Source organism: Limosilactobacillus gorillae (assembly GCF_001293735.1).
Taxonomy (GTDB): domain Bacteria; phylum Bacillota; class Bacilli; order Lactobacillales; family Lactobacillaceae; genus Limosilactobacillus; species Limosilactobacillus gorillae.
This window is the reverse complement of the sequence record NZ_BCAH01000016.1, coordinates 1-57,671: the sequence shown is the minus strand read 5'-3', so window position 1 is coordinate 57,671 and position 57,671 is coordinate 1. Positions and strand designations below refer to the sequence as shown.

Genomic DNA, 57,671 nt, shown 5'->3' with positions numbered 1-57,671 from the left:
TCGTGTTGGCAAAATTAAAATATCTGCATTTTGCCATGCATCTAGGTATTTCTGATACTGGCTCTTATCTCTTTTATCAAAAAAACCTAAGTTATCAACAAAATCCAACCTAGATATCTTAGTATCTAAATTTTTTATCCCAACAATTGTTAATTTAACCTTATAACCGTCATTAATCATCTTTTGTGCTGCATCTACAGCGATTTGGCCTCCCTTTCGGACCCAATCAACCCCAGAAAAAAATAGATTAAATTGATCATATCTGGATTTAGTAGACTTACTTTTAACGTTAACTAAATCACTAATTGTTAAGTTAGCCCCAAATGGTAGAACTTTGCATTTATTATTTGAAATACCATAATCATTCACGGCAGAATTCCTTGCCCAATCAGAAGCAAAAATATTTACCGTTGCTTTATTTAATGCACGCTTTTCCACAAGTTTAGCTTCTCTAGTTGATCGTTTTGTAAAGTTAAACCAGTAATAATCGATCATTAACGGGACCGTCCCATCCGTATAATAAACTACGGGAACAGCTGTTTTAATTCCTGCAACGATATCTACTTGTCCTGGTATAAAGATAACATCGCAGTCATCAAGTTTAGCTAACGTTCGAACCTTTGACCAACTAGATAACCGTGAATGGGTAAATGAGCCATCACTTCCAAATATCAACTGGTATACCCGTCTAAAAAGCTTAGTAAACAAATTATTAGAACGGTAACTTACCCACCTAATATCATACCCCATATTTGATAGGGCTTCCCGTGTACTATAATAGGTTCCAGACCAGGCCTTTCGATCCTTAAATGGATCAACCGGTGATACATAACCGACCCTGATTTTTCTTTCCATTTAGACAAACACTCCTTTAAACATTACCCCTTACCTCTTTTTTTAAGAAGTTTTTTCCTCACAATCAGCAAAGCATCATCTACGATTGCTGGTCGTAATAGTAAAATTAAAAGAGCGTAAAGTGCAACTCCCACAAGAACTTCAAAAAGCATTGTAAAGATGTTGAAATAAATCGTGATGTTAAACCAAAATACAACAACAAACATTGCTAAACCAGCTATTAAGAATTTTGGAATATCCTTAAATAGTCGCTTCATATCAAGTTCTCGGTGAACAATTACTAGTTGGTAAAAAGCAACTACTGCTTCGGCAATTACTGTTGTCATGATTGCGCCATGTAATCCAAATAGATAGATTAACGGAAAACTAAGTAGCACACTTACGATGGCACTTGTTACTAATGTTTTTGTGTACTCATTTGTCCGCTTCATCGGTAGTAGATACTGAATTCCAATTGCGTTACTCCATGCAACTAACACAATGATAATCGATTCAATCATCATAACTGGACCAACTGGGGCAAAACCGCGGCCATAAAAGAACTTAGATAACTTTAATGCAATGCCCGCAACTCCGAAGGCCATCGGAATTGAAATAAAAGAGACAAAATCAAATGACTTGTACAGTGTCTTACGAACTGCCTCAACATTCCCATTAGCATACTCATTAGCTACGTGAGGTAAAATAACTGTTCCCGTGGCCGTAACAATCGCAATCACCATTTGAATTAGAGCGTCCGAGTTATTGTAGAATCCAGCCGCCGTTGCCCCAGAAAGTACCCCTAGAACTGTCTTGTTAAGTGTCAAATACACCTTTGTTGCAACTGATGGTAAGAAGAGAATTAGTGACTCTTTTAGGTGGCTGAATGGACGTAATTCATGGAATTTAACGGGAACTAGAATTTTTCGTAGTGACGGCCACAGGGTCAAATTACCAATTAACAGTGACATTCCAAGAATTATTACGTACTTCCAAGTGTCTTGGTAAGTATGAACGAAAGTAAAAATAAGAATTACAGAAATAGCTTTGACAATTGTATTTCTGGTTACGGTTACCTTAAAATTCTCTAAGCCCATATACAGCCAAGATATATCAACTGTTGATGCAATAATATTAATTACCTGTAGCCATAGTAAAAATGTATAGTGATGATAGAACCTAAGGAGTACCATAAAAAGCATCAAGGATATGATCGTCATACAAATTTTAATAATTTGAAGTTCCCAAAATGTTCGCGAAAGTCTTTGATGATCCTTACGAACGTATGCAACTTGTCGATCTCCATAATATGCAATCCCAATACTGGTAATTAGCGTAAACCAAGTAATGATGGAATAGGTATATGAGTACTGCCCAACTCCTCTAGGCCCAAGCGTCCGCGATACATATGGTGCCGTAATAATTGGTAAAATTAACGCTAACAATTGATAGCTAGCATTATAAAGATAATTTTTAATTACTTTCATACTATTTTTCAGGAGTAACATTTACAATGTTACTTTTTAAATTTAGAACATATGCTTTCTCGCTAAAGGCAACTCCACACCCAAGAAGAAAGGGATTAAACCATAGAAACATGAAATTCGGATCAAACATGTTGTATACAGCAATTAATACTAAAATGAGGGATAATAACAGGTCTCCTTGGCGATTAACTTTAACCATCAAAAATGTATAAAGAGCCAAAATTATTACTGTATATAATACCCCACTTTGAAGAAGACTTTGAACATACCCACTATCAACATAATCATAGGTATTAAATAGATTCATACTTCCGCGAGTAATAAAATGTATATTTTGTCCTAATAAATGTACCCCATACCTTAACATGCCCTCTCTAGCATAAAGTACTCGTCCATTTACTAAATTATTGACATACACTAATATATTCATCGGTGCATAGTTAACAAACCAAACCGTAAAGGTTGGTAGAACTAAAAATAATGAATTGGTTATAGCCTTATACAATTTACTTAATTGAAAGTTAGTCCTTTTTTTAGATACGATAATTATATCTATCAAAATAACTACTAGGGTTAGGGTAAAGGGGTTTTTAGTATATGCTTGCAAATAGATATATAGATTTGTTAGGAAAAGGCCGATAAATTCAAGTGAGGTTACCTTCTTTCCTCTAACATACAGGTAACCACTAACCCAAAAGAATAGTATGTGGGCTGGGTAAGCCGGATACAAAAAACCCATACTATTCCTTACCCTCCCAGTATCCCACAAAGTATACGAAGAAATAATGTGTAACTTCGAAAAGATGATCATAAAAATAATAATAATCCCAGAAGCATAAAGGAAGGGCTTGATGACACTTTTAAGGTCTGTATCCCGTGCCGATAACATTAACAACACGGATACCATACCTAATACACCATACGTATATTTAAAAGCAAAATACGATATAAATACTAAGACTACTGCTAAAATAAACTTAACCACATCTGAAATATATACCTTAACAGCTCTAGTATATTTATAAATTTCTTTAAATACTACTAATCCAATAACACTAATTAAAATTATTAGCCTATATTTTCCTAAATACGAATTAAAGGATGTTAGTAAGTGAGCTTCTACAAATAGAACATAAATAAAAATCGCAACTTGTAGTATTCCTGTACCAGTTATTTTTTTAGGCATACTGTTCTTCCTAGTTTATTATTTTTGGGGTACTTCAACTGTTCTGAATTACTTTGATTTTCGCAAATACAGTATAAAATTTACTATTCATTAATCCCATATCAATTATTTTACCTTTGACTGTTTGATCATCTAAATCCGGTAATTTCAAATTGTATGATTGTAATTTTTTAATTGCCAATAATAAATTCGTCCAATAGTCGTCTTTAAAACGATTTTGGGAAACTTTAGCATATTGAGATAAAATAAACTTTATCTGTCTCAACAATTTTGAAAGTAAAAGCCTATTCTTAGTAACACCTTTCACTTCCAATTGCTCTAAAATAGAGTTCCACCCCACTAAATAATCACCGATTACCTTTGGATCGACATCAGTTCTAGTGTTTCCAGGGCGATCTGTTAAATAATACGCTAATGCTTCATTTAGATAAGCAACCCTATTAGAATTTGCCAGACTTATTATGTATAATACAAAATCTGTAAAATTAACATGCAGTGGGAAAGTTATCCCCTTTAGGATTGTACTTCTAAATAGTTTAGCATGTGGTGAGGATAAGCCATTTGAGAAGCTCTGTATCCCATTTGATTGATCATAAACCACTTTAGGCTTAATTTTTGGATTTCCCTTAAATGTGTATACATAATCAATATCCGTTGGGTCACTACTATATACATTAAAGCGGTCCGCAACTGCGATATCTAACCGATTATCCTCTGCAAATGTATATAAATCACTGAGAGCATCTTCAGCCAACCAATCATCCGGATCGCAGACCAAAAGATACTTGCTCCTTACGTTATCAACACCATATTGCAAAACCGATCCGTAGCCACCATTCTCTTTTTCTATTAACTTTATTCGTGGATCCTTTTTACTATATTCATTGATAATCTTAGCCGAGTTATCTGGGGAGCCATCACTTACCGCCCAAACTTCAAAATCCTTAAATGACTGAGCCATTAATGAATCTAAACATTTAGTAATATATTTCTCAACATTATATACCGGTACCAGTACTGTTATTTTTGAATTACCCACTTATTTTCTCCACTATCTTCGCTTTCGATTAATTATTATTTTAACAATCCTGTCAAAATTTAGTTTTAGCAACCAATACTGTAGTCGTCGCTTCCCATGATTTGAATAAAAATTAGTATTAGGGAAATATTTTAGGCAGGCTCTTTTAGCTTGGCGGTATAAATCTAAGTTATTTTTTACTACACCGGCAACAAGAGCTGCCCAACAAAAATTACTTATTAGTTGGTTCATCCCTTTAGCTGTAACCTGCTCGTCTTTTAGACCACCTGCTAATTCTATAATTTTTTTAGATACTTCTATCGTATTATCGAGCTCCAATGAACTCATTCTTCTAACTGCATTATCACCATGGATGTAATATGAGTAATATGCCCTATCATTAACGTGAATTTTTATATTTTTATTGGTTGCTACTATTTGACAATAGACTAACTCATCTTCTCGATACGTAACCGATGGATCAAATCTGACGTCATTCCAAAGGCTTCTTTTACTAATATACGAAACGACATATCCATAAATTACCCCGTTAGCCAGTTCGTTAAAGTAATCACCAGGTGTCAAATACTTGTCGGCAAGTATCATATAATCAACCTTATCAATTGGATGTTGTGTTTTAGGGTTATCAATCTTAACTAAGGGAAAAATTTCGATATCTGTTTTATTTTGAACTATTTGCGTGTAATAGCCTTCAATAAATTGACGGTCTAATCGGTCATCCGCATCAGCAAACATAAGATAGTCGCCACGGGCCATTTCAATTCCGGTATTACGCGTAACTGAAACACCCTGATTTCTTTGATTAATATATCTAAAGCGACTATCAGTTGTTTGCTCTATAAAGTTAGTGATCCTATCGCCACTGTCATCACTAGATCCATCATTGATTAATATAAATTCAGCAGATTGAAACGTTTGACTTTTCAAGTCTAATAGTAATTCATTTAAAGTATTTGATGAATTATACACAGGTATAATTACTGATACCTTAGGATGATCCATTCCCTTATAGTCCCTTCCGATGTTTTGAAACACAACTGCCCATTTTATTTTTCAAATGCTGATTTTTCTGGAAGAATTTTCTGAAAAGCATTGTTAATTTGCCCTTTTAGCAACTCAAAATTTTTAATGCTACTACTGTCATTAAGGCAAACAACGTCCATCTTTTGTTTCTCAATTGTTTCAACGATCACGGATATATCTGTCTCTCCAATGGTAAAAATCTGTCCAATTGGTTTACTTGGATAAAAGTTTCCCGTAGCGATTTGCCAATAGTAGAAAAGGCTTTGGCAAAGGTCATCTTTAGTCCTAAAGCGGTGGCCTGCTGACTCACTAAGTGCCTGTCCTTCTTTTTCCCATACTTCATCCCAAATTGATTTTAGGAAAGGCCTTGCAACGTGGGTATCATGAAAACCCGTATAGTTCTTCCAAATTGATAGGGTTATATTTCTTAGGTTTTGAATTCCGTAAACAGTATTGAAATATTTACTACGAAATTTTCGATGCTGCTCTTTTTTATTAAAATAACGATTTATGATATCAACACAGTTAAGTAAGTGGTGTGGGTAAGCCGCTCCATCTCCCGTCGGGATAATTGCTTCTTCCAAACCCTGTCCACAAGGTAGTCCCCCTTTAAAAAAAGTCGCTTTATTAACAGGACGTAGTAGAAACATATCATCATTAAAATAAACAAATTTCTCTGCCAAACCTTTAATCTTATTGATATTAACTTCAATTGCAGTTGAATTAAAGGTCGGCAAATCTTTTTCAGGCATAATCTCATCGTGCCGAACAACATTAATTTTGGGATTTGATAAATCTAAAAAATTAGGTAAATGCCCATAGGTAACAAAGTGGATTTTACGAACCCATGGAGCAAACTTATCAACCGCTCGAAACCAATAACGCATATTCTCCCAGTCACGGAAACGTGAATCGTCATTATCTTCGGTACTTCTTCCTAATTGATCATACTTGGCTTTTTCCTGACGCCACTTAGGGTCATTATTATCTACCCATAAAACAACAAAATCGATTCCGTCTTCCATATGTTTACCTCATCGTACTTCTTTTTTTACTACTCCCCACTAAGAACTTAACCCTTCTTAGAAACTCCTTGGTTGCAAATAGGATAAGGATAAAATCAGGTATTCTTGTTCCCATCACAGTTGTAATTATCTTATCCTTTTTTGTCTTTGGAAGTTGTTCTTTATCTGCAATCTGTAACCAGTTTCTATGCTTATTAATAAACTGACTTACCATTGTCCTTTTCTCACGATATCCTACTTGACAACCTTTTTTATAAAAATTGCCAACGTACAGTGCTGTTAAATAGGACCCATAACTCATTCGATTTTTATAATAGGCTTTTGTAATTACTGGTTTGGTTGCCGTAAATTTTTTCCAAAATCTATATTGTTGCTCTAACGAATCTTCCAAGCCAGATACATAACTTTTGGATAATGATTCATCATTAATATTTTCAAAATGATAGATTGACGTTGTAACGTAACCAATTCGCTCACTGTACATCAAGAATTGATGTACGAAATAAAAATCTTCCCCGAGTTGCATCCCTTTAGGAAATCTAAGATCATTATTAGTTAAAATATCTTTCCGATACAGTTTCGCCCAAGACGACCAAAGATATAAACTATCATATAGTTTCCCCACCTCTTTTTCTGTCTGAGCAACCCTACTCTCAGTAACAAGACCTAATTTCTCAACTCGAGTGGAATTATGTTCTTTAACAGCACCACATACAAGATCTAGATGATAATCTTCCATCATCACTACGGTATCTTCAATAAAATTACTATCTAACCAATCATCAGAATCTAAAAATGTTAAATACTTACCTGTTGATTCTTTAATACCATGGTTCCTAGCTTCTGAAACACCAGCGTTTAGTTGATGAATAATCTTAACTCTAGAATCATTGTAATTATCAATTGATATTAATAATTGTTGAGTACTTTGTCTTGTTGATCCATCATCAATAATTACTAATTCAATGCTTTCATATGTCTGAGTTAGTACACTTTCGACCGCTTTTAACAATGATTTATCGGCATTGTAAACAGGAATGACCACTGACACAATGGTACTTTTTTTAGTCATTATATTTTATACTCCTATATTAAATTAAAGAAGATTACCCTAATAAATTCTCTTTAACGGTACCTTATAAGTGTTGATATTAACGATTTGCTGGTTTTCCCGATTACCATGGGTCGTAATAAAAAATATATGTATTATTACCATACCAAACAATCATTTAGATCATTTCATTAACTATCTTTTCTAAATCATTATTAAATTTAAGATTATTACTTTTCTCGCTAGTATTCATTCCCTTAATAAGTTTGTCATACTCCCTAATTGTCTGTCCCAAATTTTCAATATCATACACTGGGATGATATTATTCATTTTTTTGGCAATCAATTTAACAAAATCCACCTGATGATCATTAACATGTTCACTATATTTAAGTCTTCTAGGTACGACAATTGGTACCTTCCCATACTGCAAAGCCTCTATAAAACTAGAAGGTCCCCCGTGCGTAATTACAATTCGAGCCTCCTTAAAAGAATTTTGCATCTCATTATAGTCCATCATCGGATAGCCCTTACAATACTGTAACTTATAAGTACTAAAACCATATTGAACTATCACATCCTCCTTAATTACACCATTTCCCACTAAATTATCTATCGTTTTTACTAATCGATTAAATGGTTGTTCATGCGTTCCAACGGTTACAAAGATCATTTAAAAAATACTCCCTAAATTAATTGCCTTAGGATAGATCTTTTTCATTTCTTCCCACTCAACAATAAAACGATCTGCAATCGGATAAACCAACTTTCCTGTTATCGTCGGCTTATTGTAGCGATCAAATACTTCAATATAGATAACCTTAGCTCCCATTAATTTACCTATGTAAAAAAATGGAACGGCAACCGCGGCTCCACTCGAAATGATCACATCTGGCTTTTCTTTTTTCAAAAACTTAATAGCTAAAATTGTATTCCTAATTAAGTTTTTTAAATTTCGATTAGTTGGATAGTAACAAGGATACACTCTCTCCCCTTTTAATTTACTACGTGCATCCTCTTTATCAAAAGTAACCCAGAAGCGATCCTTGTTTTGCCAAAAAGGCTTTAACATATACAGGTGGGTTAGGTGCCCCCCACTTGACCCTACTAAACATATTTTCATTTTATTTCCCCTATGCCGTTTTATTCGGTACAATCATAATCTTAATCGTTCTTAAAATTAAAATGAAGTCATAATGTAGACTCCGCTTTTCTAAGTACATTAAATCAAGATTCACCATTTCGCTAAAACTAGCACTACTCCGTGACGTTACTTGCCATAAGCCAGTGCAACCAGGCTTAGCCATTAAACGTAATAAATCATGGTCAGTATATTGCTCAACTTCCTTTGGCAGTGGCGGCCGTGGACCAACCAGACTCATATCCCCAATTAATACGTTCCAGAGTTGTGGTAGTTCATCTAAACTGTACTTCCGAATGACTTTCCCAACTTTAGTAACTCGCGGATCATTTTGCATTTTAAACATGGCGCCTTCAATTTCATTTTGAGCCATCAACTCTTCTTTCAACTCTTTGGCATTAGTTACCATTGAACGAAACTTCCACATCCGAAATGGCTTTCTCCCTTTTCCAATTCGGATTTGCGAGTAAAAGACAGTTCCTCCATCATTTAATTTAATTAATAGAGCCAGAATAAGAAATAACCAGCTTAACAAAATTAATCCAGTCCCACTCAAAATAATGTCAGCTAATCGCTTAAAAAAACGGTATATTACCCGTGAATTTGGCCGTTGATTGACTAACGGTCCTGTTTCTTCTTTCATTTCCATACTTCCTCTACCCTTTTAAAATAACCAAAACCTACGTTTTCTCTTTAACGGTTGCCAGTTCATTTGGACCGGTTCACCGTTGATTAACCGTCGGGCATTGCGACGGTAATATTCTGCTAGGCGGGGGCTAAAGTCCCGCGCCATCTTTGTTAACCCTTCGTTTAGCTCGTAGTCGCGCCGAGCTAAAGCGTGGGCGTCAGACGCAAAGATCGTTCCCTGCCCCGCCTCAATTAGACGAGTCGTCAAGTTTTCAATCTTCTTACCAAAGGTCCCCATGTAGGAGGCAGCCGTTAGCTGGGTTAGGCACCCTTGTTCTAAGAAGGGAGCCAACCGTTCTGGATTGTCCAAAATCTCCGCATTCCGCTCTGGATGAACGATAATCGGGGTAATCCCCCGCTGGGTCAGCTCAAAAACTAGCTGCTTGGCAAAGGCGGGAATCCCGCCGCTAGGCATTTCCAATAGAAGGTACTTCCCGCCCTCATCAACGTACAAAAGATCATCGTTATCATAAGCGGGTAAAACTCGGTCGCTAACCCGGACTTCCTGACCTGGAAAAACGGTGAGGGGAATTTTTGCCTCTTCAAGGGCTGCTTGAAAGGCATTCGTTGCTGCAATTACGTTCTGCTTGTGGTTAACGTAATGGCCGTTCAAGTGGTGCGGGGTCACTAAACAGTGACTCACCCCATCGGCCACCGCTTCTTGTGCTAGCCTCAAAGAGGTTTCCATATTCGGTGACCCATCATCAAGGCCTGGTAAGAGGTGGCAGTGCAAGTCAATCAGCCCCATTAAGTTTTCCCCCTTCCTACTTTATTTTACGATTCTTCCTCGTAGTCATAACCATAGCCGTAGCCATAACCATAACCGGCATCATCATCGTAAACGTCGTTCATTACGTAGCCTAAAATATTCGCCTTAGAAATTTTCAGCATTTCCACTGCTCGACGAATGGCGGCCTTCTGGGTCACCCCTTGGCGCACCACTAAAACGACCCCGTCGAGGTGGGTTGACAGAACCTGGGTGTCCGTCACTTGAAGCATTGGCGGCACGTCTAGAACCACAATGTCGTAAGCCTCACGCACCCCGTTAATCAACGACTGCATTCGCTGGGAGCTTAACAGTTCTGACGGGTTCGGCGGTACCGGACCGGCCGGCAGGACGGACAGGTTCTCAACCCCGCTCTCCTTCACAACATCAGCTAAGTCAATTTCATTGCTATCACTGGCTAAAATCGTCGTGAGGCCGTGTCGGTTGCTGAGGTTAAAGGTGGTGTGTAGCGTCGACCGGCGCAAGTCGGCATCGATTAGCAATACCCTTTTCCCCTCCTGGGCTAAGGCAATGGCGACGTTAGCGGTCACGGTGGACTTCCCTTCCGAGATGCCGGAAGAGGTGAAGGCCAGGGTTTTAAGCGACCGGTCAACACTCATAAAGTGAATGTTCGTCCGAATCGTTCGGAACTGTTCGGCGGGTCCGCTCTTCGGGTCGGCTAGCGTAATCAGCTTGGCCCCGTTTTTAATCGTATCGTCAGTTCCCATGTAACGGTGTTTAAATAATCCCATGTGATTGCCTCCCCTCTAGACCCGGCGGTGGCTTACGCCTTGTTGTTTATCTTGTGGCCTGAATTCAAAATCATCCGGCATGTAAATTTCGCCAACTTGACCCAGGTTAGTCAGACCGAGCTCATTGGTCATAAATTCGTTATCCTGAACCGTGGTATCCGTTAAGTCTCGAATTACCACATAGGCAAAACTGATAATGAAGCCGAGCACAGCCCCAGCCAGCGCAAACAGTTTTTTATTCGGGAATGACTGCCTGGTTGGTGTTGTGGCCTCAGAAACAATGGTCACGTTGTTAACGTTCATCATCGAGCGGATTTGCTTCTTGAAGACCTGCGCCACCGTGTTGGCAATTACCTTGGCCTCCGTTGCGTTCCCTGCCTTCGCGTTTAAGGAGAAGACCTGCGAATTGGTTTGCGTGGTTACCGATAAAGAGTCCTTTAACTTGCTTACGCTCAGTCTGTAGGCCCGCTGGCTCCCACGCGGGTTCGCTAACTGCTTGGAAGCTTTCTTTAAAATTACCTGGTTGGTGATGATGTCCTTGTAGGTGTTAATCACCTGGATATCAGCCTGCTGGTTAGTGTAGGCCTGGCCGTTGTTATCGTTGCTGGTACGTTGGTTAACCAGCAACTGGGTCGTTGCCGTGTACTGGGCCGGAATCACGAATTCAGCCAACCCCCAGGCAATCACCCCAAGGGCAACCGTCCAGAGAATAACCATCCGCACGTGCATGTAAAACAGCTTCCATAGTCGCTGCAAATCAATCGAAGTATTATTCTTTTCGTTTTCCATTAATTACTCTCCGTCTTAACTGTCAGTTGTTTGAGACCGAGGTTAGCCCGAATCTCGTTGCTTACCCGTTGCCGTTCGGTTGCCGAAACCACTTCAAACGATTCCCCGCTGATCATCTGAGATTCCCCCTGAGCATGATCGGAGGTGACGGTCTTCCCGGCTCCCCGGTAGTGTAGGGCAATGTTCATCATGTTATTAAAGGTAAAGTCCGTTTGTGTTTCGTCGGCAATGCTGTTCAAAAACGACTGGTTTAAGATTGCCTTATAGGAAGCAGCCTTCTTCAGAAGGGCGGCAATTACCAACCGCTGGCGTTCCTGGCGGCCGTAATCACCGTTTGGATCCTCATGGCGCATCCGCGAGAAGGCTAGGGCCTGGGCCCCCTTCATCGTGTAGGTCTTCCCTTTTTCAAAGGTATAACCGCAGTAACTGAAGGTTAACGGCGAAGTAACGGTCACCCCGCCAATTTGGTTGATCGCCTTTTCAAGTCCGCCCATGTTAACGAGCACGTAGCCGTCAATCGGAACGTTGTAGTATTCCTTGATGGTTTTAATTGTTTCCTTAACGCCCCCGTAAGTGTAGGCGGCATTAAGCTTAGATGGCGACTCACTACTGTAATCCGGCAGGGTCACTTCCATGTCCCGCGGAATGCTGACGATCGTCGTTTTTTGCGTCTTCGGGTTGATCGACATCATCATAATGGTGTCGGTTCGCCCCTTGTAACTGCGGCCCAAGGCCCCGGTGTCGGTTCCGAGCAGAAGAACGTTAATTGGTTTTTTAGCGTCTAATAACTTATTCAGATTGCGGCTCTTAACCACCCCACTTGGGGAGTACATATTATTGGTGGCCACGCGAACGTTGCGCCAAGCCATCCCCGCAAAGAAAAGTGCGACGACAACAACCAGCCCCACTAAAATCCACACCCACTTCAGCCAGCGGCGCCGGTGATGGTGGTGGTGATGATGGTGGTGCTGAGAAGAGCGATTATTTAATTCCTCAGAATCCATGCTGACCTTCCTTTTGTGTCTTTTTAGGCGATATTAATTAATACTTAACTTATTTTGATACGACTTTACCTTATATTCAAGCCTGAATTCGTCATATTTTGGTCATAAATATATATATCGATAAAAAGGGAGCTTATTTTACTTTAACTAAGGTCCGTTTCATCGCAAACTACTGTTGTATAAAATATACATCTATATCTTCTTAGTCAATTAAGATTGTTAGATTACCCAGTAATTCTGCTAATTGCCTTTTCAATTGATAATATTGATTTTTTGTGAACTTTTTTACCCTAAATTAGTTATCCATTATGTGCGCCATCAAATAGGCATAGAAAAAGAAAAGGCGGTGCCTGGTCTAAGTACCAGGTACCGCCTAAAATTTAACTTGTAGCTGTGTTAATTTGATGGAGTTAACCTTCTCATGATCTCTTTTTGAGGAAAGAAGCTAGCTGAGTGAATCCCAAGAACGAAACAATGGCTAAAAGAATCGTCCCCAGCACCCCTTGCTTGGTCTCTTTCTCGTTCCCAGTTTGAGGAAGGCGTTTTTCATTGGTTGGTTGGGTTACGGTAGAAGTCTGCCGTACCGCTTTTACAGGGCTAGGTTTTGTTGGTTCAGGTGTTTTATTTAGCTCCGTCGGTTTGGCCGGCTCAGTTGGCTTGCTTGGTTCCGCAGGCTTGTTTGGTTCAGTCGGCTTATCCGGCTCGGTTGGCTTATTTGGCTCCGCTGGCTTATCCGGCACCGTCTCTTTAGCAACCTTTACTACCTTGGCTAAATGCCACTCAGCACTTGGAACCTCGGGAGCCTGCGGTTTTTCACCCGGCTTCTCATGGTCAAATTCTGGTTTCGGTGCGGTTGGCGATTTAACAGTTTCCGATTTTGAAACCGTGAGCTGGTTGTATTCAACATTCGCAGTCGGCTTAACGGGTTCTGCCGGTGGGTTACCAGGATCTTGCGGAACGGCAATCGATGAATTGATGTTAAACCAGTAAGAGGTGTTGAAGTCTGGCGTATTACCGCTGACATCAAATTCAATATAGTCCCCGGTTAGCTTCATCGCCCCGGCCCCGTAGTACTTGTTTACCGGCCACTTGCCGTCGTTGGCGCTTGGCACATCATCCCATCCAACGGTTTTCGACGCCGCAACCCAATTTTGGGCCCCGCCATGGGCTAAGATATATTTATTATTGGTAATGTCTGAATCAGAAGTGTAGAAGGTTTCGCCCGTCTGCTTGTTTACGTATCCATACATATCATCAGCATCAAACTTTGCGCCTTCGGAAACCCTTTGGTTACTATTAACCGAGTAAACCCAGCCATTCTCATTAAGGGTCACTGACGAACCAGGAATGCCCACAAATTCATTATTACCAATGTTGACCCTTTCCAGGTGGTTCATCTGAATGGTTTCTTGCTGCCCACTATCGCTAATATATGGAATGGTCGTGTAGTGATTCAAGGATGCTAAGCTCAAAACGGCCTTCCCGTCTGAGGTATCGAACTTATTACCGTCGCTACCATAGAAGGCGATTGTCATCTTAACTCGTAAATGATTATTAGGGTCGGTGGAGTTGCTTCCCACCCAGATGGTTTCGGTTGGGTCGTGCATAATCTGAGCCATGACTTCATCCGTGCCGTCGGATGAGCTCTCCAGTTCATACTTATAAACGACATGATCAATCGGCTTCCCATTGTACGTCGCCCCGGTAAGGTTGTGGTAGGTAACGGTCACCGGCTGGCCCTTTTTAAGGACGATCCAAGTATTCTCGGCTTCTCCATGAGGATTGTTCTGCTGGTAAGCTGTTTTATTGCCACTGGCATCCTGCATGGCATCAAGAGATGCTTTATCAAAACGGCTAATGACGTCTTTGCTATTAAGCTGATCCGATACTTCCTTCGTCATGTAGGTATCGGCCCCTTCAATCGTCATCGTCGCATCCTTTTGCTGTTCAAAAACCAGGCCTTGCGCGGCCACTACTGCCCCGGCCCCTTGTGATTCCGCGGCTTGTTTTTGATATTCCTTAAAGGCCTTGTTCTCTTCATCCCACTTCTTTTTCTGATCAGCATAGACGGCCATTTGCGCTTCATAGTTACTAAGTGCCTGCTGGTATTCAGTGATTGCCTTGTTGATCGCCTCTGTCATCGTGGCGTACTTGCTCAAAGCATCAGCACTACTATCAGCCTCGGATGAATCGTTCTGGTTAACGGTCATGCCAAGCTGCTGGGCTTCCTTAATGGCCTTCTCCAGTTCAGTCGGTAATTTAACCGTCGCGCTAGTTACCGTTTCTTCATTTCCATTACTGCTCGTAGTGGTTTGGGAAACATCGGTTAAATTACTATCGTTCTTAAAGTCAGCAAGGTTTTGAGCATTTCTTTCTTTGTAGCGCTGGTATTCCGCTTGCTCCTGATTGTACTTTGCTAACGCCTGTTCATATTCTTGCTTAGCAACCTGGTAGCTATTAACCGTGTCGTTGTATTTCTTCAGTGAATCCTGGAAGGCTTGAACGGCTTGCTTATAATCACTGGTTGTCTTGTTAAGATTGTTAATTTGGTTAGCGTAGTCATCACCAGCCGCTTGAACATTGTCATACGTTTGGTCGGCGGTCTGGGTCGTCTTTACGCCGGCAGCATTGGCCTTATTAACTTCTGAATCAAGGGACGCCGCTTGATCATTGGTGGATAAATTGGTTTTGGGATCTAACGTTCCGGTCGTTGTCGTGGTGGTCGTGGTCCCCTGGCTATCCTTCGTGGTGGTTGTTGTGGTCGTCTTGTTAATTAAGTTACCGTCACTTGCCTGATTGCCGGCGACCCTGACATCATCCGTAGAAGCCGAAGACGACGCACTAGTCCCGCTGGTTTGAACACTGGCAGCATTGCTAGTATTACTTTCCGAAGAAGTTGCGGCGTGGGCTTGAGGCGAACTCAATACAAAAGAAAACAAGGCAACCGACGCCACTCCAATGCTAAGCTTCCTAAGCGAGTAACGCGTAACCTGTTCCCGATACTTTTCCTCTTTTAAGCGATAATTCTTCTTCCCCATAATAATGTCTGGTCCTTTCAAAAATCCGATTGTGCATTGTCTAACTAACCGATTGTCTGTATTTTTCACCGCCTGGGCGGGGGAACTAGCCAGCGGGTAAATCGTGGATACCGCCGGTTGATTCCCCCAAGCAGCGGTTGATCGAGCGCATTTCAGTCAAAGAACCGACGCTTATCTTTCGCAGGACCTGAATTACCATTCCTAAAGATGTACCTAGGGTGGAAAATACTGCTGCAAATATTCTTTGGTGATCTGTTCTAAAAATGATTAATTATTGCAACCCACCTTTTAAAACTCTGAAACCGCTTCAATTATTGCAGATAAATTTTACAAAAACAACACAAAAAATCCTAAAAATTCTATCATTATTTTAATGAAATTTCGTGATGAAAAGCTCGTCTAGATTGTAATAAAATCGCGGTTTATAGCCTAAAAGAGCAAAAAAGCAGAATTGAAATCGGGTTAATAAGGCTAAATACTAGAATGTGGTTAATAGAATGTCGGCTATCCTTATATAAATCATTATTATGACAAAAAGAAAGGGCTGTGACATGCTGTCACAGCCCTTTTCGTCAATCAGTTTTGCTTATTTGTAGTTTGGTGCAGCCTTGGTGATTTGAACGTCATGCGGGTGGGATTCCCGTAACCCGGCGTTCGTAATTTGGACGAACTGAGCCTGGTCAATCAGGGTTTGAATGTCGCCGGCGCCGACGTAGCCCATCCCCGAGCGCAGTCCGCCGACCATTTGGAAGATGACGTCGCTAACGTCACCCTTGTATTCAACCTGGGCTTCAATCCCTTCCGGAACCAGCTTATTGGCTTCATTAACCCCGCCTTGGAAGTAACGGTCCGAGGAGCCATGGGATTGGGCCATCGCTCCCACGGAGCCCATTCCCCGGTAAGCCTTGAACTTCTTACCGTTAACCTCGTAAACTTCGCCCGGGGCCTCGGTTGTCCCCGACAGCATTGACCCCAGCATAACGGCGTTTCCACCCGCCGCCAGGGCCTTAACGATGTCACCGGAGTACTTGATCCCACCGTCGGCGATAATGGCCTTGCCGAACTCACGGGCCACGCTGGCTGCATCGTACACAGCGGTGATTTGTGGAACCCCGACCCCGGCAACTACCCGGGTGGTGCAGATCGAGCCAGGGCCGATCCCGACCTTGACAACATCCACCCCGGCCTCAAATAGGGCCCGTGTTCCTTCGGCCGTGGCCACGTTCCCGGCAATCAGCGTGGCGTCCGGGAAGTGTTCCCGGATTTCGGCGATCTTACGCAGCACCCCAGCGGAGTGGCCGTGAGCCGTGTCGATGACGATTGCATCGGCCCCGGCTTTAAACAGTGCTTCGGCGCGTTCAAAGGTGTCAGAAGTTACCCCAACGGCGGCGGCCACCAGCAAGCGGTTCTGGTCGTCAACGGCGGCGCGGCTCATCAGCGAGTTCAGGGCCACGCTCTTAACGTTGGCAACTTCGCCAGCCTGGGCTTGGATTGACATGTTCTTGTGGACAACCCCCATTCCCCCTTGCAGGGCCATTGCGATCGCCATCGAAGATTCGGTCACCGTGTCCATCCCGGCGGAGATGAACGGCACCTTTAGCTTAAGGTTCTTAGCAATCTGCGTGGACAGATCAACCTCGTTTGGCAGCACGTGGCTTTCGGCCGGAATCAGCAGCACATCATCAAAAGTTAGCCCCTTCTTGGCGAACTTGGTATCCCAGTTTGACATCTTTGAACAGCACTCCTTTAGAAAAAATTATATTGGTTAGTACTTTACTCGAAATATCGGCTTTGGTCAATCATTCCCAGGATTTCTAACCTAATTTTCATCTTTTTGGCCGGAATTTAGAACCGATGAACTAGGGAGTTAGATAATTGTTCGGATTTAAAAAAGGGCCGCGGTAAAAATCCACAACCCCTCTTTAATTTAAACGATTTAATTAACGGCGCCGCCGGTTCGCCGAAGTGCCAAAGAAGCCCCCGGTAATGTGGTAGCGCTGGCGGAAGTAGAGGTCTAAGAAGAAGGCCACGACCCCCAGCACCAGGTAAGCCCAGGCGTTTAAGACCGGGTTAATGGCGTTCGGCAGGAAGGCAACCAGCATGTAGACCAGAATCCAGGCCACGAGGGCCCCGATGACCAAGGCAATCCGCACCCAAAGCGGGTGCCGGTGTTCCTTGCCGTTTTCATCCACCGTTGGTAACAGAACCTTGTTGACGTACCCAAAGGCCGCCCCACCGGCGATGGCTACCAGGAGAATCGCTACGATCCCGGCGCTCCCGTTTTGGGCCAGGCGTAAGGAAGACGGCTGCATCAGCCCCATCAGCCCGAACATGAAGGTAAAGATGGCGAAGAACATCAAGCCGTTGTCAACGGACATCAGAATCGTTGAGGACCTTTGCTGTTCAGCAACCGGCTTCTTGGGGTGGAGCAGCTCGTCGGCATGCTTCGTCGGCGTTCCAAACAGCGCCTTAGCGGTTTGGCCCTTCTTTTGGCCTTCCTTTAAGGCCGTCATGGTCTGTTCCAACAGGGCCGGCTTGGCATCAGCCGAGGCCCCCTGGGCGTCCAGCTGCTTGTTGAGTTGGTACATGAAGTCTTCATTTTTACGGGTCAGGCCGGCGTTTTCAAACATCATCCCGGCCTTTTGACGATCCTCTTTAAGGTGTTGGCGCTGGCGTTGTCCAGCGGCCGCGTTTCGTTGTTCCTGTTCACTCACGGTGGTATCCTCTCAATCGATTCTTATTCCTGACTAAACGTTGAAACGGAATTCAACGATGTCGCCGTCTTGCATCACGTAATCCTTACCTTCGAGGCGTAACTTGCCGGCTTCCTTGACGGCCGCGTGGCTTCCGTACTGGTCCAGATCGCTAAACGACATCACTTCGGCCCGGATAAAGCCCCGTTCAAAGTCGGAGTGGATGATGCCGGCCGCCTGCGGAGCCTTAGTTCCCTTACGGAAGGTCCAGGCGCGCGTTTCCTTGCCCCCGGCGGTGAAGAAGGTTTCCAGCCCTAAGAGCTTGTAAGCGGCCCGGATCAGGCGGTTTAAGCCCGGTTCCTCGACCCCTTCCATTTCCAAGAAGTCGGCCTTTTCCTCTTCATCCATTTCGGCAATTTGTTCCTCGGCGGCCGCGGCGATCCCAATTACCTCACCGTCACCGGCAACGTGTTCCTTGATCGCGGCCATGTACTTGGCGTTGTCCGGGTTAGCCATGTCATCTTCGGCAACGTTGGCCACGTAAAGGACTGGCTTGGTGGTTAATAGGAAGAGCCCCTTCACAATCGGCATTTCATCGGCGCTGAAGTCCACCGAACGGGCCGGCTTGCCGGCTTCGAGGACCGGCTTAAGCTTTTCCAAGACGGCCAGTTCAGCTAGGGCGTCCTTATCACGCCCCTTGGCAGCCCGTTGAACCTTGGCCAGGCGGTTGTTAACGGAATCAAGGTCGGCCATGATTAATTCCAGGTTGATCGTGTCGATGTCGTCGAGGGGGTCCACCTTCCCGGTCACGTGGGTGATGTCATCGTCATCAAAGGCGCGGACCACGTGAACAATGGCGTCGGTTTGGCGAATGTTTTCCAGGAACTTGTTTCCCAGACCTTCCCCCTTGGAAGCCCCCTTAACGATCCCCGCGATATCAGTGAATTCAAAGGTGGTCGGCACGATCTTCTTGGCCGGAATCAGTTCGTCAATCCGGTCCAGCCGGCTGTCCGGCACTTCAACCATCCCCACGTTGGGGTCAATCGTTGCAAACGGGTAGTTCGCCATTTCGGCCCCCGCTTTGGTGATAGCGTTAAAGAGGGTTGACTTCCCAACGTTAGGCAACCCCACGATCCCTGCAGTTAATGACATAGCTTAAACTCCTTTAATTCTCTTCTTTTTGGGCCTTTTCCAAGACCTTTTTCATCCGCTTGTTAAAATCGTAGCGGCTCATCATGACGATGTGGCCACAGCCGGTGCATTCGATTTTGATGTCGGCGCCGACCCGAATGATTTGCCACCGGTTCACCCCGCACGGGTGGGGCTTCTTCATCATGACGATGTCGTTTAAATCGTACTCTTCCATATTCAATTCCCCCTAATCAAAGTGCACCCCTAACAACTCCAAGATCCGATTCAAATCCTGGTTGGAGCCGTACGGAATCACGATCTTACCCCCCCGGCGCTTGGCCTGAAGGGAAACCTTGGTACCGAACTTCTCGGCCAGCTGATTTTGAGCCTCACGCAAATAGGGGTTGGTGCTTGTCTGCACCGGCCGCTTCTTCGCCGTTCTTTGGATCCCGGTCACAATTTCTTCCAGCTGGCGAACGGTCAGGCCCTCCTGGCTGGCTTGCTTGGCCAGCTTGATCAACTGACGCTCGTCCTTGACCCCCAAGAGGGTGCGCGCCTGGCCCATCGATAGCTCCCCGGCCGCTAGCATTTCCTTGACCGGGACGGGCAGCCCCAGCAAGCGCAGGTAATTCGCGATGTAGGGCCGGCTCTTTCCCAGCCTGGCGGCCACTTGGGCCTGGGTGAGGCTGAGGCGTTCAATCAGGGTCTGGTAGGCCTGGGCCTCCTCCAATGGGCTCAGGTCCTCTCGCTGGAGGTTTTCTAAGACCGCCACTTCCATCATCGCCCGGTCGTCAATCACCCGGATAATTGCCGGAATCGTCTTCTTCTGGGCCAGCTTGCTGGCTCGCAGGCGCCGCTCGCCGGCAATCAGCTCGTAGCGGTTCAGGTTTGGATCCGGCTGGCGAACGATAATAGGCTGAAAGACCCCCGCGGCCTCAATTGACCGGGCCAAATCCGCTAAACTCGCCTGATCAAAGGTCCGGCGGGGCTGGTAGGGGTTAGGCCGAATGGCTTCGACGGGCAGTTCCGTAACCGCCTCACCCGGGCCGCGTGGCGCGGTTAGTTGTTTTGCATCGCTCATTGGATCGCTCCGCCTAGTCCGCCGGGGCGACAATCGTGATGGTCAGCTCCACCCCGTTGTCAGTCGGCGTTTCTTTGACCTTGGTCTTAAAGCCGTTGTCGTTAACCAGCTTGAGCGATTTCTTAATCGTGTTAACGGCAATCCGCGGGTCGGAAACCTTAACGCGGCTGGCAACCTTCTTCGTTGCCTTCTTCCCCTTTTTCGTCGGGGCGCTGTCTTTTTTAACCGTCAGTTCTTCATCCAAGCCAAAGAGTTCGCGCTGCTTTTGAGCTTCTACCTTGCTTGGCACCGGCTTCCCCTGGAGGCGGGCAACCTCATCTTCGGTCTGGCGAACCGTCCAGTCGTTGTTAACGACCTTCATCAGGGTCTCACGCTGCTGGTCCTCGGTCAGGCCCAGCATTGCCCGGCCGTGACGCTCGGAGATCTTGTGATCCATGATCGCGTTTTGCACCGGCGTGATCAGCTGGAGCAGCCGCAGCTTGTTGGCGACAAAGGACTGGCTCTTCCCCATCCCCTTGGCAAGGGCCGATTGGGTGAGCTTATTTAATTCCATCAGTTTTTGGTAGGCCTGGGCCTCTTCAACCGGGCTCAATTGCGAGCGCTGCAGGTTTTCGATCAGGGCCAAGGAGGCGGTCTCCTGGTCGCTCATCTTTTCGACAATCGCCGGGGCCTTCTCCCATTTCAAGAGGCTCATCGCCCGAAAGCGTCGTTCACCGGCAATGATTTCGTACTTGCCGTCCTCGTATTCACGCAGGATGATCGGCTGCAAGAGCCCGTGTTCATCAATCGTTTGGGCTAATTCCTGGATTGCCGTCTGGTCAAAGACCTGGCGGGGTTGGTAACGGTTCGGGACAATCTGAGCCAGGGGCACTTCAACGACCTGGTTTTTAACCGGCTCCTTGCTCTTCCCAATGTTAAACAGTGAAAATGCCATTTCTTTACTCCTCAATCGTTAGACGTTAATCAGTGGCTTTTTGGCAGGCACGCCCGGGCGCCGGGGGTACTTGGTCGGGCTCTTTTGGACCTTATCGATCACCACCAGGTTGCGTTCCTCTGCCTCCGGCTTGGTGGGCAGGGTAAGGTTGGTGACGCCGGCCACCTGGCCCCCCAGCTTTTGAATGGCGCCCTGGGCAAGCTTCAGCTCCTCATTAACGGCGCTGGCCTTATAAGCTAAGAAGTGACCACCGACCTTGGCCGCCGGCAGGCACAGCTCGCTAAGCACCACCAGGCGGGCCACCGCCCGGGCGGTTACCAAGTCAAACTGTTCCCGGTAGGCGCTCTTCTTGGCCGCAAAGGTTTCGGCCCGGTCGTGGACCAGGTGAACGCCGGTTAGGCCGAGCTCGTCGCAAAGGTCCCTTAAGAAGTTGATCCGCTTATTTAAGGAATCAACGATCGTAACCTCCAATTGGGGAAAGGCGATCTTCAGCGGCAGCGACGGGAAGCCGGCCCCGGCGCCAATATCGCACAGGTGTAAGGCTTGGCTTTGCAGCTGCGGGAACGCCAGCGCCCCGGTCAGTGAATCGTAAAAGTGTTTCAAGTAGACTTCATCAACGGCTGTAATCGCCGTTAGGTTTAAGTGTTCGTTAGTTTGAACCAGCAGCTGATAGTAACGCGCAAACTGCTCCATTTGGGTTGTGGTCAGCGCAATGCCGTGGTCAAGTAAGGCTTGACGAAATTCTTCTGGGTTCATAGTTAATTTCCTTTCCGTGGAACATCTTGTTCCACGTTACTACCACTTTACCCTAATAACCCCGTGCTTTCAAGCATTCCCCGCCCCAAAGCGGGGTGATTTCCCGGGAAATATCACACCATAAAAAAGCGGAGCCGTGACAAAATTGTCACCGCCCCGCTCTGTAAGGAGATTGGTTTAGTTGATCTTGGCAACTTCTTCCAAGAACCACTTGTTAAAGGCTTCGGCATCAATGTCAACGCAGACCTTAGCGTTAGCCTTGCCATCGTGGTAAGCCCCCCGGACGTCACCGACCGTGGCCCCAATGGCCGGGCCAGCGGTAACCACGTCGATCCACATTTCCTTAGTGGTGAAGGCCTCGGGGTGGAGGAGGTAGAAGATGGTGTTAACGTCGTGCATTGGGTGACCATCTTCATTATCCCCGTCGTTGTAATGAGTCACTAGGTCGTGAAGCATCTTACCGGCTTCGCCCATTTCCAAGAGCTTCTCTTGGCTGGCTGGCGTCAAGAGGGCCTTTAAGGTCACGTCTAGGCCGACCATTACGATCGGAACCCCGGCGTTGTACATGATCTTAGCGGCATCAGGATCGGTGAAGACGTTGAATTCGGCAGCGGAGGTCATGTTCCCGCCGGAAACCGAGCCCCCCATGGCCACGATTTGTTTGATGTGGGACTTCACTTCGGGGTATTGGGTGAAGAGCAAGGCAATGTTGGTGTAGGACCCAGTCGGAACCAAGGTTACCTCGTCTTCGGCCATAATGGCGTCACGCAAAGCTTCCACCGCTGTTTTAGCAGCTGGCTGACCGTAGTCGTCGCCAAAGTCGTAACCCGGCATCCCAGATTCACCGTGAATGCGGGCGGCGTCTTCAAACGGCTTGACTAGCGGTGCTGCTGCCCCAGCCGCAACTGGGATCCGGTCGTTTTGGCCAAAGAAGTGGACAATCTTCAAGGCGTTGGCAGTTGTCTTGTCAACGGTAACGTTACCGGCCACCGTGGTGATCAACTTAAGGTCCAGTTGCGGGTCGTTAATCGCCATCGTCAAGGCAGCTGCGTCATCAATCCCCGGGTCAGTGTCCATAATAATCTTCATCGTCATAATCTCTACCTCCAGTTAATTGTAATTAAGTAGGCGCTTTATCCTACCGGCGAAAAAAGGAGTGTGACAGAAATCCGTGATTTCATCGTCACACCCCTCAATTTTTACCAAACGAAGATACCGACAAAGGCGGCGGAAAGAAGGGAAACTAAGATCCCGGATAACAACAGGTAGCCAATGTTGTTGGCGATGTAGTCGTTATCTTCCTTACCAACCAGGCCCTTGAAACAACCGATGATCATCCCAAGCGTTCCGAAGTTGGCAAAGGAAGTAACAAAGGTCGTCAAGACCGCCTTCAAGTGTTCTGGGTAGTGGGCAATTTGGCCGGTAACGTTACCCATAACAACGAATTCGTTAGTAACCAGCTTCATCCCCATGTCTTGGGAAAGCATCCAGGCTTGGTGCACCGGTAGTCCCAGCAACCATGAGAACGGGAACATGATGACCCCGAGGATGGATTCCAGGGAGAGCGGCTTCCAGAAGAGGCCTAAAATCTTGTCGATCAAAGCAGCCAAGGCAACGAAGGCCACAACGTTGGCGATGATGATCAAGATCAGCCGGCCGGCACCTAAGATTGAGTCCCCTAAGAAGGAGAAGAATGGTTCACGCGCCCTACCATTTTGGTTAACCGTTTCAATCGTGTCTTCTTCTTCTGGCACGGTTACGGGGTTCATCAAAGAGGTAGCGATAAGGGCGTTGATAATGTTAATCGGCACCGCGGTCAGAATGTATTGACCCGGCATCATTTGAATGTAAGAACCCAGGATGGAGGCCGTGATACAAGACATGGACATCATGGCGATCGTCAGGTTCCGTTCACGAGTTATCTTGCGCAATTGCAGCCCGGAAATGGCCAGCACTTCGGTGTTCCCTAAGAACATCATTTCAACCGCGAAGAAGGATTCAAACTTCGGTTGCCCAGTGATGAAGGACAGCCCACGTCCGATCCACTTGATGACCCATGGTAAGAAGCCAATGTAAGTCAAAATGTCAAACATTGGAACGATCATCAGGATTGGCATCAGGGAAGAACAAATGAAGTTTAAGTTCTTGACGTTGTACCAGTCACCTAATGCAAAGACCGTCCCCTTGGCCGAAACATCAACAATCCAAGTGAAACCGTCGGCGGCAGCCTTAACCCCGGCCCGCCCAGCGGCAGAACCAGTCAGGAACCAGGCTAGTAATAAGTTAAGGACCACCATGATGGCAATGGCTTTCCAGTTAATGGCCTTCTTGTTCTTGGAGAAAAGAAATCCGATTGCCAAGAAGACAATCAATCCAAGAATATTGATCGCAAGATACATTGAAATACACCTTTCTTCAATAAATGAATAATTGCAACAAACGCCCCTCCACTAGCGTTAACTAGCGGGGGGACGAACTTTATATTGCAAGAATAACATTGATTAAGAAAAAGTAAAGCCGGCTAGCTGGTAATCTTTGTGAAAAATTGGTAGCGTTTTCGCGATCGTTCGTCAGTACACCGTTTTACATTAAGATTTCGGCCCTTGGAACCGGTCTCAAATTTTCACAAACTATTTTTTAGCTCCCATCCAATTGCGCTAACTTTTCGCGAGTTAGTAGGCTTTGTTTGAAAGGCCTTTCTTTTTGTGTACCCGTTTTCACTAAATTAATCGTTTTACTAAGGTAATCGTTTCACCGACCGATTTACGGCATTATTCGGCTTCCCTTTCCCGGCGGAACGGGGTGCCAATTTTTTCATAAAAAAAACTAGCCACCGGGGTGAGGTGGCTAGTCGAATGGAAAGACTTTCTGCCGTTGCAGTTGGACAGTTAAGCTAATTTCTATTTACCGTTTACCTGACGAATTACTTTCATGTACCAAGGAGATGGCAAAGTGCCATTGCTAAACCGACAACTAGTCTTTAAGGAATTTAATGGGTTGATGTGATGTGGGGTGAATATTGAATTACGAATTGTTGATAACAAACATCGACGAGTATTTCTTCTCGATTACTAATCAGCAACGGTGTTTGAATCCTTCCACACTCTTATTATAATGAAATCGCTTTCTAAATTCAAGACGTTACTTATTTTTTTCGGTCCCCGCCTTATCAGCGGTTAAAAAGTGGTAGCCGATGAATAAGCAGGCAAAAAAGACCATGGAGATAATCAGCGAAACCCGCGTCTCCGGTACGATGAAGAGGATGATTAAGACGAAGATGAAGAAGATGATCGTCACCCAGCTAGTGAGCGGGTAGCCCGGCATCGAAAAGCCGGCGATCCCGGCCGGGTGCTGCTTACGGTAGGCAATGTGGCACCATAAGATAATCAGCCAGACAAAGACGAAGTTAATCGTCGAGACCCCGGAGATGATGTTAAAGATCCCCGCCGGCATGATGTAGTTCAAAACCACGACCACAAACAGGATCAGGGACGAGAAGGTCAGGGCCTTGTTCGGCACCGCCTTATTGGAGAGGGCAGCAAAACGCTTCGGGGCGTTCCCCCCGGTTGCCAAAGCGTATAGGGAACGGCTAGTCGAAAAGATGGCCGAGTTGGTTGCCGACATGGCGGCCGTCAGGACCACGAAGTTTAAGATTGCGGCCGCCGACGTCACCCCAATCCCGGTAAAGACCTGAACGAAGGGGCTGGAAGTCGTGGTGATCCGGTTCCAGGGGTAAACGGCCATGATGGCGATCATCGACCCGATGTAAAAGAGCCCGATCCGGACCGGTAAGGTGTTAATGGCCTTTGGGATATCAGTGTTGGGATCGCGGGTCTCCCCGGCGGTCAGCCCCACCATTTCAATCCCCACAAAGGCAAAGACAACCATTTGAAAGGACATCAAGAATCCGTAAGCTCCGGTTGGAAATAGCCCGCCGTGGTTGACCAGGTTGGCAAAGGAGGCGTAGCCCGTCTGCGTCTTGGTGTGGAAAATAACCATGGCAAGCCCCACGACGATCAGGGCCACAATGGCCACGACCTTGATTGTGGAGAACCAGCTCTCCAGTTCCCCGAACAGCCCGACGTTCACCATGTTAACCAGCATCAGTAAGACCACGATTACCAGCGGGCCTACCCACTGCGGGAGGTTGGGGAACCAGTATTTGAGGTAAATCCCCGTCGCCGTTAAATCGGCCATCGCAAGCGACAGCCAACAGGACCAGTACGCCCAGCCGGCGATGAATTCCATCCGGTCGCCAAGGTACTCCTTGACCGAATCGATAAAGGAGTGCTTGGTGGGGTCAGCCAACAACAGCTCCCCTAAAGCCCGCATCATGAAGAAACAAAAGATCCCCACGATTAGGTAGGTCAGGATGATCGCCGGCCCCGCGGCCCGAATGGCGCTCCCGGAACCGAGGAATAACCCGGTCCCAATCGCTCCCCCGATAGCAATCATCGTGATGTGCCGGCTCTTTAGCGAGCGTGATAGCTTTGGTTCAGTTTGCTTATCCATTTATCTTCCTCCTACGTGTGATTTGAGGAGAACCAAGTGATAAAAAAAGACGCCCCTGGTATTAACACCAGGGACGTCATCACACGCGGTTCCACCCATCTTCATAGACTCATCGTCTACCTCTCGGTCAATAAAGGAACCACCCTTTTTGTACGCGTACGTGCCATTCGGTTTGACCGGGCTTTCAGCTATGCTCCGGCTCTCTTTGCTAACCTCTAATTGTAATCTAATTTTTATTATAATAGAACCTGCGGTAATGTCAACTACTTACTCAAAAAAAGCGCCCCCAAGGGGGACACCTTTCGATTAAGCGTTTAAGACCTTATCCAAGAAGCTCTTGGTGTCCGGGTGCTGCGGGTGATCAAAGATCTCTTCCGGCGTCCCCTGTTCGCGAATCACGCCGTCGTGGAAGAAAATAACCCGGTCGGCAACTTGCTTGGCAAAGCCCATTTCGTGGGTTACAACGATCATCGTCATTCCCTGCTTGGCCAAGTCCTGCATAACCTCCAGCACGTCCCCGACCATTTCCGGGTCCAGGGCACTGGTTGGTTCGTCAAACAGCATCACATCTGGGTTCATGGCCAGCGCCCGGGCGATGGCCACCCGCTGTTTTTGTCCCCCCGATAAAGTGGTTGGGTTAACATCAGCCTTGTCCTTCAAGCCCACCATTTCCAAGTACTTGAGGGCTGCTTCATCAGCCTCTTCCTTGGTCATCTTCTTGAGCTGAATTGGGGCCAGCGTGATGTTTTGCTTTACGGTCATGTTCGGGAAAAGGTTAAAGTGTTGGAACACCATCCCGATGTTTTGACGCACCAAGTCGATATTCGTCCGCTTGTCTGCAATGTCATAACCATCAACGTAGACACTGCCGGAATCCGGTTCTTCTAGCCGGTTTAGACACCGCAAGAAGGTACTCTTCCCCGATCCGGACGGCCCGATCATGCAGACCACTTCATTTGGTAACACGTTGAGGCTAATGCCCTTTAAGACCTCGTTATTGCCATAGCTCTTATGGAGGTCCGTTACTTGAACTTTGTATTTCTTATCCATAATTTAAGCCATCTTTCTTTGTACGTAGTTCGAGAGCCAAGTCAACAGGGTGATGATGATAATGTAGATCCCCCCGATGATTAACCACATCTTGAACCCTTCCATGTTACGAGCAATGATAACCGTCCCGGTTTGGGTAAGTTCCATGACCCCAATGGCAGACAGAATTGACGTGTCCTTTAAGGTGATGATTAACTGGTTAACCAAAGATGGCACCATAATCTTGATCCCCTGCGGCATAATAACCTTCACTAAGGCCCGGTAGTACGGCAGCCCCAGCGATCGAGCAGCTTCCCACTGACCACGGTCAACGGCCTGGAAACCACCCTTAACGGTTGCCCCGACGTAGGCCCCTTCGTCAAGCATCAGGGTTAAGATCCCCGCGGTAAAGAGCGGAATCTTGTGGCCGATAACGGACGGCATCCCGATGTAGATGAAGAAGGCCAAGACGATCATTGGCATCCCCCGGAAAATGTAGATGATGACGGAGGAAATTGACGATAGGATCTTCCCGTTGGAAATCCCCATTACCCCGAGGATTACCCCAAAGAGCAGGGCTAAGGCGGCCCCGACAACCGTCAGGAGCAAGGTTTCACCTAACCCGCTTAAAAGGGCGTCCCGGTTGGACTTAATCAGGCCCCAAATACTACGGTCGGTCTCGGTTTGGGACTTAGCGGCATCACCCTTGGTGTACTTGTCGATGATTTTTTGCATCCGGCCAGTTTCCTTGAGCCAGGTGATCCCGTCGTTCAGCTTGTTAAGCAGTTCTTGGTTTTGACCCTTCTTAATCCCCATGGCCACCGGCGTGGAGTTAATTTCCTTCGTCACGATCTTAAGCTTGATCCCGTTACGGATCCCGTATTGAAGAACCGGGCCATCATCGAAGGTTGCAGCGGCGTTACCATTCATCACGTCGTTCCACATCGTGTTCGAGGTGTTGAAGTACTTAACCTTAAAGCCGTACTTTTTCTTGACGGAGTTGGCGTAAATGGCGCTGGCGGTCCCGGACTTAACATCAACGGTCTTGCCCTTTAACTGACTCAGCTTGGTGATCTTACTTTTTTCCGGTACGGCCATTACAACCCCGTCCGTGTAGTAAGACTTGGTGAAGTCAATCTTCGCCTTCCGTTCGTCGGTGACTGACATCCCCCCCATGTTCGCGTCAATTTGGCCGGCTTCCAGCGCGGTCAAAGTGGCGTTGAAGGACATGATCTTCAGGTTATATTTAAAACCCTCGTGCTTAGCGATTTCCCGCAGCATTTCAATTTCAATTCCCGGGTTTTTCCCATTGTAGGTCCCGTTTTTATCTTGAATTTCGAAGGGTTCGAAGGTGTCGACCGTTCCGATCGTATAAGTTTTTTCGGCATGAGCAGATTCACTGCCGATCACCATCACTCCGAGTACAACTCCGGCTACAACGGCGAGACTAGTGAGTCCTCGCTTAAGCCAATGCTTCATCCTTACCACTCCCTTACGTTATTTTTTAAGTTACTAGTTCCACTCTATCATATTAGAATCCTTAAGGAAAAGGAAAGCTCTCCAAAAACGTTGATTAAAAAGTTGTAATCATTTTCTTAGAGTAAATATTAAGTCAATTAGCACTATTAACTTAATTTTGTTAAGTCTGAATTCTGTTGACAGGGGTTAGTTCCCGTGGTAAATTCCAAATAGTTACATTGTGATGGGAATCCAGTAGAAACCGTCCCACTGGTCAAGAGAGCTAATGGTGGCTGGAAATTAGCGCACGGGCGACTTTCGAATTACGCTCCCATCTTCTTTTAATCTAAATCCGCGTTAAATGAGGTACGCTGTGAGCGTATAAAAATGGGTGGTACCACGGCTTGGCCGTCCCTGTGCAAGAGCATGGGGGCGGTCCTTTTTTATTCATTTAAAGCGGAAACACCGTTATATGGAGGATCTTTATGAACATTATTGACGAACTCAAGTGGCGCGGGGCCCTGAACCAGGCCACTGACGAAGAAGGCCTGCGGAAACTGACCGAAGAAAAGAAAATCGCCTTATACTGCGGGACCGACCCGTCTGGCGACAGCCTTCACATTGGGCACCTGATTCCCTTCATGATGCTCAAGCGGTTCCAGTTGGCCGGCCACAAGCCGGTGATTCTGATCGGAGAAGGAACCGGGGCGATTGGTGATCCCTCCGGCCGCAAGACGGAACGTGACCTGCAAACGATGACCCGGCTGCAACAAAACGTTCAGTCGCTGACCCAGCAGATGATCCGCCTGTTCGGGACCGAAAACTTCACCATCGTTAACAACTACGACTGGCTGTCCAAGTTCACCATGATTGACTTCTTGCGCGACTACGGGAAGCTGTTCAACTTGAACACGATGCTGAATAAGGAAGTGGTTGCCTCCCGCCTCGACGCCGGGATCTCCTTCACCGAGTTCACCTACCAAATCCTGCAAGCGATCGACTTCTTGCACCTCTACCGCCACAACGACGTCCAACTTCAAATTGGGGGCTCCGACCAGTGGGGGAACATCACGTCGGGGATTGACCTGATCCACAAGGTTGAAGGCAGTGACACCAAGGTCTTCGGGCTGACAATTCCGTTGATGCTCAAGGCCGACGGAACCAAGTTCGGTAAGACCGCCGGGGGGGCCGTTTGGCTCGACCCGAAAAAGACCTCCCCGTACGAATTCTACCAATTCTGGTTCAACCAGGATGACCGGGACGTTGTTAAGTACCTCAAGTACTTCACCTTCCTGTCCCAAGAAGAAATCGCCGCACTGGAAGAAAAGGTTCGCACCGAACCATGGAAGCGCGAAGCCCAACGCCGCTTAGCCCAGGAGGTTACCACCTTTGTCCACGGCCAGGATGCCACGGACCAAGCCGAGAAGATCTCGGCCATCCTCTTCTCCGGCAACATCCAGGACCTGACGACGGCCGAAGTCGAACAAGCCTTTGCCGGCACTCCGAGCGTGGAAGTCAGCGCCGAACCGGCTAACCTGGTTGATTGGCTGGTCGCAACCAAGATCGAGCCTTCCAAGCGTCAGGCCCGTGAAGACGTCAAGAACGGCGCCATTCGGGTTAATGGCGAAAAGGTAACTGACATTGAGGCCACCCTCGACCCAACCGCCAAGTTTGACGGCAAGTACGTGGTTGTCCGGCGCGGTAAGAAGAACTACACCCTGGCAAAAGTTCGCGCCTAGGTCTTTTCAAGAACTTAAGCAGGGCTTACAATAGTCAGTAATCAGACCGGGAAAATAGTAGAAGGAGCCATAACAGAGACGGCTGAATTTGGTGAAACAGCCGGCGCCCCTTCGAATTGGAGCCGCGGTCACAATTTGATACACCAGTAAGTGACGGGAAATTCCCGTAAGATAGGTGGCACCGCGGTCATTCGTCCTATCCCTCTTGGGGGTAGGACGTTTTTTTGTTGGCGCCGCCACGGAAAGGATGTCCATTATGAGTAAAAAAGTTGTTTTAACCGGTGACCGCCCAACCGGTAAGCTGCACATCGGGCACTACGTCGGCTCACTGCGCGAACGTGTTAAGATGCAGGAAAGCGGCGAGTTTAATCCCTTCATCATGATCGCCGACCAGCAGGCCTTGACCGATAACGCCCGCGACCCCGAGAAGATTCGCCGCTCCCTGACTGAAGTGGCCCTTGACTACCTGGCCGTGGGACTGGATCCCGCTAAGTCAACCCTCTTTGTTCAATCCCAGATCCCGGCTTTGGCCGAACTCAACCTCTACTACCTTAACTTAGTGACCGTTTCCCGCCTGGAACGCAACCCAACCGTGAAGGCCGAAATCCAGCAAAAGAATTTCAACCGTTCGATTCCGGCCGGCTTCTTCACCTACCCGGTCAGCCAGACCGCCGACATCACCGCCTTTAAGGCCGACCTGGTGCCGGTTGGTGATGATCAGGAACCAATGCTGGAACAGGCCCGCGAAATCGTCCGGACCTTCAATTCCATCTACGGTGACGTTCTGGTGGAACCAGAAGGCGTCTTCCCGCCAAAGGGCCAGGGACGGATCCCTGGTTTAGACGGTAACGCTAAGATGAGCAAATCCCTGGGCAACGCCATCTACCTATCCGATGACGAAGACACCTTAAAGAAGAAGGTCATGTCAATGTACACTGACCCGAACCACATTCACGTTGAGGACCCAGGCCAAGTCGAAGGCAACGTTGTCTTTACCTACCTCGACATCTTCGACAAGGACGTAGCCAAGGTCCAAGAGCTAAAGGAGCAGTACCGTCATGGGGGCCTGGGGGACGTCAAGATCAAGCGCTACCTGATGGAGGTCTTAAACGCCGAACTGGCCCCGATCCGGCAACGGCGCGCCGAATTCGCAACTGACCTGCCCGCCGTCATGGATATGTTAAAGGCCGGCAGCGACCGGGCCAACCAGGTGGCCGCCAAGACCCTAGATGAGGTTAAGGACGCCATGGGGCTGAACTACTTCAAATAATTAATTTCCCAGGAAATAGATTAAGCATTCCAGTGTTCACAAACCGAGCACTGGAATTTTTTGATTTGTCAACCAACCACGGGTTTTTAGGGCTTTCGAACCCGGAACCCGTGGTTGGTTGACTACGAAAAAAGCCACTCGCACGAAGCGAATGGCTTTAAGAATGACCCGTACGGGATTCGAACCCATGATACCACCGTGAAAGGGTGGTGTCTTAACCACTTGACCAACGGGTCATTTAAGGACGAATATGATCTTATCAACTATTCGTCCAAAAGGCAAGTAAAAAATGTAAATTAATTAAAATTACTTTCGGACCTAACGGGGGAGTGTGTCAATGAAATCACGGATTTCTGTCACGCTCCCCCTTTTTAATGGTCCTACAATAAGGGCTGCTTAGCCTTACTTATTGTTGAACGGAACGGCGTTTTCCTTGGTAATCTTGGTAATGCCGTGGAAGTACGGAACCAAGACTTCTGGAATCGTCACGGAGCCGTCTTCGTTTTGGTAGTTTTCCAAGATGGCTGCCAGCGTTCGCCCAACGGCCAGGCCGGATCCGTTCAGGGTGTGTACGTATTGGAGCTTGCCGTTTTCATCCCGGTATTGCATGTGCAAGCGGCGTGCTTGGAAGTCCAGGCAGTTGGAGCAAGAGGAAACTTCCCGATACTTATTCTGGGCCGGCATCCATAGTTCCAAATCGTGGGTTTCCGAAGCAGTAAAGCTCATGTCAGACGTCGTCAGCGTGATGACATGGTAAGGGAGCCCCAGCTTTTGCAAGATGTTTTCGGCGTTCGCCGTCATCTTTTCAAGTTCGTCCCACGACTGGTCTTGCTTGGTGTACTTAACCATTTCAACCTTGTTGAACTGGTGCATCCGGATCAGCCCCCGGGTGTCGCGCCCCGCAGAGCCGGCTTCGGAACGGAAGCTTGGCGACAGGGCCGTTACGTAAACCGGCAGCTTTTCTTCCGGAATCACTTCGCCAGCAAAGTAGTTGGTCAGCGGTACTTCGGCAGTCGGAATCAGGGTCATGTCTTCGCCGTTAACCTGGTAAACGTCCTCCTTGAACTTCGGGAATTGACCGGTCCCGTACATGGAGTGGGCATTAACAATGTATGGTGGCAAGACTTCGGTGTAGCCCTCCTTCATATGTTCATCAAGCATGAAGTTGTACAGGGCCCGTTCCAGCTGGGCCCCTAGGCCAACGTAGTAAACAAAGCGGGAACCGGAAACCTTGCCGGCCCGTTCAAAGTCCAGAATCCCAAGGTTTTCTCCGATTTCCCAGTGGTGCTTTGGTTCGAAGTCAAACTGCCGGGCCTGGCCGACCGTACGCAATTCCTTGGCGCCGTCTTCGGTTAAGCTTACTGGCACGCCCTCGTGCGGAATGTTAGGCAGGTGGGCTAGCTTGTCAAAGAGTTCCTTATCGTTTGCTTCCACCTGAAGGTCTAAGGCCTTGATGTCTTCACCGACCTGGCGCATGGCGGCGATGGCTTCGTCTGCCGGTTGCTTGGCCCGCTTGGCTTCCCCAATCTTCTTGGAAGCTTCGTTACGCTTGGCCTTTAAGGCTTCGGTTTGCTGCAGAAGTTCCCGGCGCTTGGCATCCAGTTGCAGCACTTCGTCGATTGCCTCGGCGGCCACGCCCCGGGTGGCTAGCTTTTCCTTAAACCAATCTGGTTCCTGGCGAATTTTCTTGATATCTAACATTATCGTTCCCCCTTTGAGAATACAAAAAGAGCCACTCGTTCCAATTATTTGGGACGAAATGGCTCTTGTTCCGCGGTACCACCCAAGTTTGCTGAAAACAGCACGCTCTTTGGTGGATAACGGCCACCGGACCGTGCGGCATTACCCGCCCACATTGATGGTGCCGGAGTTTCGGAAGCTGGCTTGCACCACCCGCCAGTTCTCTTGGTTCCTACTTAAAGCACCCCGTGTTTTGAAATTAAGGCCATTTTAATATAGGCAACCGTCCTTGGCAACTATTTCCCGGGAAATTGGTCCTGTTCCAGCTGATAGCTGACCCGGCTCCGCCCATTCTCTGCGATCACCTGCAGCTGATCGGGGATCTGCTCCTCCAGCTCGGTCACGTGGCTGATGATCCCAATCATCCGGTTCCCCTCCAACCCCTGCAGGGCGGCCAGGGCATCCCCCAGGGCCTCCTGGTCCAGGGAGCCGAAGCCTTCATCGACGAAGAGGGCCTCAATTTTGACGCCCCCATGGTGACGCTGAACGACTTCCCCTAGGGCCAGCGCCAGGGCCAGGGCGGTCATGAAGCTTTCGCCCCCCGACAGGGTCTGCACCATCCGGGCCTTGCCGGCGTAATCATCTTCCACGTAGATTTCCAGCCCGTTGTGACTCTGGCTCCTACCGAAGTTGTCCTTCTGATCTAGAATCATCCGGTAGCGGTGGTTAGTCAGTTTTGCCAGCCACTGGTTACCCACCTGCAACACCTCGGTGAAGTAATGGCGCTGGACGTAGCGTTGCAGGCCCATGTGGTTTTCACCCTTCCCCTTGAGCAGGTCGCACAGGCTGGTCAGCTCGCGCAGCTGGCGCTGAACCTCCCCCTGCTTTTGGTCGATGTCCACCACCCGCTGGCGGGTATTTTTGATCTGCTTAAGGGCGCTGTCTTGTTCACCTAACGTCCGCTGCAATTCACTCACCTGCTGCTGGGCCTCCTGGAGCTCGGTCTTAGTCTGGGTTAGGTCTGGCACCGGCCGGTCGGCAATTTGCTTGATCAGCCGTTCGTGCTGGTCGGCCAGACTCTGCACCTGTTGGCGGTGCTCGTTAACCGTTTGCTGGCGGCGGGCCAGGTCCGGGACCCGCTTTAAAGCGACTTCAAAGAGCTCCCACGACGCCTGCCTTTCCGCCAGGACCGCATCGAGTTCGCCCTTTAGCCGGGCAATCGTGGTCGCCGTCGCTTGCTTGTTGGCGGTCAGCTGAGTCAGCGTGGTCGTTAGCTCGGTCAGCCGGGTCCGCGCTTGGCTGAGTTTGCCTTGGCTCGCTTCCTGGCGCTTCAAGAAGTCGTCCACGGCCGCCTGTTCCTGATTGATCCGGCGCTTGGCACTGTCTAGGTCTGGCAAGTCGGCAGGCAGCTGCTCCCGCTTGCTCGTTAGCTCAGTTTCGCTTTGGCTCACCGCCAGCTCGAGGGCGGCCTTCGCTTGTTGCAGTTTGCTTAGTATGACCTGGTCGGTCTGCTCACGCTCCTCCAGGTCGGCCAGCTGGGCTTGGCGACGGTCGGCCGCCAGACGGGCCTGCTCAAGCTTGTTTTGCCGGGCCGCTAGCGTCTCTTCTTCCTGATCAATCGCCTCGGCCAGCTGGGTTAAGTCCGCGGCTGACAGGCCCACGCCCCGGCTCAATTCGGCCAGCTGGGCGGTAAACTCGTGACGCCCCTTTTGTACCTGTTCTGACAGGCTATCTTCTTGACTGATCAGCTTGGCTCGGTCTGCTTCGGCCGCTGTGACGGCGTCCTGGGCGGCATCCAGCTCCTCTTCTGTCACTTCACCGCTAGCATCGGTTATCGCCGCTACGTGCGGGTGCGTCGTACTCCCGCAAACCGGGCATGGCTCCCCTTCCGCCAGTTCGTTGGCCAGGGCGGTGATCATGGCCGCCAGGCGGGACTTCTTCTTTTCCTTGAGCTCAGCCGTCCTGGCCGCCACCGTTTGTTCGGCGTCCTTAATTTTGGCCGTTAAGTCTTGCAGGCGGCCGGCCTGGTTGGTTAATTCGGCCGCTTGGTGCACTAGGTCAGCCCGTTTCTTTTGCCACTGGGCCAGTTGCTGGGTCCTGGTGGCTACGGCCACCTCCTCTTGGGCCAGGTCTAGGGCGCCCTGGTCAGCCTTTTTAAGCCGCTCCTTTTCCGCCCGCAATTTTGCCAGGGCCTGGGTCTGATTGGCCAGGTCCGCGGTTTTTTCTTCGAGCTCTTGGCGCCCCGTGGCCAGCTGGCCTTCCAACTGGGTGACCCGCTCAAAAAGCGGCCGCCGGTCCTTGAGGTTGGCTAACTGGCGCTGGCGCTCCTGGATTGCCGGCACCGCTTTAGCCAGCTCAGTGGCCTCCGCCTCCAGTTGGGCCACCTTCGCCTGGGCGCTGGCCCGGTCTTTTTGGCACTGCTCCGCTTGCTCATTAAGGTCAGTTAGCTCAGCAGTTTCCCGCTGCCACTCGTGGTAGCTGGTCTGGTGGCTTTGGGCCCAGGTCGTCTCTTCGTTTTCGGCCGCTAACCGTTCAATTGCGGGGCCCTCTTCATCCAGCTGTTTTTGCTGTGTTTCACAAGAAACCAACGCATCGTGGTTCCGGGAGAGCTCCTCTTCATCCTGGCGGCGCTGCTGGAGTTTTGCAGCCTTTTCCTGGGCCTGGCCCAGTTTCTGGTTAACCGTCTGGCGCCCCGCCTGCTTGGTCTTTAAAAGGTCCGCCACGGCTACCAGCCACTGGTCAACCTCAAGCTGATCGCTGACGCCTTCCACCTGTCCCAGCAGGGCCTTAAGCCGGCTGGAGGTGTCCTGTGTCTGCTCCTTTTTCTGGCGGACCAGGTTATCTAACTCTCCCACCCAATCGGTGTACAGCTGGGTCTGAAAGAGGGTTGTCATGATCGTTTCCTTGTCCCTAGAGGGGGCCATCAAGAACTTTTGGACCTCGCCCTGGGGCAGGATGATCAGCTGGCGGAACTGGTCGACGCTCACACCCAGGAGATTACCAATAAAATCTTCCACATCTTTGAGCTTGGTCAGCTCGTGGGGCTTAGCAGCCCCCACCGGGTAGATCAGCGACGCCTGGTGCTTGGCCTCGGTCGTCCCCTTCCCCCGGGCCTTTTTCAGGATTTGCCTTGGGCGGCGGTAGAGCCGGTAGACAACCCCTTCGTGTTCAAACCAGAAGGTCACCTCGGTGGTCTGCTCGGAAGTGGCAAAGTCGGAGCGGAACATCTCCGCTGAGCGGCGGTCGCTCGATGAATTGCCGTAAAGAGCCACACACATGGCGTCGAAAATGGTTGTCTTCCCGCTCCCGGTGTTGCCGGCAATCAGATAAAGCGGCGCATCGTCAAACTTGGTGAAGTCGACGGTCGTGTTTTCGTAGGGCCCAAAGTAGTGCATTTCTAACTTGAGTGGCTTCATTATTCTTCCTCCTTTGCCCGCGCCTTTTGCAGGGTGGTTTTGGCCCACTGAAGCTGGTCGTCACTGAGTTTCTGTCCCCCCGTGGCCGACGCGTAAAAATCACCCAGCAGCTCCAGGGGACTCTTATTTTCAATTGCCTGGCTGCTAACCCCCATTGGCTCAGCACTAACGTCGGGGCGCTGCCGGGTTAAACTGATAACCTTAGGGTAGTAGCTGCGTAGCCGGTTCATCAAATCCGGAATGGGGACCGTGTCGGTCAGCTCCACCACGTAAAAATTGCCCGGATCGTAATTAGCCGCCGTTTCCACGTTGGCCAGCTCGTCAAAGGAACCGGTCAGCTTGATCAAATCGTGCTTTGGCACCAACGGAACCCACTGGAGGTTGAAGGGGTTGGTGTCGACAATCCAAACGCCCTTCTCGATGTTAACCTCGCTGGCCGAGAACTTAAGCGGTGACCCGGCGTACTTAACGCGCTCCTCTTGCAAAGCGTTTTTACTGTGCAGGTGGCCCAAGGCAACGTAATCAAACGGGGCCAGCAGGCCGGTGGGAACGGCATTTAAGCCCCCCACTTCGACCTTGATCTCGGAATCAGTGTGGCTGGCCCCGGCGGCAAAGAAGTGGGCCACCAGGACGTGGGCGACGCCCGGCTTAAAGTTCTCCTCCATCTTAGCCACGATCCGTTCCATCGCCACTTGCAAGTCCTTGATCGTGTCGTCTTCAAAGTAGTTGCGAACCTCCTGGAGACCAAAGAAGGGGAGCAAGAAGAACTGCGTGTCGCCCAAAACAACCGGCTCATCGATTCCCTGGGCCACCGTGGTGTGCATATAAAAATCAGTTGCCTTAAACCACGCACCCCCGGTGGCCAGGCGGACCGCTGAATCGTGGTTACCGGATACCGCCAGGATCGGCAGCCCTTCCTTTAAGTTGAGCTGAATTAAGTCCTTGTTTAACTCCGCAACCGCCTCTTCGCTGGGCACCGAGCGATCGTAAAGGTCGCCGGCAATCACAATGGCGTCGACCGCATAATCCTTTGCCAATTGATTGATTTGTAAAAAAGCGTCGTGTTGCTCCTCATCAAGGGCGAACCCATTCAGTTTTTTGCCCATGTGCCAGTCGGCCGTATGTAAAAACCGCATCCGCTAACTCCTCCTTTAAACACTAAACATATGTTCGTTTAACCGTTTTGTCCATTATAGCAAAGTTCCCGGGGCCCTGGTAGGTTAGTCTCAGTTTACATCCATTACTTATCAAGCTAAAATTAGAACGGTGTTACACTTTAACCACAATTTAGGTACTTTTTATCCAAAGTATGGGGTACAATTAAGCCTTAGTTAATCTAAAAACTACCATTCTGAAAGGAGTTACCGCTGACTATGCTTAAGGATCATCCTGCAGTGGTGTTCTGCTTACGGACGCTCTTTTATTTTGCTGTTTTGATGATACTGATCTACATGTACGGCTACTTCGGGGCCGGGCAAGCTCCGTTTATCTACAATGAGTTCTAAAAGGAGTATTACATTGGTGCAAAATATTATTCAAGAAATTGACCGGATCGCGCTGAGCCAGCCAGACTTTCCCGCTTTTGACGAGATGGGCCTGGTGCACTCCTACGGCGATCTCTACCACGCTTCTAACGCCCTGGCCGCCTGGCTGGACCAACAGGACCTGCCGGCAAAGAGCCCGGTTTTGGTCTACGGGGATCACCAGTTTGAAATGATGGCCTCCTTCATCGGCTGCTTGAAGGCCGGCCACGCCTACATCCCGGTTGAAACCGACTCCGCCCTGCCACGGATTAAGTCGATTTTAAAAACGGCCCAGCCCCACCTGGTCTTGGCCATTGACGGCTTTCCGGCCGAAGAGCTCGGCTACCAGGAAGCGGTTGTTGAACATGACCAGTTAACCGGCCTGCTGAACCAGGAGGTTGACTACCAAGCCGATCACTTTGTTGACGGCGATGACCTGTTTTACATTCTCTTCACCTCCGGAACGACCGGGTCGCCAAAGGGGGTTGAAATCTCCCACACTAACATCCACTCCTTTGCCAGTTGGATGGTGTCCGATGCCTTCAACCTGCCCCACAACCAGACATTCCTGGGCCAGCCACCGTTTTCCTTTGACTTGTCCAACATGTACTGGCTACCGGCCCTCTTAACCGGGTCAACGATCAAGGCCCTGCCACGCACGGTGGTGCAAAACTTCGGCCAGCTCTTCACGGTGGTGCCCAAGCTAGGCGTTTCGGTTTACGTTTCGACTCCGTCATTTGTCGACATGCTCTTGCTGTCGCCAGACTTCAATGAGGATAAGATGCCGGAGCTCAAGTACTTCCTCTTCTGCGGCGAAGAACTGACCGTCTCAACCGCCAAGCGCTTATTCACTAACTTCCCGAACGCCCATATCTTTAACACCTACGGGCCAACGGAAGCGGCCGTGGCCATCACCTCCGTTGAGATTACCAAGGATATGGTTGCCAACCTGAAACGGCTACCGATCGGCTACGACAAGCCCAACGTCACCACTTCAATCTGGGACGACGGCAAACAAATCACCGAGCCAAACGTCCACGGCGAGATCATCATTGCCGGCGAATCAGTGGCCTCTGGCTACATGAACAACCCGGAAAAAACGGCTGCTAACTTCTTCAAGCTTAACGGGGTGCAAGCCTACCGGACCGGGGACGCCGGCTACATCGATGAAGACGGCATGCGCCACATCGTCGGGCGGATGGACTTCCAAATCAAGCTCCACGGCTTCCGAATCGAACTAGATGAAGTTCGTTCCAGCCTCGAGCTCAGCCGGTACGTTAAGCAGGCCGTGGCCGTGCCGAAGTACGCTAAGGACGGCAAGGTTTCCCACCTGATCGCCTACGTCATCGCCAAGGACAACGATTTTGAGGACGACAAGGCCTTAACCAAGGCGATCCGGGCCGACTTAAAGGATCAGATCATGGACTACATGATGCCGACCCAGTTCGTTTACGTCGATTCCTTCCCGACCTCGGCTAACGGCAAGATTGCGGTTAAGCAAATGATCGCGGAGGCTAACGAATAATGCTGACCTGGATTCAAACCCTCCCCAACTACACGGCTTACGGAACGCCGATCTACTTTTTGTACCTGATCTTGGCGATCGTCCCCCTCTCAATCGGGCTCTACTTCGGGAAGCGTTTTGCCTGGTATGAAGCTTTAATTTCCTTTGTCTTCATCTTCTTGATGTTTGACGGGACCAGCTACAAGCAGGGCGCCTCTTTGATCGGGTACCTGATTTATCAAACAATTTTAGTAGTCTGGTACTTCCACTACCGGCAAAGGAAAAACAGCGGCCCGGTCTTTTACGTTACCGCGGCTCTGTCGATCCTGCCGATCGTGATTGTCAAGTTCACCCCGGCCTTTGTGGGCCACAACTCACTACTGGGCTTCTTGGGAATCTCTTATTTAACCTTCCGGGCGGTCGGAACGATCATCGAAACCCGCGACGGGGTGGTCAAGGAGCTGAAATGGTGGGAATTTGTCCGCTTCATGCTCTTTATGCCAACCCTAACCTCGGGGCCAATCGATCGCTACCGGCGTTTCGCCAAGGACTATAAGAAGGTTCCGAGTCGCGATAAGTACATTGAAATGCTGGGCAAGTCCGTTAAGTACTTGTTCTTAGGCTTCTTGTATAAGTTCGTCATCGACTACTTCTTCGCCGAGCAGTGGCAGCCCTTTTTCGAGCGGATGGCCATGCAGCACGCGCCGCACCTGTCCTGGTGGACGGTCGGGGTTGCTTACATGTACACCGGGAACCTCTTCTTTGACTTCGCCGGGTACTCACTCTTTGCCGTAGGGATCTCCTATCTGATGGGGGTCGAAACGCCAATGAACTTTAACAAGCCGTTCAAGTCCCCGAACATCAAGGAGTTCTGGAACCGTTGGCACATGACCCTATCCTTTTGGTTCCGCGATTACATCTTCATGCGCTTTGTCTTCTTGGCTACCAAGAAGCGCTGGTTTAAAAACCGCAACGTTCTTTCTTCAATTGCCTACATGCTCAACATGATGATCATGGGCTTCTGGCACGGGGTAACCTGGTACTATATCCTCTACGGGTTCTTGCACGGGTTGGCCCTGGTCATCAATGACTGGTGGCTACGATACAAGCGCAAGCACTTTAAGATCAAAACCAACGCCTTTACTAAGGGCGTTGCGATTTTCATCACCTTTAACTTTGTTGTTTTCACTCTACTGATTTTCTGTGGTTTCTTAGACAAACTGTGGTTCCATCCGTTCGGGATGTAGCCATAACCTAAATATTTGGAGGTATTTATCATGATTGAAAAGATTCAAGAACTCTTAGCCCAAGCTACTGGCCGTGATGCCGCTGACTTTGCCGATGCTGATGAAAACCTGTTTGACTCCGGCTTGATCGACTCAATGGCCACCGTTCAATTCCTCTTCTCCCTACAGGACGAATATGACATTACCGTTCCGGTTTCCGAATTCGACCGCGACGAGTGGAATACGGTTAACAAGATCGCTGACCGGGTCAAGGAATTACAGGCATAGGGATAGCTGACCAATGAGCAACCGTAAAAAGCTGTGGTCGATCTTTGGACCGCTGATTGTGGCCGTTCTCATGGTCGTGGTGGTCTTCTTGCTCCCTTGGAAGTTCAACAACACTCCCGCAACGGAGCAGCGAGCCGCTGATTCCCTGTCCGCAACCGTCTTTAAAAACCGGGACCTAAAGGTGGCCGCCCTGAGTGACAAAAAGGCTAATTACGTGCCTTTCTTTGGTTCCAGTGAGCTGGCCCGGATGGACCTCTTCCACCCTTCGGTGATGGCCGCGCGCTACCACGACTACAAGCCGTTTTTGTTTGGTTCACGCGGGACCCAGTCCTTGCCCCAGCTCTTTAACATGGCGATGATGAATCAGCAGTTAAAGAACCGCAAGGCCGTTTACATCATCTCCCCGCAGTGGTTTGTCAAAGAGGGGGTTTCCTCACAGGCCTTTAAGTACTACAACGGTAACTACGCCGATTACATGTGGTTGCAACAGGCCAACCCCAAATCCCCTTACGACCGTTACACGGCCAGCCGGCTAGTGTTCTTGTTGAACGACCAAGGACTGGTTTCCAGCCTTGCCAATAAGATTGCTAATGGTGAAACCCTGTCGGCCGCCGATCGGGCCAACCTCAAGGTGCGCTTGACCTTCTTGTCGCACGAAGACCAGCTCTTCTCCGGCTTCTTTTTGAACAACAACTACGGTAACAAGATCGCACCGCAAATCACCCAGCTGCCCCGGCAATACAACTACCCAAAGCTACTTACGATGGCTAAGGAGATGCATGCCGCTGAATCAAGCAACAACCAGTTTGGGATCTTAAATTCCTTCTACGACAAGCGGGTTAAGAAGAACATTAAGAGTCTAAAGGGCTCGCAAAGGAAGTTTAACTACCTGCAGTCGCCGGAATACAATGACCTAGAAGTGGTCTTAAAGCAGTTCCAAAAGAATAACACCAACGTGATTTTCATGATCACCCCGGTCAATGCCAAGTGGGAAAAGTACACGGGCATGTCGATGGAAATGTACGACCAAACGGTCCAAAAGATCAAGTTCCAGCTGCAGTCCCAAGGTTTTAACAACATCTTGGATTACTCCAAGGACGGGGCCAAGAAGGGCTTCATGCAGGACACGATTCACCTTGGCTGGGCCGGGTGGGTTAAGTTTGACCACCAGGTGTCCGCCTTCATTGATAACAAGCAACCGGCGCCAAACTACAAGTTAAACGACGCCTTCTTGTCCACCAAGTGGGCTAACCTGAAGCCAAGCACCACCAACCTGAACCAGTTCAAACAAGACTACTTAACTCGTTAGTAAAAAGCCCGCCCCCGTTTTCTCATTGCAAGGAAACGGGGGCGGGCTTTGGTTTCGCTTCAAGTCAGGGCGTTGCCTAGTCAGTCAGGATCGATTAGGCGATGACCTACTGGAATATGCTAGAATGGATAAGCAATCCAGTCAGTTCGTTTCAAATTACGAGGTATTAATATGCAAACACCAAACAACAAGTTCAAGCGGCGGCCCCGCCGTTACGCCCAGCCCGTTAACGTTAAGGTCGGCGACCGCTTCCCGCTTTCGATTAAGAAGCTCGGCATTGAAGGCCAGGGGATTGGCTACTTTAAGCACAAGGTCTGCTTTGTGCCCGGGGCGTTACCGGGTGAGGTCGTGGTGGCCGAAGTGACCGTTGTCCACGACAACTACCTGGAGGCCAAACTCCACCAGCTCCGCCAGCCCAGCCCGGACCGGGTCACCCCTAGGGATGATTACGCCGGAATCGCCGGGGGCTTTGAACTGGAAAACCTGGCCTATGACAAACAGCTGGCCTTTAAAAAGCAGGTCGTCTTAGAGGCGCTGGCCAAGTTCAAACCGCTAGGCTACCGCCACTACTGGGTCAAAGACACCCTCGCCGCCGAACATCCCTACGGCTACCGTAACAAGGCCCAGTTCCAGGTCCGGATGCAGGACGGCCACGTGGTCGCCGGTCTCTATCAGGCTAATAGCCACACCGTCGTCGACATGAAGACCTGTGCCGTTCAAATGCCAACAACGATGAAGGTCATCAACACCCTGGTTAAGCTGATCGAGGAACTGGCCATCCCGGTTTACGATGAGCAAAACCAGTCCGGGATCATTAAAACCCTGGCGGTTCGCGAATCACTTGCAACCGGCCAAATCCAGGTTGCCATCATCACTAACACGGCCAAGCTGATTAAAAAGCACGCCCTTCTGGTTGCGATTGAAGACCAGCTACCCGAGGTGACCTCGGTAGTTCAAAACGTCAATCCCGGTGACACCCCGTTGGTCTGGGGGGATAAGACCATCCTTTTATCCGGCCAAGACTACATCACCGAAAGCCTGATGGGACTGGACTTTCGCCTCTCGGCCCGGTCCTTTTTACAGCTTAACCCTGAACAAACCGAGGTCCTGTACGAAGAAGCCGCCAAGGCCCTGGATCTTTCTGTCGATGACACCCTGGTCGACGCTTACGCCGGAATCGGGACAATTGGGCTTTCCCTAGCCGGCCGGGTTAAGCAGGTGATCGGGATGGAAACGGTCGAAGACGCCGTTAACGATGCTAACCAAAACGCCGCCTTAAACGGGATTAGAAACGCCAAGTACGAGGTGGGGCCGGCCGAAGAACTGCTCCCCAAGTGGCGGCGCCAGGGCCAGCACTTCGACGCCCTGGTGGTTGACCCACCGCGGACCGGTCTGGACAATGCCCTAATCGACACCATCCTCCAGGAAAAGCCGGCTAAGTTCGCCTACGTCTCCTGTAACATGGCTACCCTCGCCCGCAACCTGACCCGCCTGGTTCCTACCTACCGGGTCGCCTACATCCAACCGGTCGACATGCTGCCGCAGACCCCGCGCTGTGAAGCCGTTGTTAAACTGGTTTTAAACGAAGAACGCTAACAAAAGCGGCTGGGAGAACGCTCTCAGCCGCTTTTGTTATGCGAAGTAGTCCTGGATCAGTTGCTTGTAAGCCGCCACCGTGGCCGTAAACGAGGAAAGGGTCGTGTACTCGTTAACCTGGTGGGAAAGATTCCAGTCGTCAGCTCCCAACAAAATTACCGGTAGATCATGGTGGTGCTTGACAAAAACCGAGGCGTCAGTTGCCCCGTGGATAATCCCAAGTGTGGGCTTGGCGTGGGCTGGATGGGCGCTAAAGGCTTGCTGGCTGGCCCGTAAGGCCTGTTTGACAAAGGCACTATTTGGATCGGACGCTACCGGGCGCCAGGAGTGAACAACTTCCAGGATTAAATGGTTTGCGTCCCGCTGATTGAGGCGATTGACCGTGGCCTGCAAGCGATCCGTGACCCGGTCGTTATCGAAGGCCATCGTCGGCCGGACATTGCCCCATAACTCGGCGTAATCGGGAATTGTGTTAACCTGCTCACCCCCGCGAATGATCGTCACGGAGTGCTTCAAGGGGCCTAGATAGGGATCGTTTTGGGCGTCTGAAAAGAGCTTGCGTTCGGCCAGGGCAAAGTCGATCAACGGGGCCAGGGCATTTCGACCGCGCTCCGGTTCTGAGGAATGGACCGACTGGCCGGTCGAAACGATCCGGTAGTTGTAACTCCCGGAGTGGGCGTAAATTACGTTGCCGCCGGTTGGCTCACCAACCACTAGGGCGCTCAGATCTTTGGCCACCCCGGCTACCTCTAACCGATTGGCCCCCGGGGTGCCGTACTCCTCACCAGCCGTGGCAATGAAGCGAACGTGGCCCTTAAAGCGAGCGGTATCGTGAAGTTCAATCAGGGCGATCACTTGGGCTGCCAGACCCGACTTCATATCAGCCGCCCCGCGCCCGTACAGGCGGTCACCGACAATCGTGGCGGCCAAGGGTGGGTAGTCCCACCTGTCCTCATCGCCCAGGGCCACCGTATCCATGTGACCAGTGATTCCTAAAATGGGCTCACCCGCACCAATTTCTGCGGTTAGGTTGGCCCGCTGGCCGTCAAAGGGCCACACCGTCGCGGTGATCCCGTGCCGGGCAAATAAATCATGCAGGTAGTTAGCCACCGCCAGCTCGTTACCATTAACGCTATTAATCTTGACCAGGTCAGCTAACACCTGGGTGCGTTCTTCCTTGTTCATCTGCTTCCTCCTTAAAAAAGCGGGGCGAAACCGTGGTTTCGCCCCGCTTGACTTATTATGGCATTGTTTAGCGTGCTTGGTGATTTAAGCGCTTTGCCAGCCAGTCCCCGACCAGTTGGACGATCAGAACTAGCAACAAGACCAAGATGGTCGCTACCAAGGTGACATCATTATTAAAGCGATTGTAGCCGTAAGAGATGGCGGTGTTCCCTAATCCCCCGGCCCCAATTGCCCCCGCCATAGCGGTCAGGCCGATTAAAGAAATCAACGTTACCGTGGAAACCCGGACCAGTTCGGAGCGGGCCTCGCGAAGGTAGACGTCAAAAATGATATCGGTGTTGGTGGCCCCCAGGGCTTGGGCGGCCTCAACCTTACCACTATCCACGGATTCTAAGGCCACCTGAACCTGACGGGCAAAGAAGGGGAAGACCCCTAACGACAGGGGCACCAGGGCGGCCGTCATCCCGATCTGGGTGCCGACTAAAAGCTGGGTGAACGGGGCGATGAAGGCCAACAGGATGATAAAGGGGATTGCCCGGAAAACCGAGACCACCTTATCACAAAGGCCAAACCAAAAGCCGTTTGCTAGGATCCCCCCCGGTTTGGTGATTACCAGAATGACCCCAAAAATTAATCCCAGGATCCCGCCGAAGATTGCCGGCCAAAAGGTCATGTACAGGGTCTGGACGATCGACGTTCCCCACCCGGTGTCGCCGGTCCAGCCGAGTTGAACCACGTTAGGCATGTACTGTGTTAAGAAACTAGTCATTCCAAATCCCCCGATCATTAATCTGTGTTACTTCCACTTGGCTATCCTTCAAGAACTGGAGGGCGCTATCCTGCTGCTGGTGATCGCCGGTCACAATCACGAAGAGGGTCCCGACTGGTTCATCGCCCAAGACTTCAATGTTCCCATACAGCATCGATACGTCGACCCCGCTTTGCCGGTAGAGCTCTAAGATGATTGACTTGGTAACCGTCTTAGCCGAAAAGACCAGCTGGTAAAGGCGCTCGTTTTCATCCAGCGTGCCGAGGTTGAAGGCCCGTAAGGTTTCGATGGCGGCTAAGGATCCGCCGACAAACTGCCGGGTTAGCTCCTGTTTAGGACGTAAGTAGATGTCGCGCAGGCTTCCCTGTTCGATGATTACCCCGTGCTGCATAACGGCGATCTTGTTGGCAACCCGCTTGACGGCGTCCATTTCGTGGGTGATCAAGACGATCGTTAGCCCCAACTTCTTATTCAAGTCACGCAAGAGGTCCAAAATCTGGTTGGTCGTGCGTGGGTCTAAAGCGCTGGTGGCCTCGTCTGAGATCAGGATTTCCGGGTCGTTAGCCAGGGCCCGGGCGATGGCTACCCGTTGCTGTTCCCCACCGGATAGCTGCACTGGAAAGGCCTGGGCCTTATCCTTTAACCCCACTAATTCCAGCAGGTTCATGGCCTTTTCCTGGGCCTCCTTATCCTTAAGCTTCGCGTGCTTCAGGGCAAACAAGACGTTATCCACGACGGTTGTCTCATTCAAAAGGTTAAAGTGCTGAAAGATCATCCCAATGTTGCGGCGCTTTTCCTGTAACTCAGCGTTGCTAACCTGTTGGGTGTGATCCTTAAACAGGACCGTCCCGCTAACGGTGACCGTTCCTTCACTTGGCTTTTGCAAGAGATTGATTGTCCGAACGAGGGTCGACTTCCCAGCCCCCGAGTAACCAACCACTCCGTAAATATCGCCCTTTTCAACGTGCAAGTTGACGTCTGAAACGGCTCGGACGGGGTCCCCCTTCTTTTGAGGAAAAGTCACATCAATGTGGTCTAATGAAATAACGTCTGCCATATTCTCCCTCACGCTTTCTTTAGGTGTTACTTAAGCTTTAAGTTCCAGGCTGGAATTTCCTTATCGCCGAATTGGTCCTTGATAACCTTCTTAACTTGAGCCGTTTGGTAAGCCTTCACAACGTCCTTGTAGGCTTTGGTGTCTGCTTTGGACTTCTTAGCGGCGATGATGTTAATCCACTGTTCGGAGTCCTTATTAACTGGTTCCGTGTAGATGATGTTCTTATCCGATAACTTAGCGGCCATGGCGTAGTTAGTGTTAACCACGGCGGCGTCAACGTCATCTAAGGTCCGGGCCGTTTGTTCAGCGGCAATTTCTTTAATCTTGATGTTCTTTGGGTTGTCCTTGATATCCTTAACCGTGGCTAAGCTGCCGGCGCTGGTCTTTAAGGTGATCAAACCAGCGTTCTTAAGCAAGAACAGGGCCCGCGATTCGTTAGAGGCATCATTTGGCACGGCAATCGTTGCCCCATCGGCGATGTTCTTAACGTCGGTTACCTTTTTGGAGTAGAGGTGAATTGGGGTGATGAAGGTCTTCCCAATTGACACCAGGCTCCCCTTGTTAGCCTTGTTCCAGGCGTCTAAGAAGGCCTGGTGTTGGAAGGCGTTTAAGTCAACGTCACCGTTTTGCAGGGCCTTATTAGGCTGGTTGTAATCGGAGAAGTTCCTGATCTTAACGGTAACGCCGTACTTATCCTTGGCAATCTTGGAAACTTCCTTCCAAACGGCTTCATCCTGGTTGGTTTGACCAACCACCCCAACGGTGACCGTTTTGTTGCTGCCGCCAGAACCGTAGCCGAATGAGAACCAGCCAATGACGAGTAAGACAACGACCACCACGGCCGCAATAATCCAGTTTCTCTTCTTCTTCATAATGATGCTCCCTCTTCTTTCCATTAATCTTCTCGAACGGGTCCAACCATCAAAAAAAGCACCCGCCCTGATCGTTATGATCAAGGACGAGTGCTTCGCGTTACCACCTTAATTTACCACTCCCTCACGGCAAGTGGCCTCTGCGGGTTACTCCCAAGGGAATTACCCTGCACTGATAACGTGTGCAACTCCGTCACCGGCTAACTATCGCCAGTGCCATTCCAAGCCCATCTTCACCGCCTTAAGCTGTTTCCTTCCACCACCCGGAAACTCTCTTGCTAGCCGCTCGCGATTACTCTGCTTTTCGATATGTTTTAGCGTTCGATTAATTTGTTATGGTCAATTATAAGGGATCTCTAATTTTTGTCAACGATTTTCTCAGAATTTTTGAATAAACTTTTAACGCCCCTATTTGACGGCCTGCCACTGCCGCCAAGTCGTCGCTTCGCTGATCGGGGCGAGGTTCTCGTAAGCCGCCGTACTGTACTCCTGTAACAGGGCTGGGTCGCTTATGAGTTTTACAATCGCCTCGGCCAGGGCCGCCCGGTTCCCCAGCGGCACCAACTCGCCATTCTTACCAGGCTTGATCAGCTCCCGGGGACCGTAGGCATAGTCATAGCTGACAACCGGCACCCCATGGGAGAGGGCCTCGGCCATTGCCAGCGGCTGGGCATCGATCCGACTAGCATCAACCAGGAGGCTAGCCCGATCGTAAACGGCATCGACATCAACCACGTAGTCGGCAAAGGTAATCACCCCTTCTAAGTTGGCGGCCTTAACCTGGTCCTTGTAGGCCTGCATGTCGGCCGCGTTACCGTAGCCGTAGAAGGTAAGCGTCGCCTTTGGCAGGGCGGTGTGCACCCGCTTGAAGACGTCAATCAGCTGGTCGGTCTGCTTATCAGTCCCCAGCCGGCCCACGGCAATCACGGACTGGGCGGTTCGGTCGCTCATCTTCACCACCGGCCAGTCGGTCTTAACCGGGGCGTTGTTAACCACGTAGCACTTCAGACCCTTCGGCAAGCGCGCGGCAAGGTCGGCAGCCTGGTCTTCAGTGGCAACTACCACCCCGGCCCACTTCCGGCTGTGCTGTAAGGCGGCGACGAGCATCGGGTCCAGGTTCCCCGTTTGCAGGTCCTGACCGTCAGCAGCCGCCCGCATGGCCAGCCACAGGTAGCGCTTGACCTTGGTGGCCATGTTCAAGATTGGGTTGATCGCCATCGCCGGCCGGTCAGTGAAGAAGCGGTTATTTTCGCCAAAGGCGCGGTTGACCTCGTCTAAAAAGTAGGTAAACAGCCCCTCCTGGTCGGTAAAGAAGCGGTCCTGACCCTGGTAGTCCTTTAGGATGTTTAAGGAATTGATCGGCGTGTTTTCGGTCGACTGAACGTAATAGCGTTCCAAATAGACGGTGCCATCCGGCCGATTGTAGCGCTCGTAGAAGAGCTCCCCGGCCCGGCCGTAGTACTGATTGACCGCTAAAAAGCCCCGCAGGTCATAAATTTGGCGTAGGGTTAGGTTCCCGGCGTCGTCGAAGTAATCAACGTTACCGACCTGCGCGACGGTCCCGCCAATGAAGTGGACCTCGGCAACCAGCCGGCTCCCCCGCCGCAGCTCACGGAAGTTATTCCCGGTTCCCATCTGCAGGTCACCATCGTAGGCCAGCTGGCTGACCTTCAGGGGAGCGCCCACGTAGTCAGTGGTCCCCGCAAAGAAGTCAAACATGTTGATAACGGCGCTGCGCTTTAACCCAAACCGCTCTAAGGTCTGATCAAAGTTAGGGGCGAAGTCCTGGGTTAACAGCTTCGCTTCGCCCTCCTGGTGGTTGTTAAAGAGGGCCAGGCGCTTCATTTCGGCGTGTTCAATGCTCGAGTTTTTAGTTAACAGGTATTGGTTAACGAAGAAATCCATTATTTCACCGCCCCTTCATTCATGTCATCAATAATTTCTTGCCACAGCTTCATCACATTGGCCTCCGAATAGCGCTCACTGTCCTTATAAGCCTGGTCGCTATACGCCTGACGCTTGTCATCGTCTTGTAAGAGGTCGATAACCGCCTTAGCCAGACCCTGCTTGTCACCATTTTTCGTTAGGGTCCCGTCCTGACCGTCAACGATGATGTCGCGCGGTCCATACTTGATGTCGTTGGCCACGATCGGCAACCCATGGGATTGTCCCTCCACTAAGGACAGCGGCAGGCCCTCGGCATTGGACGGCAGCACCATTAACTGGGCCTCGTCATCAACCTTACCGACGTTGGTCGTATAGCCGCGGAAGTGAACCGACTTTTCCAGGTGCTTGTCCTTAACCAGCTGCTTGAGCTTCTGGTCAAAATTATCGTTGGAATACCCCCACAGGTTTAGCTGGGCATCCGGGACGGCCGCCAGCACCTGGGGCCAGATTTCCAGCAGGTGGTCCTGCTGCTTTTCCGGTGATAGCCGGGCGATCACGATCACCTCGTGGCGATGGCGCTTTTTCATAGGGATGTGTTTAGCGGCTAGGCGCTCATCCGGCACAATTGCCCCCGGGACCCGGTAAATCTTCTTGGCCACCTTGCCAAAGCGGTCGGTGACATCGACCTTTTGGGACGGGGTTAAAGTAATCACCCCATCCCACTCGCTCAGGTGGCGTAATCCCCAGTCGTAGTTGTAATTTAGCGGCGAATGAAGCATGTCGGCTGGGTTATTGACGTGGTCGTTGTGTAATTGCAAAAGCCGGAAGACCCGCGTCTTCATATTCAAGACCGCCCAGCTCAGCTCGTAGGAGCGGTCGACGATGCAACCGACCGGCCCCGGCCCGGTCAGCTTCCGGTCGGTGACAATCTGGTCGTAAAAAAAGCGGGTCAGCTCATCAAAGTTGGTAAACTGGAGGTCTTGACCCTGGTAGTCGTAGAGGTGGTAGACAGTGGTCTCTTTTTGGCGCTTGTCCAGGGTTGTCGTTGCCGTCATTGCCAAACGCTTGGTTGGGGTGAAGTAGTTTTGAACCGTGATCTGGTTACTCCAATCGTAGAGCTGGTCAACTGACAAGAAGCCCCGGTTGTCGTACCAGCTAACCTTGACCAGCTTGCCGAAGCGGTCAAAGTACTGGACGTTCATCACGTGCTTATCGCGCTGGTGGCGCCGAACGTAGACCACCCGGCGGTCACCATCGTAATAGTTATAGCTAACCCCGTCGGCCCGCCGCTTCCAGCGGGGATTTAGGCTGATGTCTTGCAGGGTGACCTTCTTTGGTTCAACCAGGCGGGACTCCTGAAAGTAGTCAAATAAGTTGACCAGGTCGTGATCATCAATTCCGGCAGCGGTGGTGATGCTATGTAACTCGTTTGAGTACTGACGAATTACAATCTTGGCCGGTTGATTAAATTTTTTAAAGAGATTTAGCCGCTTAATTTGGGCGTGCTCAATCCCAGACTTGTTTTCTTGAATATTATCATTGAAGAAAAATAACATGCTTGTCGTCCTTCCTATTGTCAAAACGGCGGTTGGCTACATTCTAACATGGATGCCAAAACCCGTGCAGTCGAGGGAAGATTATTGGGGGTCACGGCAGGTTTGTGATAAGATTATATCCTAAGAACAACAAGGAGGGCGCCATGCAAAACCCATTTGGCAACCAAAACAATCAGGACTTTTTAAAGAATCTCCCTACCCCACCGAACTACGCCAAGGTGACCAACGATGAGGGCGACATCCGGATCGCTAAGGTTGGTATCTCTTGGACGACCTTTTGGTTTGGGCCCCTCCCGGCCCTTTTACGGGGTGACTACTATAACTTTGCCTTGATCATCGTTACGGCCGCCAACATCTTCTTAGTCGGCATGGTCTTTCACCTGCCCTGGCTGCTGGGCTTTCCGTGGTCGTCGCTGTTATTTACCCTGATCTACAACCAGATGTACTTCCGCCGTCTCTTTAGCAAAGGGTGGCGCCCCGCTGATCAGGCTTCCCGGGAGCTCTTGATCCGTAGCAAATACCTCAAAGAATAACGGCTGGCTCCGTTAATTATCAACTAGAAGGCCAAAAAAGGGCTGTGACAAACCGTCACGGCCCTTTTGGTGTATTAAGAGATTTTTATTACATTATTTCTATTCCGGCCAGTTGCGCGGGTCCTTCCGCCAGGCACGCAGGGAGGCCTCCTGATCGCTTGTGATCAAATCGTTTTGCTTGGCAACCTCAATCAACGTCGTGTAGTCGGTCACCGTGTGGTAAGTCAAATTTGCGGCCCGGAAGTTCTCATCTAAAACTGGCAACTGGTAGGAAAAGTCGGCCACCACACCCAAAACTTGACCATTCGCGTTTTGAACAGCCTTAACGGCGTTTAACACCGACCCGCCGGTGCTCAACAGGTCGTCGATCACAACAACCTTGGCCCCCTGCGGAAAAGCCCCCTCAATCTGACGGCCTTGGCCGTGGTCCTTAGGCTTAGCCCGCACGTAAACCAGCGGTAGGCCTAATTCCTCGGCGACCCAGGCGGCGTGGGGAATCCCAGCCGTGGCCGTTCCAGCGATGACATCGGCGTCACCGTAGTACTGGCGGATCAATTCACTCATCCCCTGGTAAATGTCGCGCCGCACCTGAGGGTAAGAGATCGTTAGCCGGTTATCAGTGTAAATTGGTGCCTTGAGCCCGCTGGCCCAGGTAAAGGGCTGGTCGGGACGTAGGGTCACGGCCTTGATCTTCAGTAAGTCTTTAGCAACAGTTTGTGCAATTGTCATTTGTCTTAACCCTCCATAAAGTCGTTGCGAATTTCCCTGTAGGCCTTTAGTGGATCCTTAGCTTGGGTAATTGGGCGGCCAACGACGATCGCATTACTTCCAAGCTCGCGGGCCTGCGCCGGGGCAACAACCCGCTTTTGGTCATCCTTTTCGGCTAGGTCCAAGCGAATTCCCGGGGTTACGCACAAGAAGTCTGGCCCGGTGACCTGGCGAATCGCCAACACCTCCTGGGCCGAACAGATAACCCCGTCCAAGCCAGCTGATTCGGTCAGGTGAGCGGCGTTTTGAACGGCCTCAAGGAGGGTCCCGCTAACCCGCTGTTCGTCATGGAGGATCTGTTCATCAATCGAGGTCAGCTTGGTCACGGCTAAGAGTTTGGGCTGGCGTCGGCCAGCCGCAGCGGCCCCGGCCAGGAGGCCGCGCTTAGCCGCCTTCATCATCTCGGTTCCCCCGGAAGCGTGGGTGGTTACAAAGCTGGCCCCCAGGGCTCCTAAGACCCGCATTGTTCGTTCAACAGTGTTAGGGATATCGTAGAGCTTGAGGTCCAAAAAGACGCTCAAGCCCCGTCCCTTGGCCTCCCGCACAATCCCGGGACCAAAGGCGTAGTATAGCTCCATGCCAATTTTAACGATCGGCTGGTGCTCGGTATCACTGGACAGCTTGTCAAAGAGACGCAGGGCAGCCTGCTTAGTTGCCACATCGACGGCAACCATTGGTTCAAAACGTTGCATGGTGATTCCTCCTAAATAAAAACGGCTTCTCCAGCAGGGAGAAGCCGTCACTAGGCCATCTAGCGGCCTGTTTCACCCTTGCACCCTCTCTGGAGTTCCTTAAACGGTGAGTTATTAATTTCTATTTTCAAGTGAAATGTCTTCGTGACCATCATATTCTTCCACGGCCACGTGAACCGTTTCGGAGTTAGAAGTTGGGATGTTTTTACCCACAAAATCTGGGCGGATTGGCAGCTCCCGGTGGCCGCGGTCAACTAAGACGGCCAAAGAAATCCGCTTCGGCCGGCCAAGGTCCATCAGGGCATCCAGGGCAGCCCGGACCGTACGGCCAGTATACAAGACATCATCAACCAGGATAACGTGCTTGTCATTGATATCGACGTCAACGTCAGTGGCGTTGACGGTCGGTTCAACGTGGTGATCCGGCTGGTGGCGGTCATCACGGTAAAGGGTGATATCTAAGGTACCCACGGGCACTTTAACCCCTTCTAACTGTTCCATTCGCTTAGCAAGGCGTTGGGCCAGGTATACTCCCCTGGTCTTAATGCCGACAAAGACCAGGTTGTCGACCCCCTTGTTTTGCTCAATAATCTCATAGGTAATCCGGGTCAGGGCACGCTGCATGCTTGAACCATCCACAATTTCGTGGGCCACGATCAACACTCCTTTTCTGATAACAAAAACGCCCCCCAGAGTCTCCAAGGCGGCGCTAACCAATTTCTCCGTCCTTGTCGACCTCACTGGATCCACTTAAAGGCATTGCTTATTAGTTTTTATAATAACCGGTGCCGGGAACTGTGTCAACTTTGGGAGGGACAAAAAGGCCCCACCAAAATGGTGAGGCCCCTTCAAAAATATACTAACCCTGCCACGGGTCCTTTAGAATGATTGTTTGCTCCCGAGACGGTCCCACTGAGATCGTGGCCAGCGGGGTTTCGGATAACTCTACGATCCGGTCTAAGAAGTGCTTAGCGTTTGCCGGCAGGTCCGCATAGTTGGTTACATGGGTAATGTCTTCTTGCCAACCCGGCAGCTCTTCATAAATTGGGGTACAGCGGCCGAGCTCTTCCAAGCTGGCCGGGTAGTAGTTGATCTCCTTACCATCTAACTCGTAGGCGCGGGCAATCTTAACCGTCTTTAAGCCGGTCAAAACGTCGAGCAGGTTGAGGCTTAAGTAGGTCATACCGTTGACCCGGCGGGCGTGGCGCATGGCAACGGCATCAAACCAGCCAACCCGGCGCGGCCGGCCGGTCACGGTTCCGTATTCATGACCGGTTTCGCGAATGTAATTACCGATCTCATCATTTAATTCGGTTGGAAATGGTCCCTCACCAACCCGGGTCGTGTAGGCCTTGGCAATCCCGACCACGGTTTCGATCTTGTTCGGGCCAACCCCCGCCCCGGTTGGCGCCCCCCCAGCCGTCGGATTAGAGGAAGTTACGTAAGGGTAGGTCCCTTCATCGATGTCTAGCATCGTCCCCTGGGCCCCTTCAAAGAGGACCTTATCGCCCCGGTCAATGGCGTCGTTGATCAGAAGCGAGGTGTCAGTGACGTACTGCTTAATTTGTTGGCCGTATTCGTAGTACTGATTGAAAATCTCATCGAAGTTAACCGGGGCGACCCCGTAGATTTTGGTGAAGAGCTGGTTTTTAATGGCCAGGTTCTGCTTGAGCTTGGCAGCAAAGGTCTCCTTTTCCAGCAGGTCGGCCACCCGAATCCCAATCCGGGAAACCTTATCGACGTAGGTTGGGCCAATCCCCTTCTTGGTGGTACCAATCTTGGCATCCCCCTTGGCCTTTTCCTGGCATTCATCGAGTAAAAGGTGGTAGGGCATGATCACCTGAGCACGGCTGGAGATCCTCAGTCCCGAGATATCAACCCCCCGATCGGTCAGGTACTTGATTTCTTCTAGGAGGGCCTGCGGGTTGATGACCACCCCGTTACCAATCACAGCGGTGGTGTGTTCACCAAAGATCCCGGATGGAATCAGGCGCAGGGCAAACTTTTGGCGGTCGAATTCGATCGTGTGTCCAGCATTGTTCCCCCCCTGGGAGCGGACAACAACGTTCGCTTCTTGACTCAGGTAGTCGGTCATCTTCCCCTTTCCTTCGTCTCCCCATTGACTTCCTACGATTACTACTGTTGCCATTATGTTCACCTCATCAGTCATAAAAAAATAAGCACAGTTACTCTATGATACTACCGGATTAACTTCCCAAACGCAAGAGGTCATCTGAACCTTTTTCCTAACGTTTACTAAAATTGTTCGGTTTTATCCTTGACGCCCCCCTAAATTTCGCCTATAGTTACTAACGGTTTCAAATCACTTTTATAAGCGAGGTATTCCGATGGAAACTTTTGATTATGATGACATTCAACTGATCCCCAACAAGTGCGTGATCAAGAGCAGGAAGGAAGCTGACCCGCGGGTTAAGTTCGGCCCCAAAACCTTCAAAATCCCCGTCGTTCCGGCCAACATGGCCTCAGTGATTGATGAGGAATTAGCGGTCTGGCTGGCCCAAAATGACTACTATTACGTCATGCACCGCTTCAACCCGGACGACCGGGCCGACTTCATCAAACGGATGCACGACAGGGGACTGTTTGCCTCGATTTCGGTTGGAATCAAGGACAGTGAATACGACTTTATCAATCAGCTAAAAGACGAACAATTACTGCCAGAGTACATTACGATCGACGTTGCCCACGGACATTCTGACTCCGTGATCGCCATGATCCAACACATCAAGCACCAGCTGCCGACGAGTTTCCTGACGGCGGGCAACGTTGCCACCCCCGAAGCCGTCCGGGACCTTGAAAATGCCGGCGCCGACGCCACTAAGGTTGGGGTGGGTCCAGGCAAGGCCTGCATCACCAAGCTCAAAACTGGCTTTGGAACCGGGGGCTGGCAGTTAGCCGCCCTGCGTCTGTGTTCCAAGGCGGCTCGCAAGCCGTTGATCGCTGACGGGGGGATCCGCCACAACGGCGATATCGCTAAGTCAGTTCGCTTCGGGGCCACCATGGTCATGATCGGCTCCCTTCTGGCCGGTCACCAAGAATCACCGGGTAACTTAATCACCATCGACGGTAAGCACTACAAGCAGTACTGGGGCTCTGCCTCTGAGGTTCAAAAGGGCGCCTACCGTAACGTTGAAGGCAAACAGATGCTGGTTCCGTACCGTGGCAGCATTAAAGACACCCTCGTTGAAATGGAGGAGGATCTCCAGTCCTCGATTTCCTACGCTGGGGGCCGCGATCTGGAGTCAATCACCAAGGTCGACTACGTAATCGTTAAGAACTCAATCTTAAACGGGGACTACTAGGCCCCCTGCTTTAAAGCGTTACCGTAAGGTCGGGGGCGATGTACCAGTCAACTACGCACCGA

At 49.8% G+C, this 57,671-nt stretch carries 50 protein-coding genes, 1 tRNA gene and 1 other annotated feature (1 of these 52 running past the window's edge); of the genes, 10 read left to right on the top strand and 41 right to left on the bottom strand.

What is annotated here, in order from left to right:
• From AOQ57_RS02980 to AOQ57_RS02850, 27 genes are all read right to left on the bottom strand, one after another.
• Nucleotides 1-855: the 5' portion of a glycosyltransferase family 4 protein gene (locus tag AOQ57_RS02980; protein ID WP_235788996.1), read on the bottom strand. 288 nt of this gene lie to the left of the window's left edge; only the first 855 of its 1,143 coding nucleotides appear in the window; its start codon is at nucleotides 853-855; the stop codon falls past the left edge of the window.
• 23 nt (nucleotides 856-878) lie between these two features.
• Nucleotides 879-2,321 carry an oligosaccharide flippase family protein gene (locus tag AOQ57_RS02975; RefSeq protein ID WP_093625077.1) on the bottom strand — a complete coding sequence of 481 codons (1,443 nt, stop codon included), beginning with the start codon at nucleotides 2,319-2,321 and terminating at the stop codon, nucleotides 879-881.
• Nucleotide 2,322: 1 nt separating this feature from the next.
• Entirely contained in the window at nucleotides 2,323-3,507 is a 1,185-nt protein-coding gene (locus AOQ57_RS02970; protein ID WP_093625075.1) for a hypothetical protein, read from the bottom strand.
• Nucleotides 3,508-3,541: 34 nt separating this feature from the next.
• Nucleotides 3,542-4,546 carry a glycosyltransferase family 2 protein gene (locus AOQ57_RS02965; RefSeq protein ID WP_093625073.1) on the bottom strand — a complete coding sequence of 335 codons (1,005 nt, stop codon included), beginning with the start codon at nucleotides 4,544-4,546 and terminating at the stop codon, nucleotides 3,542-3,544.
• Between the two features lie 12 nt (nucleotides 4,547-4,558).
• Nucleotides 4,559-5,548: a glycosyltransferase family 2 protein gene (locus AOQ57_RS02960; protein ID WP_093625071.1), complete on the bottom strand. Its 990-nt coding sequence runs from the start codon at nucleotides 5,546-5,548 to the stop codon at nucleotides 4,559-4,561.
• 44 nt (nucleotides 5,549-5,592) lie between these two features.
• The gene (locus tag AOQ57_RS02955; RefSeq protein ID WP_093625069.1) at nucleotides 5,593-6,594 is read right to left on the bottom strand and encodes a stealth family protein; all 1,002 of its coding nucleotides are present in this window, start codon (nucleotides 6,592-6,594) and stop codon (nucleotides 5,593-5,595) included.
• Between the two features lie 4 nt (nucleotides 6,595-6,598).
• Complete coding sequence (locus AOQ57_RS02950; RefSeq protein ID WP_093625067.1) at nucleotides 6,599-7,666, bottom strand: glycosyltransferase family 2 protein; 1,068 nt, start codon at nucleotides 7,664-7,666, stop codon at nucleotides 6,599-6,601.
• 157 nt (nucleotides 7,667-7,823) lie between these two features.
• Nucleotides 7,824-8,318 (bottom strand): glycosyltransferase, encoded by a 495-nt coding sequence (locus AOQ57_RS02945; RefSeq protein ID WP_093625065.1) that lies wholly within the window; start codon nucleotides 8,316-8,318, stop codon nucleotides 7,824-7,826.
• Nucleotides 8,319-8,768 carry a PssD/Cps14F family polysaccharide biosynthesis glycosyltransferase gene (gene pssD / locus AOQ57_RS02940; RefSeq protein ID WP_093625063.1) on the bottom strand — a complete coding sequence of 150 codons (450 nt, stop codon included), beginning with the start codon at nucleotides 8,766-8,768 and terminating at the stop codon, nucleotides 8,319-8,321. It lies immediately after the preceding gene.
• Between the two features lie 10 nt (nucleotides 8,769-8,778).
• A complete protein-coding gene (locus AOQ57_RS02935) occupies nucleotides 8,779-9,435 on the bottom strand; it encodes a sugar transferase (protein ID WP_093625061.1) in 657 nt (218 codons plus the stop codon).
• 15 nt (nucleotides 9,436-9,450) lie between these two features.
• Nucleotides 9,451-10,221: a tyrosine-protein phosphatase gene (locus AOQ57_RS02930; RefSeq protein ID WP_093625059.1), complete on the bottom strand. Its 771-nt coding sequence runs from the start codon at nucleotides 10,219-10,221 to the stop codon at nucleotides 9,451-9,453.
• 26 nt (nucleotides 10,222-10,247) lie between these two features.
• Nucleotides 10,248-10,991: a CpsD/CapB family tyrosine-protein kinase gene (locus tag AOQ57_RS02925; RefSeq protein WP_093625057.1), complete on the bottom strand. Its 744-nt coding sequence runs from the start codon at nucleotides 10,989-10,991 to the stop codon at nucleotides 10,248-10,250.
• A 15-nt stretch (nucleotides 10,992-11,006) separates the two neighbouring features.
• Nucleotides 11,007-11,780 carry a YveK family protein gene (locus AOQ57_RS02920; protein ID WP_093625055.1) on the bottom strand — a complete coding sequence of 258 codons (774 nt, stop codon included), beginning with the start codon at nucleotides 11,778-11,780 and terminating at the stop codon, nucleotides 11,007-11,009.
• Nucleotides 11,780-12,784 (bottom strand): LCP family protein, encoded by a 1,005-nt coding sequence (locus AOQ57_RS02915; protein ID WP_093625053.1) that lies wholly within the window; start codon nucleotides 12,782-12,784, stop codon nucleotides 11,780-11,782. The genes AOQ57_RS02920 and AOQ57_RS02915 overlap by 1 nt, the downstream gene beginning before the upstream one ends.
• 419 nt (nucleotides 12,785-13,203) lie before the next feature.
• Nucleotides 13,204-15,822: a GbpC/Spa domain-containing protein gene (locus AOQ57_RS02910; protein WP_093625051.1), complete on the bottom strand. Its 2,619-nt coding sequence runs from the start codon at nucleotides 15,820-15,822 to the stop codon at nucleotides 13,204-13,206.
• A 586-nt stretch (nucleotides 15,823-16,408) separates the two neighbouring features.
• Complete coding sequence (gene guaB / locus AOQ57_RS02905; RefSeq protein WP_093625049.1) at nucleotides 16,409-17,551, bottom strand: IMP dehydrogenase; 1,143 nt, start codon at nucleotides 17,549-17,551, stop codon at nucleotides 16,409-16,411.
• A gap of 211 nt (nucleotides 17,552-17,762) precedes the next feature.
• Nucleotides 17,763-18,536: a DUF1129 domain-containing protein gene (locus tag AOQ57_RS02900; RefSeq protein ID WP_093625047.1), complete on the bottom strand. Its 774-nt coding sequence runs from the start codon at nucleotides 18,534-18,536 to the stop codon at nucleotides 17,763-17,765.
• A gap of 33 nt (nucleotides 18,537-18,569) precedes the next feature.
• Nucleotides 18,570-19,667 (bottom strand): redox-regulated ATPase YchF, encoded by a 1,098-nt coding sequence (ychF, locus tag AOQ57_RS02895; protein WP_093625045.1) that lies wholly within the window; start codon nucleotides 19,665-19,667, stop codon nucleotides 18,570-18,572.
• 13 nt (nucleotides 19,668-19,680) lie between these two features.
• Nucleotides 19,681-19,881, bottom strand: a complete 201-nt coding sequence (locus tag AOQ57_RS02890; RefSeq protein ID WP_093625043.1) for a DUF951 domain-containing protein — start codon at nucleotides 19,879-19,881, stop codon at nucleotides 19,681-19,683.
• A 12-nt stretch (nucleotides 19,882-19,893) separates the two neighbouring features.
• Nucleotides 19,894-20,727, bottom strand: coding sequence for a ParB/RepB/Spo0J family partition protein (locus tag AOQ57_RS02885; RefSeq protein WP_093625041.1), 834 nt, complete (start codon nucleotides 20,725-20,727; stop codon nucleotides 19,894-19,896).
• Between the two features lie 13 nt (nucleotides 20,728-20,740).
• A complete protein-coding gene (locus AOQ57_RS02880) occupies nucleotides 20,741-21,661 on the bottom strand; it encodes a nucleoid occlusion protein (protein ID WP_093625039.1) in 921 nt (306 codons plus the stop codon).
• Between the two features lie 18 nt (nucleotides 21,662-21,679).
• Complete coding sequence (gene rsmG / locus AOQ57_RS02875; RefSeq protein ID WP_093625038.1) at nucleotides 21,680-22,417, bottom strand: 16S rRNA (guanine(527)-N(7))-methyltransferase RsmG; 738 nt, start codon at nucleotides 22,415-22,417, stop codon at nucleotides 21,680-21,682.
• Between the two features lie 177 nt (nucleotides 22,418-22,594).
• Nucleotides 22,595-23,512 carry a ribonucleoside hydrolase RihC gene (rihC, locus tag AOQ57_RS02870; RefSeq protein WP_093625036.1) on the bottom strand — a complete coding sequence of 306 codons (918 nt, stop codon included), beginning with the start codon at nucleotides 23,510-23,512 and terminating at the stop codon, nucleotides 22,595-22,597.
• A 104-nt stretch (nucleotides 23,513-23,616) separates the two neighbouring features.
• Nucleotides 23,617-24,816: a NupC/NupG family nucleoside CNT transporter gene (locus AOQ57_RS02865; protein ID WP_093625034.1), complete on the bottom strand. Its 1,200-nt coding sequence runs from the start codon at nucleotides 24,814-24,816 to the stop codon at nucleotides 23,617-23,619.
• Between the two features lie 742 nt (nucleotides 24,817-25,558).
• Nucleotides 25,559-26,929, bottom strand: a complete 1,371-nt coding sequence (locus AOQ57_RS02860; RefSeq protein ID WP_093625032.1) for an amino acid permease — start codon at nucleotides 26,927-26,929, stop codon at nucleotides 25,559-25,561.
• A 306-nt stretch (nucleotides 26,930-27,235) separates the two neighbouring features.
• Nucleotides 27,236-27,979, bottom strand: a complete 744-nt coding sequence (locus AOQ57_RS02855; protein WP_093625030.1) for an amino acid ABC transporter ATP-binding protein — start codon at nucleotides 27,977-27,979, stop codon at nucleotides 27,236-27,238.
• Nucleotides 27,980-27,982: 3 nt separating this feature from the next.
• A complete protein-coding gene (locus AOQ57_RS02850; protein WP_093625028.1) occupies nucleotides 27,983-29,437 on the bottom strand; it encodes an ABC transporter substrate-binding protein/permease in 1,455 nt (484 codons plus the stop codon).
• Between the two features lie 464 nt (nucleotides 29,438-29,901).
• Here AOQ57_RS02850 and tyrS point away from each other — a divergent pair, with 464 nt between their 5' ends.
• The gene (gene tyrS, locus AOQ57_RS02845; RefSeq protein ID WP_093625026.1) at nucleotides 29,902-31,155 is read left to right on the top strand and encodes a tyrosine--tRNA ligase; all 1,254 of its coding nucleotides are present in this window, start codon (nucleotides 29,902-29,904) and stop codon (nucleotides 31,153-31,155) included.
• Nucleotides 31,156-31,411: 256 nt separating this feature from the next.
• Nucleotides 31,412-32,425 (top strand): tryptophan--tRNA ligase, encoded by a 1,014-nt coding sequence (gene trpS / locus AOQ57_RS02840; RefSeq protein WP_093625024.1) that lies wholly within the window; start codon nucleotides 31,412-31,414, stop codon nucleotides 32,423-32,425.
• Between the two features lie 164 nt (nucleotides 32,426-32,589).
• Here the strand turns inward: trpS and AOQ57_RS02835 are convergent.
• From AOQ57_RS02835 to AOQ57_RS02820, 4 genes are all read right to left on the bottom strand, one after another.
• Nucleotides 32,590-32,661: transfer RNA gene (locus tag AOQ57_RS02835), tRNA-Glu, on the bottom strand.
• Nucleotides 32,662-32,827: 166 nt separating this feature from the next.
• Complete coding sequence (gene serS / locus AOQ57_RS02830) at nucleotides 32,828-34,126, bottom strand: serine--tRNA ligase (RefSeq protein WP_093625022.1); 1,299 nt, start codon at nucleotides 34,124-34,126, stop codon at nucleotides 32,828-32,830.
• Nucleotides 34,127-34,401: 275 nt separating this feature from the next.
• A complete protein-coding gene (locus AOQ57_RS02825) occupies nucleotides 34,402-37,521 on the bottom strand; it encodes an AAA family ATPase (protein WP_093625020.1) in 3,120 nt (1,039 codons plus the stop codon).
• Entirely contained in the window at nucleotides 37,521-38,657 is a 1,137-nt protein-coding gene (locus AOQ57_RS02820) for an exonuclease SbcCD subunit D (RefSeq protein WP_093625018.1), read from the bottom strand. Before AOQ57_RS02820 ends, AOQ57_RS02825 begins: the two co-directional genes overlap by 1 nt.
• A 237-nt stretch (nucleotides 38,658-38,894) precedes the next feature.
• On the opposite strand from AOQ57_RS02820, the gene AOQ57_RS02815 reads away from it, so the two are divergent.
• From AOQ57_RS02815 to rlmD, 6 genes are all read left to right on the top strand, one after another.
• Entirely contained in the window at nucleotides 38,895-39,026 is a 132-nt protein-coding gene (locus AOQ57_RS02815) for a teichoic acid D-Ala incorporation-associated protein DltX (protein ID WP_093625016.1), read from the top strand.
• Nucleotides 39,027-39,039: 13 nt separating this feature from the next.
• Entirely contained in the window at nucleotides 39,040-40,569 is a 1,530-nt protein-coding gene (dltA, locus tag AOQ57_RS02810; RefSeq protein ID WP_093625014.1) for a D-alanine--poly(phosphoribitol) ligase subunit DltA, read from the top strand.
• The gene (dltB, locus tag AOQ57_RS02805; protein ID WP_093625012.1) at nucleotides 40,569-41,795 is read left to right on the top strand and encodes a D-alanyl-lipoteichoic acid biosynthesis protein DltB; all 1,227 of its coding nucleotides are present in this window, start codon (nucleotides 40,569-40,571) and stop codon (nucleotides 41,793-41,795) included. Before dltA ends, dltB begins: the two co-directional genes overlap by 1 nt.
• A gap of 30 nt (nucleotides 41,796-41,825) precedes the next feature.
• Nucleotides 41,826-42,062: a D-alanine--poly(phosphoribitol) ligase subunit DltC gene (gene dltC / locus AOQ57_RS02800; RefSeq protein WP_003682388.1), complete on the top strand. Its 237-nt coding sequence runs from the start codon at nucleotides 41,826-41,828 to the stop codon at nucleotides 42,060-42,062.
• Nucleotides 42,063-42,075: 13 nt separating this feature from the next.
• Complete coding sequence (dltD, locus tag AOQ57_RS02795; protein WP_093625010.1) at nucleotides 42,076-43,371, top strand: D-alanyl-lipoteichoic acid biosynthesis protein DltD; 1,296 nt, start codon at nucleotides 42,076-42,078, stop codon at nucleotides 43,369-43,371.
• A 171-nt stretch (nucleotides 43,372-43,542) separates the two neighbouring features.
• Nucleotides 43,543-44,967, top strand: coding sequence for a 23S rRNA (uracil(1939)-C(5))-methyltransferase RlmD (rlmD, locus tag AOQ57_RS02790; RefSeq protein WP_093625008.1), 1,425 nt, complete (start codon nucleotides 43,543-43,545; stop codon nucleotides 44,965-44,967).
• A gap of 36 nt (nucleotides 44,968-45,003) precedes the next feature.
• Here rlmD and AOQ57_RS02785 read toward each other — a convergent pair whose 3' ends face one another.
• The 6 genes from AOQ57_RS02785 to AOQ57_RS02760 form a co-directional block, all read right to left on the bottom strand.
• Entirely contained in the window at nucleotides 45,004-46,152 is a 1,149-nt protein-coding gene (locus tag AOQ57_RS02785; RefSeq protein WP_093625006.1) for an ArgE/DapE family deacylase, read from the bottom strand.
• A gap of 67 nt (nucleotides 46,153-46,219) precedes the next feature.
• A complete protein-coding gene (locus AOQ57_RS02780) occupies nucleotides 46,220-46,939 on the bottom strand; it encodes a methionine ABC transporter permease (RefSeq protein ID WP_439950839.1) in 720 nt (239 codons plus the stop codon).
• Complete coding sequence (locus AOQ57_RS02775) at nucleotides 46,914-47,978, bottom strand: methionine ABC transporter ATP-binding protein (protein WP_093625002.1); 1,065 nt, start codon at nucleotides 47,976-47,978, stop codon at nucleotides 46,914-46,916. Before AOQ57_RS02775 ends, AOQ57_RS02780 begins: the two co-directional genes overlap by 26 nt.
• Before the next feature lie 26 nt (nucleotides 47,979-48,004).
• Nucleotides 48,005-48,850, bottom strand: coding sequence for a MetQ/NlpA family ABC transporter substrate-binding protein (locus AOQ57_RS02770; protein WP_093625000.1), 846 nt, complete (start codon nucleotides 48,848-48,850; stop codon nucleotides 48,005-48,007).
• Between the two features lie 79 nt (nucleotides 48,851-48,929).
• Nucleotides 48,930-49,167, bottom strand: a binding site (T-box leader).
• 91 nt (nucleotides 49,168-49,258) lie between these two features.
• Complete coding sequence (gene asp1, locus AOQ57_RS02765) at nucleotides 49,259-50,755, bottom strand: accessory Sec system glycosyltransferase Asp1 (protein ID WP_093624998.1); 1,497 nt, start codon at nucleotides 50,753-50,755, stop codon at nucleotides 49,259-49,261.
• Entirely contained in the window at nucleotides 50,755-52,293 is a 1,539-nt protein-coding gene (locus tag AOQ57_RS02760; RefSeq protein WP_093624996.1) for a glycosyltransferase, read from the bottom strand. Before AOQ57_RS02760 ends, asp1 begins: the two co-directional genes overlap by 1 nt.
• Nucleotides 52,294-52,436: 143 nt before the next feature.
• On the opposite strand from AOQ57_RS02760, the gene AOQ57_RS02755 reads away from it, so the two are divergent.
• Complete coding sequence (locus tag AOQ57_RS02755; RefSeq protein ID WP_093624994.1) at nucleotides 52,437-52,826, top strand: hypothetical protein; 390 nt, start codon at nucleotides 52,437-52,439, stop codon at nucleotides 52,824-52,826.
• A 99-nt stretch (nucleotides 52,827-52,925) separates the two neighbouring features.
• On the opposite strand, the gene pyrE is transcribed toward AOQ57_RS02755, so the two are convergent.
• The 4 genes from pyrE to AOQ57_RS02735 form a co-directional block, all read right to left on the bottom strand.
• Entirely contained in the window at nucleotides 52,926-53,555 is a 630-nt protein-coding gene (gene pyrE, locus AOQ57_RS02750; protein ID WP_093624992.1) for an orotate phosphoribosyltransferase, read from the bottom strand.
• A 5-nt stretch (nucleotides 53,556-53,560) separates the two neighbouring features.
• Nucleotides 53,561-54,286 (bottom strand): orotidine-5'-phosphate decarboxylase, encoded by a 726-nt coding sequence (gene pyrF / locus AOQ57_RS02745; protein ID WP_093624989.1) that lies wholly within the window; start codon nucleotides 54,284-54,286, stop codon nucleotides 53,561-53,563.
• A gap of 114 nt (nucleotides 54,287-54,400) precedes the next feature.
• The gene (gene pyrR / locus AOQ57_RS02740) at nucleotides 54,401-54,940 is read right to left on the bottom strand and encodes a bifunctional pyr operon transcriptional regulator/uracil phosphoribosyltransferase PyrR (protein WP_093624987.1); all 540 of its coding nucleotides are present in this window, start codon (nucleotides 54,938-54,940) and stop codon (nucleotides 54,401-54,403) included.
• Nucleotides 54,941-55,145: 205 nt separating this feature from the next.
• Nucleotides 55,146-56,435: an adenylosuccinate synthase gene (locus AOQ57_RS02735; protein WP_093624985.1), complete on the bottom strand. Its 1,290-nt coding sequence runs from the start codon at nucleotides 56,433-56,435 to the stop codon at nucleotides 55,146-55,148.
• Between the two features lie 199 nt (nucleotides 56,436-56,634).
• Between AOQ57_RS02735 and AOQ57_RS02730 the strand changes: the two genes are divergently transcribed.
• Nucleotides 56,635-57,609 carry a GMP reductase gene (locus AOQ57_RS02730; protein ID WP_093624983.1) on the top strand — a complete coding sequence of 325 codons (975 nt, stop codon included), beginning with the start codon at nucleotides 56,635-56,637 and terminating at the stop codon, nucleotides 57,607-57,609.
• The last annotated feature ends 62 nt before the right edge of the window (nucleotides 57,610-57,671 follow it).

Excerpts from the sequence above, each read along its gene's own strand:
- AOQ57_RS02820 (WP_093625018.1), bottom strand. The coding sequence starts at position 38,657 with ATGCGGTTTTTACATACGGCCGACTGGCACATGGGCAAAAAACTGAAT.
- serS (WP_093625022.1), bottom strand. The coding sequence starts at position 34,126 with ATGTTAGATATCAAGAAAATTCGCCAGGAACCAGATTGGTTTAAGGAA.
- AOQ57_RS02975 (WP_093625077.1), bottom strand. The coding sequence starts at position 2,321 with ATGAAAGTAATTAAAAATTATCTTTATAATGCTAGCTATCAATTGTTA.
- AOQ57_RS02920 (WP_093625055.1), bottom strand. The coding sequence starts at position 11,780 with ATGGAAAACGAAAAGAATAATACTTCGATTGATTTGCAGCGACTATGG.
- AOQ57_RS02785 (WP_093625006.1), bottom strand. The coding sequence starts at position 46,152 with ATGAACAAGGAAGAACGCACCCAGGTGTTAGCTGACCTGGTCAAGATT.
- dltC (WP_003682388.1), top strand. The coding sequence starts at position 41,826 with ATGATTGAAAAGATTCAAGAACTCTTAGCCCAAGCTACTGGCCGTGAT.
- AOQ57_RS02770 (WP_093625000.1), bottom strand. The coding sequence starts at position 48,850 with ATGAAGAAGAAGAGAAACTGGATTATTGCGGCCGTGGTGGTCGTTGTC.
- AOQ57_RS02775 (WP_093625002.1), bottom strand. The coding sequence starts at position 47,978 with ATGGCAGACGTTATTTCATTAGACCACATTGATGTGACTTTTCCTCAA.
- AOQ57_RS02955 (WP_093625069.1), bottom strand. The coding sequence starts at position 6,594 with ATGGAAGACGGAATCGATTTTGTTGTTTTATGGGTAGATAATAATGAC.
- pyrE (WP_093624992.1), bottom strand. The coding sequence starts at position 53,555 with ATGACAATTGCACAAACTGTTGCTAAAGACTTACTGAAGATCAAGGCC.
- rihC (WP_093625036.1), bottom strand. The coding sequence starts at position 23,512 with ATGACGATGAAGATTATTATGGACACTGACCCGGGGATTGATGACGCA.
- AOQ57_RS02970 (WP_093625075.1), bottom strand. The coding sequence starts at position 3,507 with ATGCCTAAAAAAATAACTGGTACAGGAATACTACAAGTTGCGATTTTT.
- AOQ57_RS02730 (WP_093624983.1), top strand. The coding sequence starts at position 56,635 with ATGGAAACTTTTGATTATGATGACATTCAACTGATCCCCAACAAGTGC.
- AOQ57_RS02915 (WP_093625053.1), bottom strand. The coding sequence starts at position 12,784 with ATGGATTCTGAGGAATTAAATAATCGCTCTTCTCAGCACCACCATCAT.
- AOQ57_RS02925 (WP_093625057.1), bottom strand. The coding sequence starts at position 10,991 with ATGGGATTATTTAAACACCGTTACATGGGAACTGACGATACGATTAAA.
- trpS (WP_093625024.1), top strand. The coding sequence starts at position 31,412 with ATGAGTAAAAAAGTTGTTTTAACCGGTGACCGCCCAACCGGTAAGCTG.
- AOQ57_RS02860 (WP_093625032.1), bottom strand. The coding sequence starts at position 26,929 with ATGGATAAGCAAACTGAACCAAAGCTATCACGCTCGCTAAAGAGCCGG.
- guaB (WP_093625049.1), bottom strand. The coding sequence starts at position 17,551 with ATGTCAAACTGGGATACCAAGTTCGCCAAGAAGGGGCTAACTTTTGAT.
- pssD (WP_093625063.1), bottom strand. The coding sequence starts at position 8,768 with ATGAAAATATGTTTAGTAGGGTCAAGTGGGGGGCACCTAACCCACCTG.
- AOQ57_RS02850 (WP_093625028.1), bottom strand. The coding sequence starts at position 29,437 with ATGAAGCATTGGCTTAAGCGAGGACTCACTAGTCTCGCCGTTGTAGCC.
- AOQ57_RS02855 (WP_093625030.1), bottom strand. The coding sequence starts at position 27,979 with ATGGATAAGAAATACAAAGTTCAAGTAACGGACCTCCATAAGAGCTAT.
- ychF (WP_093625045.1), bottom strand. The coding sequence starts at position 19,667 with ATGTCATTAACTGCAGGGATCGTGGGGTTGCCTAACGTTGGGAAGTCA.
- AOQ57_RS02960 (WP_093625071.1), bottom strand. The coding sequence starts at position 5,548 with ATGGATCATCCTAAGGTATCAGTAATTATACCTGTGTATAATTCATCA.
- AOQ57_RS02950 (WP_093625067.1), bottom strand. The coding sequence starts at position 7,666 with ATGACTAAAAAAAGTACCATTGTGTCAGTGGTCATTCCTGTTTACAAT.
- AOQ57_RS02825 (WP_093625020.1), bottom strand. The coding sequence starts at position 37,521 with ATGAAGCCACTCAAGTTAGAAATGCACTACTTTGGGCCCTACGAAAAC.
- AOQ57_RS02815 (WP_093625016.1), top strand. The coding sequence starts at position 38,895 with ATGCTTAAGGATCATCCTGCAGTGGTGTTCTGCTTACGGACGCTCTTT.
- AOQ57_RS02945 (WP_093625065.1), bottom strand. The coding sequence starts at position 8,318 with ATGATCTTTGTAACCGTTGGAACGCATGAACAACCATTTAATCGATTA.
- rsmG (WP_093625038.1), bottom strand. The coding sequence starts at position 22,417 with ATGAACCCAGAAGAATTTCGTCAAGCCTTACTTGACCACGGCATTGCG.
- pyrF (WP_093624989.1), bottom strand. The coding sequence starts at position 54,286 with ATGCAACGTTTTGAACCAATGGTTGCCGTCGATGTGGCAACTAAGCAG.
- AOQ57_RS02885 (WP_093625041.1), bottom strand. The coding sequence starts at position 20,727 with ATGAGCGATGCAAAACAACTAACCGCGCCACGCGGCCCGGGTGAGGCG.
- AOQ57_RS02780 (WP_439950839.1), bottom strand. The coding sequence starts at position 46,939 with ATGATCGGGGGATTTGGAATGACTAGTTTCTTAACACAGTACATGCCT.
- AOQ57_RS02890 (WP_093625043.1), bottom strand. The coding sequence starts at position 19,881 with ATGGAAGAGTACGATTTAAACGACATCGTCATGATGAAGAAGCCCCAC.
- AOQ57_RS02880 (WP_093625039.1), bottom strand. The coding sequence starts at position 21,661 with ATGGCATTTTCACTGTTTAACATTGGGAAGAGCAAGGAGCCGGTTAAA.
- AOQ57_RS02935 (WP_093625061.1), bottom strand. The coding sequence starts at position 9,435 with ATGGAAATGAAAGAAGAAACAGGACCGTTAGTCAATCAACGGCCAAAT.
- AOQ57_RS02910 (WP_093625051.1), bottom strand. The coding sequence starts at position 15,822 with ATGGGGAAGAAGAATTATCGCTTAAAAGAGGAAAAGTATCGGGAACAG.
- AOQ57_RS02930 (WP_093625059.1), bottom strand. The coding sequence starts at position 10,221 with ATGGGGCTGATTGACTTGCACTGCCACCTCTTACCAGGCCTTGATGAT.
- rlmD (WP_093625008.1), top strand. The coding sequence starts at position 43,543 with ATGCAAACACCAAACAACAAGTTCAAGCGGCGGCCCCGCCGTTACGCC.
- dltD (WP_093625010.1), top strand. The coding sequence starts at position 42,076 with ATGAGCAACCGTAAAAAGCTGTGGTCGATCTTTGGACCGCTGATTGTG.
- AOQ57_RS02865 (WP_093625034.1), bottom strand. The coding sequence starts at position 24,816 with ATGTATCTTGCGATCAATATTCTTGGATTGATTGTCTTCTTGGCAATC.
- AOQ57_RS02760 (WP_093624996.1), bottom strand. The coding sequence starts at position 52,293 with ATGTTATTTTTCTTCAATGATAATATTCAAGAAAACAAGTCTGGGATT.
- dltB (WP_093625012.1), top strand. The coding sequence starts at position 40,569 with ATGCTGACCTGGATTCAAACCCTCCCCAACTACACGGCTTACGGAACG.
- tyrS (WP_093625026.1), top strand. The coding sequence starts at position 29,902 with ATGAACATTATTGACGAACTCAAGTGGCGCGGGGCCCTGAACCAGGCC.
- asp1 (WP_093624998.1), bottom strand. The coding sequence starts at position 50,755 with ATGGATTTCTTCGTTAACCAATACCTGTTAACTAAAAACTCGAGCATT.
- AOQ57_RS02755 (WP_093624994.1), top strand. The coding sequence starts at position 52,437 with ATGCAAAACCCATTTGGCAACCAAAACAATCAGGACTTTTTAAAGAAT.
- AOQ57_RS02735 (WP_093624985.1), bottom strand. The coding sequence starts at position 56,435 with ATGGCAACAGTAGTAATCGTAGGAAGTCAATGGGGAGACGAAGGAAAG.